Consider the following 41,531-nt stretch of genomic DNA (forward strand, 5'->3'; position numbering starts at 1 on the left):
CAGGCACAACAAAAACGTTCAACCCCGGACATCACTATTTGCTGACAAATAATTCTGTCACGGAATTTGACCAAAACAACAACCCAGCAAAACCAGGCCATCATCAAGGTCGCTGATTATCTCGTCGACTTTTGACACACTGTTGAGTTCTCAAACATCAGACACACAAAACCCTCAACCCCACACAGGAGCATCAGACCAAGGCGCGACCCCCAAACCTACCAGAGCTTTGCTCGGCAGCCAAGATGGCCAGCCGGTCGGTGGTCTCAGAGAGAGGGGGGTGTCTACCAGGGCCGCGTGCCCGGCCTCTCGGCCTTGCCCGCCGCCGTCCCCGGCAACAAGAAGAACATTACGCGGCGGAAAACGGCCGGTCAAATCGGGGTCGTGTGGGCTGGCTCACAAACACTGTCTTCGCAGGTCAGGGGGGTTTTGGGTCGGAAAGCCCGAGGCCCGGCGCCGCGTTGGGGCGTCGAGCCTCGGGGATCTCTCGGACAAGCCTGGACAGACCGGTCAGGCGCTGCTCACCTCGGCGCCTGCGACCGCCTTCTTGCCGCGCCGCAGGACCACCAGGCCCCCGTGCAGGCCGGCGTCGTCGAGCGTCGCCTCGGGATCCTCGGCGCGGACGTTGTTGACGTACGCCCCACCCTCGGTCACTGCTCGACGTGCCGCAGACCGGCTGTCGACAAGGCCGGCGCTCACCAATGCGTCGACGACGGTGGTTCCCCGTGGGACGGCGACCAGGCCGGCCTCGCTCAGGGCTGCTCGCAGCGTCGACTCGGGCAGATCACCGAGCTCGGCCCGGCCGAAGAGTGCGGCAGAGGCCTGCTCGGCCGCCTTGACCTCGTCTGCTCCGTGCACCAGAGCCGTCACCTCGGCGGCGAGCCTGCGCTGGGCAATCCTCAACCCGGGCTTCTCGGCCGACTCCGCCGCGATCGCGTCGATCTCCTCGAGATCGAGGAACGTGAACTGCCGGAGGTACTCGACGACCTTCGTGTCCTCCGCCTGGATCCAGGTCTGGTAGAAGGCGTACGGCGAGAGCATCTCGGGATCGAGCCAGAGCGCTCCCCCGGTCGACTTGCCGAACTTGGTGCCGTCGGCCTTGGTGATCAGGGGCGTGGACAGTGCGTGGACCTTGGCACCCTCGGCGCGCCGCACCAGCTCCACGCCGGCCGTGATGTTGCCCCACTGGTCGCTGCCGCCGGTCTGCAACGAGGTGCCGTACCGGCGGTAGAGCTCGAGGTAGTCCATCGACTGGAGCAGTACATAGCTGAACTCGGTGTAGCTGATCCCCGACTCCAGCCGGCTCGCGACGACCTGGCGGTCGAGCATCCGGTTGACCGGGAAGTGCTTGCCGATGTCGCGCAGGAAGTCGATGACGTTGACGTCTTTCGTCCAGTCGAGGTTGTTGACGACGCGCGCGGCGTTGTCACCCTCGAAGGACACGAACTGCTCGACCTGCGCCTGGATCCGCTCGACCCATTCCGCGACGGTGTCGCGGCTGTTCATCGTGCGCTCCCCCACGTCGCGGGGATCGCCGATCAGACCTGTCGAGCCGCCGACGAGGATCAGCGGCCGGTGTCCTGCCAGCTGGAGGCGCCGCGCGGTGAGCAGCTGGAGGAGGTTGCCCATGTGCAGGCTGGGCGCCGTCGGGTCGAAACCGACGTAGTACGTGACCGGCCCCGCGGACAGATCGGCGCGCAGGGCGTCTCGGTCCGTCGAGTGCGCGACGAGTCCGCGCGCCTCGAGGTCGTCCAGGACATGGGTGGTCACGTGATGTCTCCTCTGTCGGTGATCGCGGCCAGGAACGAGGCCGATCTCCCTGCAAGTCTGCCGCACGGCGCACGCAGCGCGCCGTGACGGCGCCCGACTCCGTGCCCCCGGTCGGCGGTCGCGATGGTGGGACGATCCCTCGGGATCGGCTCGGCGTACGGGAGATCGCCGGTCCCGGGACCGGCACGCGCTTATGCTCAGGGCCATGTGGCTCGCTGTTCTCGGCCCGGTCGAGATGCACCGCGAGCAGGCCTCGCCGCCGGTCGCGCTCGGGACGCGCAAGCACCGCGTCCTGCTCGCCGCGCTCGCGCTCGGCGCCGGGAGCGTCCAGAGCGTCGACACCCTGATCGACTACCTCTGGGGCGGCCGTCCCCCGGCCGGTGCGCACGGCACGCTCCAGGCCTACGTCTCCGGCCTCCGCAGGGCGTTGGCGACCGTGGTGCCCGACGACGCGGACCCGCCGCTGCGGACCTCGAGCGGTGGGTACGTCCTCGACACGTCGGGCCTCGCGCTCGACGCCGCCACCGCGAGCGATCTCATGCACGGGGCCCACCGGCGGCTCGGTCCGCTCGTCCGGCACGCCATCCCCCGACCCGGTGTCACGACAGCCGACGTGCTGGAGCAGGCTGCGCGTGACCTCGACGCCGCCATCGGTCTGTGGCGCGGGCGTCCGTACGACGAACTCGGCGAGCACCCTCAGGCCGTCGCCGAGCGTGCCCGTCTCGACGAGCTACGTCTTGTCGCCTGCGAGGACCGCGCCGCCGTACGACTCGCGCAGGGCGAGCACGCGACGGTCGCGGCCGAGCTCGAGTCGCTGACGACGCAGCACCCCCTCCGTGAACGGCTCTGGACGCTGCGCGCGGTGGCCCTGGCGCGCAGCGGACGTCAGGCTGACGCGCTCCAGGCCGTCCGGGTGCTCACCTCGACGCTCGACGAGGATCTCGGTATCCAGCCCGGGACCCAGGTGCAGGAGGTACAGGCGGCGATCCTGCGGCAGGACCCGGCGATCACCTGGACCGAGACGACTCCGTCGTCACCCTCGACGGCGACGGCCGAGCCGCAGACGGCGCCCGCTCCCCCTCGAAGTCTTCTCCCTCGAGGGCCTCAGCCCCGACTGCCGCAGCTGCCTGCGTGGCCGATGGTCGGCCGCGACCGCGAGCTGGCCGTCCTCCTGGACCGGTACGAGGTGGCCGAGACCGGGCGCCCGCAATTCGCCTGCCTCGTGGGTGAGCCGGGGATCGGCAAGTCGCGCCTCGTCGCCGAGGTGCTGGCGCGCGCCCGCGAGCGCGGAGCGCGCGTCCTCGTCGGACGCTGCTCCCAGGACAGCGGCGCGCCGCCGCTGTGGCCGTGGGAAGCCGTTCTCGAAGGGCTGGGTGGCGACGTCCCGACCGCCGTGGGCGGCGACCCGGACAGCGAGAGGTTCGCCGCGTGGGAGCAGATCTGCCGGCAGGTGCTCGACGCCGCGGACGAGCAGCCGCTGGTCGTCGCGCTCGACGACCTCCAGTGGGCCGACCCGTCCTCGTTGGGCGTTCTGCGCCACCTCTGCGCCGTCGCCGACGAGGGCCGGTTGCTCCTGATGGTGACGATGCGCACCCACGCCGAGCAGGACGGGGCCGTCGCGGAGACGCTCGAGGCGCTCGCGCGCAGGCACGCGGTGTCAGTGGCGCTGACGGGTCTCTCCGCGGCGGAGACCGGGGAAGTCTTGACGGCCCTCTCCTCGCACCCCGTCGCCCCTGCGACGGCCCGGGTGATGCAGGAGCGTACGGACGGCAACCCCTTCTTCGTGGTCGAGTACGCCCGGCTCCTCGACGAGGCGGGGGGCGACGTGGCGCTCGAGCCGCCGACCGCCGTCACCGACGTCGTACGGCGCCGACTGGCCGCGGTGCCCGACGGCACGCTCGACGTGCTCCGTCACGCCGCCGTCGTGGGACGACGTTTCGACCTGCCCACCGTCGTGAGCAGCACAGGGCTCGACGACCTCACGGTCCTCGACCGCCTCGAGCCCGCGACCTCCGCGGGGATGGTGCGCGACGAGGGGGACGACCGGTTCCGCTTCTCGCACGCGCTCGTGCGGGACGCGGTGTACGCGACGCTGTCGCCGTCGCGCCGCCAGCGCATGCACGCCCGGATCGCCGAGGCGCTCCGGCTCGACCAGCGCGCCTCCAGCCGGACCGCGGAGATCGCGCGGCACTGGGCCGATGCGGGTGAGGACCATGCCGCGCAGGCGTGGACGTCGGCGTACCGGGCCGCGCTCGCCGCGCAGCGCCGCCACGGCCACGAGGAGGCCGCCGAGCTCCTGGCCCTGGCCCTCAGCCGCATCGACCTCGACCCCGATGCCACCCTCTCCGACCGGTACGAGCTCCTGCTGGCGCGCGCCGACGCGACGCGTTGGGCGGCCCGCTGGGACGACCTGACCGACGCCGTCGAGGAGGCGATCACGGTGGCGGACAAGCTCGGCGACCCCGAGCTGCTCGCCCGGGCCGCGGTCGCGACGACGCGCGGCGCGCTGTGGCAGAGCCCGACCTTCGGCGAGACGAAGGAGACCATCGTCGGCGCCCAGCGGCGCGCTCTCGCCGCGCTGCCGGGCGGGGACTCGCCCCTGCGGTGCACGCTGCTGATCAGCCTGGCCAACGAGGTGTACTACAGCGCCACGGAGTCCGAGTGCCAGCTGCTCGTCGCCGAAGGACTCGAGATGGCGCGACGGCTCGGTGACGACGCGCTCCTGATGGAGATGTGCTCCGCGGCGTTCCTGGCGGTCTGGCGTCCGTGGACGGCCGTTCAACGGCTGGCACTCGCCGACGAGGCGGTCGCGATCGCCCGCCGGCTCGGCGATGCCCGGGGTGAGGCGATGGCGCTCGCGCAGCGGGCCGCGGTCCACGGCGAGCTCGGTCATGTCGAGGACCTCGAGCGTGACCTGGCGGAGGCCGACGGTCTCGCGGACGATCTCCAGCTGACCTACGTCCGGTGGTTCCTGGACTGCATGCGCCTGCCGTGGCTCGCGATGCGCGGCGAGCTCGAGGAGGCCCGAGCGACCCTGGACGGCCTCATGACGCTCGTCGACACCATCGCCGTGCCCCACAAGTACGACGCCGTCGGCGGCCTGATGCTCGTGCTCGCGATCTGGGGTGGTCTCGACGACCGCGAGGACGGCGTCCTCGATGAGCTGGTGGCGGCAGCGCGGGTGCCGATCCACATGGCCGCGACCGGCTTCCTGCTGCGACTCGGTCGTACGGACGCGGCCCGGGAGCTCTTCGAGACCTCACGACCGACGCTCGACGACGAGAGCTGGATCGCTCCGCTGATCTGGGGGTTCGGGGCCGAGGTCGGGCTCGCTCTCGGCGACGGCGACCTGGCAGCAGCCGCCTACGATCGGCTCGCCCCGCTGCGCGGGGGCGTCCTGAGCGCCGGCTCGACGATCGCCATGGGACCGGTCGACGCGTTCCTCGCGCTCGCCGCCGCTGCCGACGACGACATCGGGCTCGCGACGCGGCACGCCGACGACGCCGTACGGCTGATGCAGACGTGGCAGATCCCGTTGGCGGAGCAGTGGTTCCTCCGTCAACGGGACCTGCACGGCTTCTGAGCCTCGGCGGCGCTCAGGGCGTCAGGGTGCCGCTGCCCGCGAGCAGACAGTCGATCCGCCGCCCGGTCTGCACGAGCCTGACGAGAAGCGCCGCCCGGATGGCGCGATCTCCGTTGCCGGCCATCCACGCGAGCCCTTCCCCGCACACCGCCATGGTCTCCGCCAGATCGGTCTCCTGGCGCATCAAAGCCTCGGTCTGTGGTGCGCCGCTGAGCCGGCCCCAGCGGCGGTGCAGGCGTGCCCACGCCAACCGGTCGCCGAGCGGCGTCGTCCGTGCGGCCTCGACGACCGCCGTGACCTCGTGCTGGAGGGGGTGCTCGCGCGTCGTGCCGTTCATGTCGTTCGTGCCCTTCATGCCGTTCATGCCGGAGCCTGCTCTCTCTCGTCGGTCGCACCAGGACCGGACGGCGCCGGTGCGGTGACTGCGCCGGCGTCCAGCTCGGCGCGTACGTGCGGGAGCCGCCGGTCGATCCAGGGCGGCAGCCACCAGTTCGCGCGACCGAGCAGCGTCATCGTGGCCGGGACGAGCACGAGGCGGACCAGGGTCGCGTCGAGTGCGACGGCCACCGCCATCCCGAGTCCCAGCATCTTGACGAGGACGGTGTCCTCGGTCGCGAACCCGAGGAAGACCGCCACCATGATCGCCGCCGCACTCGAGATCACCCGTGCGCTCGCGCTGAGGCCGGTGACCACCGATCCCCGCGCGTCCCCCGTCCGCAACCAGGCCTCGCGGATCCGTGACAGCAGGAACACCTCGTAGTCCATCGAGAGCCCGAACAGGATCGCGAACATCAGGATCGGTACCCAGCTCGAGACAGGGACAGCGCGGTCCATCCCGAGCAGGGACGAGCCCCACCCGTGCTGGAAGACGAGGGTCACGACCCCGTACGCGGCACCGATCGACAGCAGGTTCATCGTGGCGGCCTTGAGCGGGATGATGACCGACCGGAACATCATCGCGAGCAGGAGCATCGAGACGAGGACCACGAAGCCGACGACCACCCACATCCGCTCGGACAGCATGGTCGAGATGTCGGCGAGGATCACCGTCGTGCCGGTCAGCTCGACGCCGTCAGGGAGCCCATCGGTCCGTAGAGACGCGATGAGGTCGCTGGTGCGCTCGTCCTGCGGACCCGTCGCCGGTTGCGCGTCGAAGACGGTGATCGCCCCGTCGACCGACGTGGTCGCGGGACCGACCGACGTGATGCGCGGGTCGTCGAGGAGGTCGGAGCGGAGGCGCTCGGTGTCGGTGGGGTCGACCGCACCGGTGTCGCTCACGAAGGTCAACGGCCCGTTGGCGCCGTGCCCGAACTCCGCGGCGACGAGGTCGTAGGCCTGGCGGGTCGTGAACGAGGCAGGGTCCGCGCTGGCGTCCTGCGGGAAGGTCCGCATGCCGAGCGCGGGTGCAGCCAGGGCGATCAGGACGACGAGTGCCGCGAGCGCCCACGGGAGCGGCCGTTCGCAGACCCGGCGCGCCCACCGTCCCGTGAGGGTCCGGCGCACGCTGCGCGGGCCACCGTTCTCGTAGGGACGCCCACGGTCTTTCCGCGCCACGAGGCGATGGCCGGCGAGACCGCAGAGCGCGGGCACCAGCGTCAGCGCGGTCGCCATGACCGAGGCGACCGCGATCGCGGTCGCCGCCCCGAACGCCGAGTACGTCGGCAGACCGGCAAGGCCCAGGCCCGTCAACGACACGAGCACCGTGAGGCCCGCGAACACCACGGAGCGGCCGGCGGTCGCCACCGCGGTCCCTGCGGCGTCGACCCTGGACCGGCCGCGGCGGAGCTCCTCGACGAAGCGAGTCACGAGCAGCAGCGCGTAGTCGATGCCGACGCCCAGCCCCACCATCGTCGCGACGGTCGGGGCGGTCGAGCTGACGTCGATCACCGCGGCAAGCAGCGTGACCCCTGCGCTCCCGACCGCGAGACCCACGAGGGCGACCGCGAGCGGCAGACCTGCTGCCACGACGGAGCCGAACGTGAGCACGAGGATGACCAGAGCGACGCTCACGCCGATCAGCTCGCCACGGCCGCTCATCTCCATCGCCGACCCGGGGACCTCTCCCCCGTACTCGACGTCGAGGCCGTCGACCCCCGCGGCCGAGACCGCGTCCTCCAATGGTTCGAGCGCGCCCATGACCTCGTGGTGGGTGACCGGCACGTCGTAGCGCAGGGTGAGCAGTGCCGTGTCGGAGTCGGCCGACAGCCTCGGGGGCGAGACCTGAGCGACGTGCGGGACGTCCTCCAGCGTGCCGGCGATCCGGGACAGGTCGGCTCGGACGAGCGCGCCTCCGTCAGGGTCGTGGACGGCGACCAGTGCGCTCGCGCCACCGGACTCCGGGAGGTGGGTGCGGAGGGCGTCGAGGCCGACCTGGCCCTCGGCGCCGGGCACGTCCCAGTCGTCTTGGGTCGTGCCTCCGGCGCTCGCGGCGAGCGCGAGCACCCCGACGACCACGACGAGCCATGCGCTGACCGTGCGCCACGGGTGCGCCGCGGTCGCTCGACCGAGGCGGTACAACATGCTGGACATCACCAGTGCTCCTTGTCATCCGGTCTGGATGACAACGAGCCTCACGCGAGCCGCTTGCGGATCCCTTGGGAAAGCCTTGGGGCGTCGCCGCAGCAGCGACGACGCCCCGGTGAGACTCCCGGACGAGGGCTAAGCGGTGCCGGAGCTCCGGCGCGCCCGTCTCGACAGGGAGTCGATCGTGACGGCGAGCAGCAGGACCGCGCCGGTGACGATGTAGCGAACCTCGGCCTCCACGCCGATGAGGTTCAGACCGCTGGTGATCGACTGGAGCACGAGCATCCCGAAGAGCGCCGCGTACGCCGAGCCGCGACCCCCGAACAGGCTGGTCCCGCCGATGACCGCGGCCGCGATCGCCATCAGGTTGGTGTCGGTGCCACCGCTGGACTGGGCGACCGACTGCAGCCGGCCGGCGGCGAGGATCCCGCCGAGGACGGCGAACGTCGAGGCTGCGGCGAACACGGTGATGTAGACCCTGTTCACCGGCACGCCGGCGCGCCGGGCTGCCTCCTCGTTGCCGCCGACCGCGTAGACCGACCGTCCGAAGCGCGTCTTGCGGAGGATCAGGTCGACCGCCACGATCATCGCCACCCAGAACAACGGCATGTAGCCGACGCCGCGGTCCTGGTTGAGGTACCAGGCGCCGAAGAGAATCGCGGCCACCATCAGCACCGTCCGGATCACCGCGCCCCGCAGGGACGGCGCCGACAGGTTCGCCGCACGGCGGCGACGGATCGTGCGCAGCCGCAGCGCGAGATAGACGGCACCGATCGCGACGGCCAGGGCGTACGACACCGGGTCGGGCAGGTAGGAGAAGTTGGCGAACTCGATGATCCACGAGTCGATCGGGAGGTTGACCGTGCCGCGGCTCCCGAGCACCCACAGCTGGACCCCGAGGAACGCGAGGAGTCCGGCCAGGGTGATCACGAAGCTCGGCACACCGAACTGCGTGAAGAGCAGGCCGTAGAACGTGCCGATCGCGACACCCACGGCGAGCGCGAGGAGGATCGCCGTCAGCAGCGGCCACCCCTGATAGACCAGCAGCACGGCCATGATCGAACCGCCGACGCCGCTCACCGAGCCGACCGAGAGGTCGATCTCGCCGAGGAGCAGGACGAGCACGATCCCCAGCGAGATCATGCCGATCGTCGCGGAGTCGAGGCTGAGGTTGACGAGGTTGCGCGAGGAGAGGAACCGGTCGTTCTGGAGGAAGAAGATCAGCCAGATCAGGACCAGGCCGATGATGACCGGGGCCATGCCGAGGTCGCCCGACCGGATCCGTCGCCCGAAGCCGCTGAGGACGGCGCGGGGCGACTCGCTCTCGAGGAGCCGCTCGTCGGTCTTGTCGTAGGTCGTGGTCATGCGTCGCGCTCCTGGTCGGGGTCGGGGCTCACGTGCCCCGGCCCGCCGGCGCCGTCCGGCAGGACGGCGTACGGGTCGATGGCGTCCGGCGTGATCGGGGACCCCGAGCGGTCGCGGGCCGCACGCTCGGCCACAACGTTGTCGGAGGCGCCGGTGATGGCAGCGACGAGCTGCTCCGTCGTGACCTCGCCGATCGCGAACTCGGCGCTGTTGCGTCCGAGCCGGAGGACGTAGATCCGGTCCGCGACAGCCTGGACGTCGGCCATGTTGTGCGTGATGAGCACGACGCCGAGCCCACGCTTGCGCAACCGCTCGATCAGGTTGAGGACCTCGGCCGTCTGGGCCACACCCAGCGCCGCGGTCGGCTCGTCGAGCATGACGACCTTGGGCTCACCGACGAGGCTGCGGGCGATGGCGACCGTCTGGCGCTGTCCGCCGGACAGCGAGGCGATCGGGATGCGCACGGACGGGATCTTGGCCGAGAGCTGCTGCAGGAGCTCCCACGAGTGGCGTTCCATCTCCACCTCGTCCAGCACTCCGGCCTTGGTGCGCTCGTGGCCGAGGAAGAGGTTCGCGACGACGTCGAGGTTGTCGCACAGAGCAAGGTCCTGGAAGACCGTCGCGATGCCGAGGGCCTGCGAGGCCTTCGGCCCGTTGATCGTGACGGGGCGTCCGTCGAAGACGATCTCGCCGCCGTCGGGCTGGTACACGCCCGACATGATCTTGACGAGGGTCGACTTGCCGGCGCCGTTGTCGCCGACCAGGGCGACCACTTCACCGGGGCGCACGTCGACGGAGACGTCGCTGAGGGCTTGCACGGCGCCGAAGCGCTTGTCGATGCCGCGCAGCGAGAGGATCGGCTGGCTGCCGTCGTTCATGATGTCCTTCGCTGATGGTGAGGAACGGGAACAGCCCGGGTGGTCACGACGCGCGTGACCACCCGGACCCCGAAGGCTTGATCAGCTGAGGCCCGCAGCCTTGCACGCGTCGGCGTACTCGGGGGTGCAGATGTCCTCGACCGTGTAGAACCCGTCAGCCACGACCGTGTCCTTGATGTTGTCCTTGGTGACGACCGCCGGGTCGAAGATGAACGAGTCGACACCCTCGTAGTCGGTGGTCTCGCCGACGTCGTCGCCGTTGACGATGGCGACCGCCACCTCGGCGGCCTTCTCGGCCTCGGTCTTGATCGACTTGTAGATCGTCATGTACTGGTCGCCGCTGACGATGCGCTGGATCGCGGCGAGCTCGGCGTCCTGACCGGTGACCGGCGGGAACTTCGTCATGCCGTCGGCGCGGAGGGCAGCGATCACGCCACCGGCCTGGCCGTCGTTGGCGGCGTACACGCCGGCGAGCGCGGCGCCGTCGACGTTGTTGAGCTGCGACGTGACGAACTTCTGAGCGTTGTCAGGGCTCCAGTCGGGGTTGTCGTACTCCGCCGCGACGGTCAGTCCGCTGGCGTCGATGGCCTTGTGCGCGCCCTTCTTGAACTGGGCGGCGTTCGGGTCGGTGGGCGAACCGTTGAGCATCAGGATGTCGCCGGAGCCACCGGTGGCCTCGACCAGCGCCTGACCCTGGAGCTCGCCGACCTTCTCGTTGTCGAAGGACAGGTAGTAGTCCGCGCCCTCCATGAACCGGTCGTAGGCCACGACCGGGACCTTGGACGACTGCGCCGACTTCACGGCGCCGGCCGCGGCGTCGCCGTCGACCGGGTCGAACACCAGCACGGCGGCACCGTCGGTGATCGCCGACTCGGCCTGCTGCTGCTGCTTCGCCGAGTCCTGGTCGGCGTTGAGGTACTTGACGTCGCAGTCGTCGCAGAGCTCCTTGACCTTGGCCTCGAACAGCGGCTTGTCGAACGCCTCGTAACGGGTGGTCTTCGTCTCGGGGAGCAGCAGCGCGATCGTCTTGCTGTCGCTGCCACCTCCGTCGCCGTCGTCGTCTCCGCCGCAAGCGCCCAGTGCGGCCGTGAGAACCACGACCGACGCCGCCCCTACGACGGTGCGCGCAAACTTGTTCACGATGTCCTCCCAGATGATGTGGTGCGGACAGCTGCAGGTCCGCCGCCGACAGTCTTGGGACCTTCCGCGTAATCGTCAAGTCATGAACGAATGAGCGTTGCAGAATCGAAACATATCTGTGAAATGTTCACCTCTTGACGACTCACGAGATCTGATTAGGTTGTGCCCATGCCTCCCACCGGCTCGCCCTCGGCGCTGCGCTCTGCCAACCTCGAGCGCATCGTGGGAGTCCTCCGCACCGCCACGGAGGTGTCCCAGGCCGAGATAGCCCGCCGCACCGATCTCGCGCCCGCGACCGTGTCCAACATCGTCCGCCAGCTCGTCGCCACCGGGCTCGTCGAGACCTCCGGCGGAGCCGGCCGTCGAGGCCTCACGGTCCAGATCTCCCGTCGCGCCGGACTCGTCGCAGGACTCGACTTCGGTCACTCCCACCTCGAGGTCGCGCTCGGCGACCTCGCCGGCCGCCCGCTGGTCGGCGTACGCCGCCCGCTGGACAACGATCACCGGTACGCAGACGGCCTCGCGCTGGCGGAGGAGCTCCTCGACGACCTGCTCGCCGAGCTCGGGGAGAGCCGCGACGCCGTGCGCGCCGGAGGCCTCGGGCTCCCCGCGCCGATCACGAAGGACGGCCGCATCACGGCCGGCTCGATCCTCCCGGGCTGGGTCGGCGTGGCCGCGGCCGACGTGGCCTCGGCCGTGCTCGGCATCCCGATCCTGGTCGACAACGACGCCAACCTCGGTGCGCTCGCCGAGCACCACCACGATCCCGGGGTGACGACCCTGGCCTACCTCAAGGCCTCCTCCGGCATCGGCTGCGGACTGGTGCTGGACGGCCGCCTCTATCGCGGCGGGCTCGGCACCGCCGGTGAGCTCGGCCACGTGACGCTCGACGAGAGCGGACCCTTGTGCCGGTGCGGCAGCCGTGGGTGCCTCGAGGCGTACGCCGGGGGTAGCGGACTGATCGAGCAGCTGCGTGGACGGGCCCCGGACCTGGCCGTCCACGACCTGGCCGACCTCGCCGTCTCAGGAGACGCGGGCGCCCGGCGCCTCCTCGAGGACGCCGGCCGGGCGCTCGGGCAAGGGTCGGCGATCCTCGCGAACCTGCTCAGCCCTGAGGTGATCGTGGTGGGCGGGGACCTGGCCTGCGAGATCCTCGTCGACGGCATCCGTGACGGTCTGCGCCGTCACGCGGTCGACGGGCTCGAGGGAGCGATCGAGGTGCGGTTGTCCACGCTGGGCGACAAGGCCTCGGTCGTCGGAGCCCTCGTGACCGCGCTCGACGCGGTGGCGCTGACCGGGTGACGTCCCCGGCGCCGGCCAGCCGCTCAGACCGTCGTACGGCCGAGCAGCGCGGTGAGCTCTACCGTCGTCGGCGTGCTCGTCAGCATGGTGCCGTCGACCTCGACGGCCGGTGTCCCGTCGATCTTGCCCAGCGCGTCCTCGGTGAGCTCAGGGACCAGCCCGGCGTGCTGCCCGGTCTCGATGCAGGACCTCGCGTCAGCGGCGCCGACCTCATCGGCGAGTCCGACGAGGTCGGTGTCGGACAGACCGCCCGGGCGCTGATGCTCCAGGAGAGCGGCGACGAACGCGGCGTACTCCGCCGCCCCCTCGGCGGCGGCGACGCACAATCCGGCGTTGACGCTCCGCGCGGAGGCGCGGTCGGTGCTGCCGTTGTCGAGGAACGACACCAACCGGTACTCGAGCGTGATCGCGCCCTCCGCGAGCCGCGCCTCGAGCAGCCGCCCCTGGTCAGCGGCGAACGCCTTGCAGTGCGGGCACAGCGGCTCGACGTAGACGGCCACCGCGGTCGCCTGCTCGGGGAACGAGCCCGCGGGGTCGAGGTCGCGGGCGGTGACGACCACGCCGCCGCCGTCGGTGAGCGTCGGGACGGCCGCCGCGGCACCGGCTGGTCCTGAGCGACCCGTCGCGACATCGGCGGCGCTGCCGCACCCGGCGAGGACGCACGACACGAGGCACACCATGAGTCCGGTCACGAGCCAGGAGCGAGTCATGCCGCCATCCTCACAGAGGCTCCGCGTCGCCGGCCCGGGGGCTGCGGCGGTAGGCCGAGACCGTCGGGTCGTTGGTCACCCAGAACCGCCACGGGACGTCGGCCGCCCGTGAGACCCCCACCCGGGGCCCGGCACTGACGGCCTCGGCCGGGATCGGCGCGTCGCGGTGCAGCACGACCTGAGGTCCGTCGAGCGTGGCCCCGTTCTGCTCGATGGTGATCCCGAGCGCCGAGGTCAGGTTGGCAGGGCCTCGAGCGAGTCGGACGTCGGGCACTCCCCCACGCCGGTCACGGGCTGTCTCGACGCCCCGCACCACCTCACCGGCCCGCAGCAGCACGGCCGACGCGTCACCGTCGGCCCCCACGACCACGTTCGCGCAGTAGTGCATCCCGTACGAGAGGTAGACGTAGAGCACGTCGGGCGGTCCGAACATGATCCCGCTGCGCGGCGTCGGCCCACGGAAGGCGTGCGACGCCGGGTCGCCCGTCCCGCCGTACGCCTCGACCTCGGTGATCCGCACGGTCACGTCACCACGTGTCAGGGTCGCTCCCAGCAGGTGCCGCGCCTGCGTCTCGATCTCGTCCGTCACACTGCCGAGTGTGCCGGGCCGTCCGGCTTCACCGCGAGGACGGGGACGGGAGAGTCGAGGAGGAGTCGCTGGGCGACGCTCCCGGCGATCATCTTCCCGACCGGGGACCGGTGACGGATCCCGATGACGAGCTCGTCGGCACCCACCTCCGCGACGACGGCGAGCACCGCGCCGGCGACGTCGGGGTCGATCGGCTGACGGACGACCGCGTCGACGCCCAGCCGCACGAGCTCCTCACGGAGGTGGTCGGCCGCGCTGCCGGCGGCGAACCGCCGGTCGACGTAGGAGTCCCCGCGGGTCGCGTTGACGACCACGAGGTCGGTGTCCCGCAACCTCGCCTCCGCCACACCGTGGGCGAGGGCGGCGCGTCCCTGGTCGTCCTCGCTGTAGGCCACGACGACGGTCATGGGCGGACCTCCTTCTCCAGGTCGTCGAGCTCCTTCTCCAGCGGGTCGGTGCCGCCACCGCGCAACCGGGCGACGAGAGGGACCAGCACGATCAGCGCGATCACCACGTACGCGACGACGGCGACCGGCTCGGAGAGCAGCGTGGTCCAGTCTCCCTCGGAGAGCTGGAGCGCCTGCCCGAGCTGGTACTCCAGCTGGGGACCGAGGATGACGCCGATGATGAGAGGCAGCACCGGCAGCGCGAACCGTCGCATCGCGAGGCCGAGGAGCCCGAACGCGAGCAGCACCAGCAGGTCGAACCACTGGAAGTTGACGCTGTAGGCGCCGAGCGAGGCGAAGAAGAGGATCCCGGCGTACAGGTACGGCCGCGGCGTGCGCAGCAGCTTCGCCCACACCGGCGCGAGCGGGAGGTTGAGCACGAGCAGCAGGGTGTTGGCGACGAAGAGGCTGGCGAGCAGGCCCCACACGAGCTCCGGCTCGTTGTCGAAGAGGCCGGGTCCCGGCTGCAGGCCGTAGCTCTGCATGGAGGCCAGGATCACCGCCGCGGTCGCGGTGGTGGGCAGCCCCAGGGCGAGCAGCGGCACCATGGTCCCGGCGGCGGAGGCGTTGTTGGCCGCCTCCGGACCGGCGACGCCCTCGATCGCGCCGTGGCCGAACTCCTCGGGGTGCTTCGAGAGCCTGCGTTCGGTGATGTAGGACAAGAACGTCGGCATCTCGGCGCCACCGGCCGGGAGCGCGCCGAACGGGAAGCCGTACGCGGTGCCACGCAGCCACGGCCTCCAGGAGCGCGACCAGTCCGCCCGCCCCATCCACGGCCGACCGACCGGCGTGATCTCGAGCGGGCGACGCCGCAGGTGCGCCGCCACCCACAGCGCCTCCCCGATCGCGAAGATGGCGACCGCCACGACCACGATGTCGATGCCGTCGGCCAGCAGCGAGTTGCCGAACGTGAGACGCGGCTGACCCGTCGACGTCCCGACCAGGCCGATCGACAGACCCAGCGACAACGAGATGAACCCGCGCAGCTTGGAGTCGCCGAGGACGGCGGTGACCGCCACGAGGGCGAGCAGCATGATCGCGAAGTACGACGGAGCACCGAGGTTCACGACCCAGTCGGCGACGCTCGGCGCGAGCGCCACGAGGAGCACGGTCCCGATGGTGCCGGCGACGAACGAGCCGATCGCCGCGGTGGCGAGCGCCTGGGCCGCGCGGCCCGCCTTCGCCATCTTGTTGCCCTCGATCGCGGTGATCACCGACGACGACTCCCCTGGCGTGTTGAGCAGGATCGAGGTCGTCGAGCCGCCGTACATCCCGCCGTAGTAGATCCCCGCGAACATGATCAAGGCGCCCTCGGGCGAGACGTTGTAGGTCACCGGCAGCAGCAGCGCCACGGTCATCGCCGGGCCGATGCCGGGCAGGACGCCGACCGACGTGCCGAGCAGCACGCCGATGCAGGCGTAGAGGAGGTTGATCGGGGTCAGCGCGGTCGCGAAGCCGTCGAGGAGCATGTCCATCAGAGCACCCCGTCCAGGATCCCGGCCGGGATCGGGATGCCCAGCCCGACGTAGAACCCGTACCAGGTGCCGACCGACATGACGGCGCCGATCGCGAGGTCGCGCACGTGCGTCCGGCTGCCCAGGACCCAGGTGCAGCCGGCGAACAGGAGGGCCCCCGTGATCGCCCAGCTCAGCAGGTCGATGAGGACGATGTTGACGACGAAGACGCCCACGAGCTTGGCGACGGTGAGCCAGTCGGCGCCCTCGGTCAGGTCGACGTCCTCGCCGGCCTCCGCCTCCGGCACGTCGCCTCGGGCGGTGACGACGGCCAGCAGCACCGCGAGCACGACGAGGGCGCTCCCGACGACGTAGGGGAACGCCGCCGGGGACAGCACCTGGTCGGAGAACCCGGCGCTCAGGGTCGCGGCGTCGTACAGCACGTAGCCGCCCACCACGGCGAGAAACGCCGCGAGGGCGTACTGGGCGCGGTCGACGACCCGCGTCGACGGCTCGTCCGCCTTCGCCGCGCTCATACCAGCCCCAGCTCCTTCAGGGTGTCCTCGACCCGCGCGTCCTGCGAGACCAGGAATTCCTCGAACTCGGCCCCGGTCTGGAAGGCGTCCGTCCAACCGTTGCGCTCGAGCTCGTCACGCCATGCGTCCGTGTCCTGCATCTCCTCGAGCAGCGTCACCAAGGCGTCGCGCTGCTCGTCGCTGATCCCCGGCGGCGCGAGCACACCACGCCAGTTGCTGAAGGCGAAGTCGACACCGGACTCCTTGAGGGTGGGTGCGTCGACGGTCTCCAGCCGCTCCTCCCCCGACACCGCGAGGACCCGCAGGCTGCCTTCGGCGATCTGGCCCTCGAACTCACCGAGACCCGACGTCCCGACGTCGATCTTGGCGCCGAGGAGAGCCGTCGTCAGCGGGCCGCCGCCGTCGTACGCGACGTAGTTCACCTCTCGCGGGTCGACGCCGACCGCCTGGGCGAGCTGCATCGGGAAGAGGTGGTCGGGTCCCCCGGGCGAGGAACCGCCGCCGATCGACACGCTGCCGGGATCGGCCTTCCATGCCTTCACGAAGTCCTCGACCGTCGTGAATGGCGAGTCCGACGGCACGAGGAGGCCCTCGGACTCCTCGACGAGGCGCGCCAGCGGCGTCGCTCTGTCGACGGTGGCGTCGGACCGGTTGGTGTAGACCGCACCGACCACGCCGAGCCCCATCGTCAGCATGAGGTCGTCGGCGTCACGCTCGTTGAGGAGGCGCTGCATCGCGACGGTGCCGCTGGCGCCGATCACGTTGGTGATCTCGAATCGGCCGGTCAGGCCGTCGTCCTCCATCACCCGCGCGGCGGCACGTCCGGTGAGGTCGTAGCCGCCCCCGGGGCTGTTGGGGATCATCATGCGGAGGCGCCGGTTGTCGGCCTCGTCGGCGCCGCGGGTCACCCCGCAGGCGGCGACGACGGCCGTCAGCACCGTGACCAGCACCACGACCCAGGCGGCACGCGCCCGCCGCGAGCCTGGGTCCCTCACGTCAGTCGGCATCGTCCCTCGTTCCGTCGCGCGCGCCCGTACGGCACGTCCGTCCCCTGCGAGGATGGACCATCCCGTGGTCTACGTCACGTCGAGCCGACCACCGGCCGGTGTGCCGGCTCAGCCCAGCCGGGTCCGAAGCTCCGCCAGCTGCTCGGCGACGCGCACCGGTGCCGTACCCCCGCGGGCGTCCCGCGACGCGATCGATCCCTCGACGCTGAGCACGTCGCGGACCTCCGGCCTGAGATGCGGCGAGACGGCCGCGAGCTCGTCGTCGCCGAGATCCCACAGCTCCTTGCCCTGAGACTCCGCGACGCGGACGCACGCTCCCGAGATCTCGTGCGCCTCGCGGAAGGGCACGCCCTCGCGCACGAGCCACTCGGCGATGTCGGTCGCGAGGGCGAAGCCCTGCGGCGCCAGCGACTCGAGCCGCTCGGTGTGGAAGGTCAGGGTGGCGATCATCCCGGTGAACGCCGGGAGCAGGACCTCCAGCGTGTCGACGGTGTCGAAGACCGGCTCCTTGTCCTCCTGGAGGTCGCGGTTGTAGGCGAGCGGGAGCGCCTTCAACGTCGCCATCAGGCCGGTGAGGTTGCCGATGACCCGTCCGGCCTTGCCGCGGGCCAGCTCCGCGATGTCGGGATTCTTCTTCTGCGGCATGATGCTGGAGCCGGTCGAGAAGCCGTCGTCGAGCGTGACGAAGCCGAACTCTTTGGTGTTCCAGAGGATGATCTCCTCGGCGAGGCGCGAGACGTCCACGCTGATCATCGCCGCGACGAACGCGAACTCGGCGACGTAGTCGCGCGCCGCGGTCCCGTCGATCGAGTTCGGGGCCGACCCGGTGAACCCCAGGTCGGAGGCCACCTGCTCGGGATCCAGCCCGAGCGACGACCCGGCGAGGGCGCCCGACCCGTACGGCGACCCGGAGGCCACGCGCGCATCCCAGTCGGCGAGCCGGTCGAGGTCGCGGACCAGCGGCCACGCGTGGGCCAGCAGGTGGTGGCTCAGCAGCACCGGCTGCGCGTGCTGGAGGTGGGTGCGTCCCGGCATCGCGACGCCGAGATGCCGCTCGGCCTGGTCCGCGAGCGCGGCGACCAGCGCTCGCACCAGCCGGCCGATCTCGGCGGCGTGGTCCCGCAGGTAGAGCAGGCCGAGTGTCGCGATCTGGTCGTTGCGCGAACGGCCGGCGCGCAGCCGCCCTCCGAGCTCCGGGCCGAGTCGGTCGACGAGCCCCCGCTCGAGGGCGGTGTGCACGTCCTCGTCACCGGGCGCGGGAACGAACGAGCCCGAGGCGACGTCGGCCTCCAGCGCGTCGATGCCGGCCAGCAACGCCGTGAGGTCGTCCTCGCTCAGCAGCCCCGCGCGCCGAAGCACCCGGGCATGGGCGCGCGAGCCCGCGAGGTCGTACGGCGCGAGGCGCCAGTCGAAGTGCGTCGAGCGCGACAGCGCCTCGAGCTCGGGCGAGGGGCCCGACGAGAACCTGCTGCCCCACAGCACGCTCCGCTTCGCCGCCTCCCCGCCCGCTGCGTCGACCGGCTCGTCTCCCGCGACCTGCTCACCGGTCACGGTCACTCCCCCGCCAACGCCCGGTCGCGCTTGCTGGCCAGCGTGCTCGACATGCCGAAGATCTCGATGAAGCCCTTGGCCATGCTCTGGTCGAACGTGTCGCCCTCGTCGTACGTCGCGAGGTTGAAGTCGTACAGGCTGGTGGCGGAGCGGCGACCGGTCACGGTGGCCTTGCCGGCGTGCAGCGTCATCCGGACCTCACCGGTCACCGCCTCCTGCGAGGACGCGATGAAGGCGTCCAACGAGTCCTTGAGCGGCGAGAACCACAGCCCGTCGTAGGCCAGCTCTCCCCAACGCTGGTCGACACCGCGCTTGAAGCGGGCGAGCTCGCGCTCGACGGTCACGTTCTCGAGCTCCATGTGGGCCGCGATCAGGGCCGCCGCGCCGGGCGCCTCGTAGATCTCACGGCTCTTGATGCCCACGAGCCGGTCCTCGACCATGTCGATCCGGCCGACGCCCTGCGCGCCGGCACGGATGTTGAGCTGCTGGATCGCCTGGAGCATCGTCACCGGCTTGCCGTCGAGCGTGACCGGTGCTCCGGCCTCGAAGCCGATGACGACCTCGTCGGCGTCCCGCGGCTGCGCCGGGTCGGAGGTGTAGGAGTAGAGGTCCTCGATCGGACCGTTCCAGATGTCCTCGAGGAAGCCCGTCTCGACGGCGCGACCCCAGACGTTCTGGTCGATCGAGTACGGCGACTTCTTGGTGACGTCGATCGGGAGGTTGTGCTCGTCGGCGTAGGCGATGGCCTTCTCCCGCGTCCACGCGTAGTCGCGGACCGGGGCGATGACCTGGAGGTGCGGGGCGAGCGCCTTGGCGCCGACCTCGAAGCGCACCTGGTCGTTGCCCTTGCCGGTGCAGCCGTGCGAGATCGTCGTCGCACCGTGGTAGGTCGCCGCCTCCACGAGGTGCTTGACGATGAGCGGGCGCGAGAGCGCCGAGACCAGCGGGTAGCGGTCCTGGTAGAGCGCGTTGGCCCGGACCGCCGGAAGGCAGTAGTCCTCGGCGAACTCGTCCTTCGCATCGATCACGATCGACTCGACGGCGCCGCACGCCAGGGCGCGCTCGCGGACCACGTCCATGTCCTCGCCGCCCTGACCGACGTCGACGGCGACCGCGATCACCTCCGCGTCGGCCTCCTGGCCGAGCCAGCCGATCGCGACCGAGGTGTCGAGTCCGCCCGAGTAGGCGAGTACGAGCCGTTCGCTCATGATGTCTCCTTGTTCTTCGCCGAGACACCGGTCTCGGCCGAGGTGAGTGTGTCGGGGCTTGCCAGGGCGCGGAACTCCTCCGCGACCTCCGGTCCCCCGGTCGGGTTCTTGCAGATCACCAGCACGCTGTCGTCCCCCGCGATCGTGCCGAGCAGGGCGCCCAGCGCCGCGTGGTCGATGGCCGAGGCCAAGAACTGCGCCGCGCCGGGCGGTGTTCGGAGGACGACCAGGTTGGCCGAGCCCTCCGCCGACACCAGCAGCTCGTTGCACAACCGGGCCAGCCGCGCGTTCGCCGAGACCGGCTCGACGGCCGGGCGGGGCGTACGGTCTCCGCCCTCTCCCGGGACGGCGTAGACGAGGCCGCCGCCCGGGTGCCGCACTCGCACGGCGTCCAGCTCGACGAGGTCGCGCGAGAGCGTCGACGGGTTGACCAGCACGCCGTCCTCGGCGAGGAGGTCGGCCAGGTCGGTCTGGGACCGGACGACGCGCGTCCGCAGGAGCTCGACGACTCTCTGCTGCCGCGCCGCCTTCGTGGCCGGGATCGTCGTCACGAGGCACCGCCCGTACGAGCCAGCAGCCACACGAGGAGGGCCTTTTGCGCGTGGAGACGGTTCTCGGCCTCGTCCCAGACGACGCTCTGCGGTCCGTCGATGACGTCGGCGGCGATCTCGAGCCCTCGGTAGGCCGGCAGGCAGTGCAGGACGATCGCGTCGTCGGCGGCGCGCGCGAGCAGGTCCGCAGTGATGCCGTACCGGCTGAAGGTCGCAACCCGCTGCGCCTTCTCGTCCTCCTGGCCCATCGACACCCAGGTGTCGGTCGCCAGGACGTCGGCGCCCGACGCCGCCTCGACCGGGTCGGTGAGGACGGCGACGGAACCACCCGTGGAGGCGGCGATCCGGGCGGCGTCGTCGAGGACGTCGCCTCGGGGCGCATAGTCGTCCGGAGCACCGATCCGTACGTGCATCCCGGCGGTGGCACCGGCGAGGAGGTAGGAGTGCGCCATGTTGTTGGCGCCGTCACCGAGGTAGGTGAGGGTGAGCCCCGCCAGCGTGCCCTTGTGCTCGCGGACCGTCAGGAGGTCGGCGAGGAGCTGGCACGGGTGGAAGTCGTCGCTGAGCGCGTTCACCACCGGCACGCCGCTGACGGCAGCCATCTCGTCCAAGCCGGACTGGGCGAAGGTGCGCCACACGATCGCCGACACCATCCGCTCGAGCACCTTCGTGGTGTCCGCGACGCTCTCGCCCCGTCCCATCTGGCTGCTGCTCGCGTCGATGACCAGGGGACTGCCCCCGAGCGCCGCGACGCCCACGGCGAACGAGACGCGCGTCCGGGTGGAGGCCTTGTCGAAGATCACCGCGACCGTCTGCGGCCCGTCGAGCGGCCGCTGGGAGTACGGCGCCGCCTTGAGGGCGTCGGCCAGGTCCAGGACCTCGGTCTGCTCGGCAGGTGTCAGGTCGTCGTCCCGCAGGAAGTGCCTCATCCGTTCTCCCCCTCGCTGGCGTGCGTGTCGAGCACGCGCATGATCACCGCGACGGCCTCGTCGGCCTGCTCCGCGGTCAGGATCAACGGCGGCACGAGCCGCAGCCGTCGAGGAGTGGCGGCGTTGATCACGACGCCGCGCTCGAGAACTGCGGCCTGCACCTGCGGCGCCACCGGAGCGTGCAGCCCGATGCCGACGAGAAGGCCGGCGCCCGAGACATCGGTGACCATCGGGTGATCGGCCAGCGCGGCGCGCAGCCTCTCCCCTGTCGCGGTCGCCTGCGCCAGGAGCCCTTCACCCTCGATCGTGTCCAGCACGGCGTGGGCAGCCGCTGCGGCGACCGGGTTGCCGCCGAACGTCGTACCGTGGTTGCCGGGCTGGAGCAGCTCACCAGCCTCACCGACGGCGATGCAGGCGCCGATGGGGATCCCGCCGCCGAGGCCCTTCGCGAGCGTCACGACGTCGGGCACGATGCCTTCGGTGCTGTGCGCGAACCACGCGCCCGTGCGACCGATGCCGGTCTGCACCTCGTCGAGCCACAGCAGGGCTCCGTGGCTGCTCGTGATCTCGCGCGCGGCGGCCAGGTAGCCGGCACCGGGCACCACCGCTCCGGCCTCGCCCTGGATGGGCTCCAGCACGACCGCGGCCACGGTGTCGTCCACCGCTGCCCGCAGCGCCTCCACGTCACCGTAGGGAACGAACGTGACCTCGCCCGGGAGCGGCTCGAACGGCGCCCGGTAGGCCTCCTTGCTGGTGAGCGCGAGCGCACCCATGGTGCGTCCGTGGAAGCCGCCGGCGGCCGCCACGAGGCGGGTGCGACCGGTCCGCCGTGTCAGCTTGAACGCGGCCTCGTTGGCCTCGGTGCCCGAGTTGGTGAAGAACACCTTGCCGTCGGTCCCGAGCAGTGCCAGGAGCCGCTCGGCCAGGCTCACCTGGGGCTCGCTGGCAAAGAAGTTGGAGATGTGACCGAGGGTGCCGATCTGCGCGGTCACCGCCTTGACCACCGCAGGGTGGGCGTGCCCCAGCACGTTGACGGCAATGCCTGCGAGCAGGTCGAGGTAGCGGTTGCCGTCGGCGTCCCAGACGTACGCGCCCTCGCCACGCACGAGAACGCGCTGCGGAGGACCGAAGGTGTTCATGACTGCGCCGGAGTAGCGCTCGAGCCACTCCTGCTGGTTGGTGCGCTCGGCACTCATGCCTGCCTCCTCAACGCGGTCCGTACCTTGGTCTCCGCCTCGGGGAGGACCTGCGTCCCGACACCCTCGTCGGTGAAGATCTCCAGCAGCACGGCATGCGGCTCCCGGCCGTCGACGACCGTTGCTCGTGGCACTCCCCCTCGTACGGCCTGGGCGCACGCGCCCATCTTGGGGACCATGCCGGAGGCGAGGCTCGGCATCAGGTCCTCCAGTGCGTCCACGCCGATCTCACCGATCACGTCGTCGCTGTCGGGCCAGTCGCGGTAGAGGCCTTCGACGTCGGTCAGGACGAGCAGCTTCTCGGCACCGAGCGCGACCGCGAGCGCGGCGGCGGCGGTGTCGGCGTTGACGTTGTGGACCTGGCCCGACGCGTCTGGGGCCACCGACGAGACCACCGGGACGCGTCCGGCCTCGATCAGGTCGAGAACCGCCTCCGGACGCACCTCGCTCACGGTGCCTACGAGTCCGAGGTCGACCTCCTCGCCGTCGACGACGGCGCCGGTCGCGACCGCGGTGAAGAGTCCGGCGTCCTCGCCCGACAATCCGACGGCGACAGGTCCATGGGCGTTGAGGAGCCCGACGAGCTCACGGCCGACCTGGCCGACGAGCACCATGCGGACCACCTCCATCGCCTCGGGCGTGGTCACCCGCAGCCCGCCCCGGAACTCCGAGCGGATGTCGAGCCGGTCGAGCATCGTCGAGATCTGCGGCCCACCGCCGTGGACCACCACCGGCCGGAAGCCGGCGTAGCGCAGGAACATCACGTCCTCGGCGAACGCCCGCTTGAGCTCGTCGTCGACCATGGCGTTGCCGCCGTACTTCACGACGATGATCTTGCCGTGGTACTTCATCAGCCACGGCAGCGCATCGGCCAGGATCGCGGCCTTCTCGGTCTTCCGCTTCCAGTGGGCCGGGACGTTGGTCGTCAGGTCGGTGCCGCTCATGAGGAGTACGCCGAGTTCTCGTGGACGTAGGAGTGCGTGAGGTCGTTGGTCCAGATCGTCCCCGCGGCGGACCCGGCCTTCAGGTCGATCGTGACCGTGACCGCCCTCGGCTCCAGGTCGACCTTCTCCCGCGGGTCTCCTGGGCCACTGTTCCGGCAGACCCAGACCCCGTTGATCGCAACGTCGAGGTCGGCGGGATCGAACGCCGCTGCGGTGGTGCCGACCGAGGCGAGGATGCGCCCCCAGTTGGGGTCCCGGCCGAAGATCGCGGCCTTGAACAAGGCACTGCGCGAGACGGCCCTGCCCACCTCCAGCGCGTCGGCCTCCGAGGCCGCGTTGACCACGTCGATCGCGATGTCGTGGTCGGCGCCCTCGGCGTCGGAGAGCAGCTGGAGCGCGAGGTCGCGGCACAGCGTCTCCAGCTGGCCCTGGACCTCGGCGAGGTCCGGCTCTACGCCGGACGCGCCGTTGGCCATCAGGAGGACGGTGTCGTTGGTGGACTGGCAGCCGTCGGAGTCGAGCCGGTCGAAGCTGCGTGCGGTGGCGTGCCGGAGGACGGTGTCGCACTCCTCGGCGCTCAGGACGGCGTCGGTGGTGATCACGACGAGCATCGTCGCCAGAGACGGGGCGAGCATGCCTGCGCCCTTGGCCATCGCTCCGAAGGTGTATCCCGCACCCTCGAGCACGACCTGCTTCGGGCGGGTGTCGGTCGTCATGATCGCCCGCGCCGCGTCGGGCCCGGCCTCGGCGTCGAGGGACGCGACGGCCGTCCGGACCCCGGCGAGCAGGTCGTCGCGGTCGTTGAGCAGACCGATCAGGCCGGTCGAGGCCACCTGGACCTCGATCGGCGCGATCCCGAGCAGCCCGGCGGCCGTCTCGGCGGTCAGGTGGGTCGTCGCGAACCCTTCCGTCCCGGTGTAGCAGTTGGCTCCCCCGGAGTTGATGACGACCGCACGGGCGCTCCCGGCCTTGATCGCCTGCTCGCTCCAGAGGACGGGGTTGGCCTTGCAGCGGTTGGCCGTGAAGACGGCGGCGGCACCGGCGCGAGGGCCGTCGTTGACCACGACGGCGACGTCGGGCTCACCGGTCGACTTGAGACCGGCGACGACGCCGGCGGCACGGAAGCCTTGAGGTGCGGTCACGCTCACGGCGCCACCCCGACGACCGGCAGACCGAGCGTCTCGGGAAGCCCGAGCGCGAGGTTCATGGACTGGATCGCCGTGCCGGCCGTCCCCTTGGTCAGGTTGTCGATCGCCCCGACCGCGACGACCCTCCCGACCCTGGTGTCGACCGCGACCTGGACGTGGACGCTGTTGGATCCGAGCACGGCCTTGGTGGCCGGCCACTGTCCCTCGGGGAGCAGGTGGACGAAGGGCTCGTCGGCGTAGGCCTTCTCGTACGCCACCCGGACCGCGTCGGCGTCGACTCCGGCTGCGAGCGGAGCGCTCGCCGTGGCGAGGATCCCCCGCGACATCGGGGCGAGGACGGGAGTGAAGGAGACGCGTGCGTCGGCGGCACCGGCGCGCCGCAGGTTCTGCTCGATCTCCGGCGTGTGCCGGTGAACTCCCCCGACGCCGTAGACCGAGGCCTGCCCCATCACCTCCGATCCCAGGAGGTGCGGCTTGAGCGACCTGCCCGCGCCCGAGGTACCCGTGGCCGCGACAACGACCACCTCGGGCTCGACGAGGCTCTCGGCGACCGCCGGCAGGATGCTGAGCGTGGTGACGGCCGGGAAGCAGCCCGGCGCGGCGATCCGACGTGCGCCCGCCAGCCGGTCGCGCTGACCGGGAAGCTCGGGCAGGCCGTACGGCCACGTGCCGGCGTGCTCGCCGCCGTAGAACGCGGTCCACTCGTCGGGGTCGGCCAGCCGGAAGTCGGCGCCGCAGTCGACCACGAGGACGTCGTCGCCCAGCTCCCCCGCGAGCGCGGCGGACGCGCCGTGCGGGAGGCCGAGGAACACGACGTCGTGACCGGCGAGGGTCTCAGGCGTGGTGTCAACGAGCGTGCGTCCGGCGAGCGGGGTCAGGTGCGGGTGGTGGGCACCGAGCGCGGTCCCGGCGCTCGATCCGGCGGTGAGGGCCCCGATCTCGACCTCGGGATGGGCGAGGAGCAGCCGGAGGACCTCGCCACCGGCGTACCCGCTCGCTCCTGCGACGGCGATCGTGAGGGAAGCCATGTGCATAGTCTTGCAGTCGACTGCAAGGTCCTGCAAGGCGGGGTGGGGGTGGTGCCAGTCGTCCGGCCCCACCCCTCTCCCGTCAGGTGCGCTGAACCGCTCCGGTGACCTCGCCGGCGCGGGCAACGGCCGCGTCTCGTACGGTCGCCGTCTCGGCCTCGGTCAGCGTGCGCTCGGGCGCCCGCATCCGCAGCGCGAAGGCCAGGGACTTGTGCCCCGCGGGCACCTGCTCGCCGGTGTAGACGTCGAAGAGTCGCACCGACTCCACCAGGTCGCCGCCACCCTCGAGGAGGGCGTCGGCCACGTCCTGGCTGGGGACGGACTCCGCGACGACGAGGGCCACGTCCTCCTTGGCGACGGGATACGTCGAGAAGGAGGGCCGCGGGCCGAGCTCCGGCGCCGCACCCAGGATCGCGTCGAGATCGACCTCGGCCGCGACGGTGCGGGCCGGGACGCCGTAGGCGCGACAGACACGGGGGTGCAGCTCCCCGGCGAACCCGACCGGCGCACCGTCGACGCGCAGGACAGCCGTACGGCCGGGGTGCCATGGCGCAGGCACCTCACCGCCTCCGACCGCCAGGTCGACGTGCACCGCGGACGCCACGCGGCGGACGGCCTCGACGGCGTCGGCCCACTGCACGCGACGGCCGTCCCCCCACCAGCCGGCCCGCTCGCGACGACCGGTCGCCGCCAGCACCAGGTGCAGAGGCTGGTCGGGCAGAGCCTCGTCGAAGGCGGCGTACTCCTCCGCGCTCGGCGCCCGGTCGACGCCGTAGACCGGGGCCTCCGGTGCGGACTCCTTGGGAAGGAAGACGCGGCCGGTCTCGAAGATCGCCACGTCGTCGTGCCCGCGCCCGACGTTGAGGGCGAGGGCCTTCATGGCGCCCGTCATCAGGGTGGTCGTCAGGCCGGGCTCCTCCGCGGAGAGCGGGTTCTCGAGGAGGACCTGGTCGCGCCGAGGATCGTCCTCGGGGATGCCGAGCTGGTCGAAGTCGGCGGGCCCCGCGAACGGGAACGTCTTGACCTCGACGTAACCGGCTCCGGCGAGCACCAGCCCAGCACGCCGTCGCAGACGCTGCTGGGTGCTCAGCCCGCGGCCGGCCGGGGCGTGCGGCAGCACGGACGGGACCTTGTCGTAGCCCACGTAGCGCAGCACCTCCTCCACGACGTCGTACGGGTCGGTGAGGTCCAGGCGCCACGAGGGTGGCACGACGTGGAGGGTGCCCGCCTCGTGCTCGACCGTGCACGCGTTGGCCTCCAGGGCACGCACCGCCGTCTCGGCATCGACGTCGACACCGGAGATCCGGGCCGGAAGATCGTCGGCGAGCGAGATCTGGGGCGCTGCAGGCGGCGTCCCGACCGATGTGAGGCCGTCGGAGATCCGACCTCCGCCGTGCTCCACGAGCAGCTCGGCCACCCGCTGGGCGGCGTACGGCGGCAGTGCCGGGTCGACCCCGCGCTCGAACCGACGGGACGCCTCGCTGCCGAGGCGCTGCAGCCGGGCCGTGCGCGCGATCGTCGGGGGGTCGAAGTGCGCCGCCTCGATGACGATGTCCGTCGTGCCGGCAGCGAGCTCTGTCGTCTGACCACCCATCACCCCGGCCAGACCGATCGGGCCGGAGTCGTCGGTGATCAACAGGTCGTCCGGCGTCACGTCGCGCACCACGTCGTCGAGGGTCGTGACCTTCTCCCCCGGACGTCCGCGGCGCACGGTGATCGGACCCGTCAACGCGCTGCGGTCGTAGCCGTGGATCGGCTGACCCAGCTCGAGCATGACGTAGTTGGTGACGTCGACCGCCAGCGAGATGGGACGCATGCCCATCAGCTCCAGCCGGCGTGCCATCCAGCGAGGGGTGGGCCGCGTCGGGTCGAAACCCGTGACCGTCCGGGTGACGAAGACCGGACAGGCGAGCGGGTCCTCGACGACGACCGGGTACGCGTCGGACCCGTCGCTCGGGACCTCGATCGCCGCCGGGTCGCGGAAGCCGACCTCGTAGCCCATCGCGGCGTCACGGGCGACGCCACGCAACGACAGCGCGTACGCACGGTCGGGGTTGACCTCCAGGTCGAGCACGTCCTCGCGGAGGCCGAGCAGCGCGATCGCGTCGTCACCGACCTCGGCGGAACCCTCGGGCAGCACGATGATCCCGTCGGGGTCACCCGCCGTCCCCAGCTCGGCACCCGAGCAGATCATGCCGTCCGAGACGTGGCCGTACGTCTTGCGCGAGCTGATCGCGAACGGTCCGGGCAGCACCGACCCCGGGAGGGCGACGACGACCAGGTCACCGGGACCGAAGTTGTGGGCGCCGCAGACGATGCCACGGGGCGCGCCGTCGGCGGCGTTGTGGTCCGGGCCGACGTCGACCGAGCACCAGTTGATCGTCTTGCCGTTCTTCTGCGGCTCGGGCTCGGCCGACAGCACCCGACCGACGACGATCGGACCCGAGATGTCGGCGCCGACGGCGTCGATCTCCTCGAGCTTGAGGTCGAGCATGGTGAGCCGGTCGGCCAGTGCGGCAGTGCTCAGGTCGGTCGGCAGGTCGGCGTACTCCCTCAGCCACGAGACTGGGACGCGCATCAGATCTCCACTCCGAACGGTTCGGTGAACCGGACGTCTCCGTCGAACAGGTCGCGCAGGTCGGCGATGTCGTACCGGCCGGTGATCGTCCGGTCGAGCCCGATCCCGAAGGCGAAGCCGGTGTAGCGCTCGGGGTCCACGCCGTTGGCGATCAGCACCCGCGGGTTCACGACGCCGCAGCCGCCCCACTCGACCCAGCCCTCGCCCTTGCACGTCCGGCAGTCGGCGACCGTGGCGGGATCGTTGTGGCAGACGTAGCAGAGCAGGTCCATCTCGGCGCTCGGCTCGGTGAACGGGAAGTAGGAAGGACGGAACCGCGTCGTCATGCCCTCGCCGTAGATCGCCTGCGCGAAGTGGTCGAGGGTGCCCTTGAGGTGGGCCATCGACAGACCCTCGTCGATCGCGAGGCCCTCGACCTGGTGGAACACCGGCGAGTGCGTGGCGTCGAGCTCGTCGGTGCGGAAGACCCGCCCCGGCACCACGACGTAGATCGGCGGCTTCCGGGTGAGCATGGTCCGCGCCTGCACGGGCGAGGTGTGCGTGCGCAGCACCATCGCGGCCTTGTGCGGGGCGACCCAGAACGTGTCCTGCATCGTACGAGCGGGGTGGTCCGGTCCCAGGTTGAGCGCGTCGAAGTTGAGCCACTCGGCCTCGACCTCGGGCCCCTCGGCGACCTCCCAGCCCATCGCCACGAAGATGTCGGCGACGCGCTCCTGGATGGTCGTCAACGGGTGACGCGCACCGACGGGCTCTCGGTCGGTCGGCAGCGTGACGTCGACCGTCTCCTCGGCGAGCATGCGCGCCTCGGCCTCGACCTCGAGCACGGCCGTACGCTCGGCGATCGCCTCCGCGAGGGCCTTGCGGGCCTGGCCGACACGCATGCCGGCGTCCTTGCGGGCCTGCGGCGGGAGCGCGCCGATCTCGCGGTTGGCGAGTGCCAGCGGCGAACGGTCTCCGGCGTGGTCGAGGCGCACCTGCTTGAGCGCCTCGAGCGAGTCTGCGGCCGCGACCGCAGCGAGAGCCGCGTCACGCATCGCCGCGACCTCCTCAGGCTGCAGCGGCGAGACCTCGACCGGGTCGTAGTCGCTGTTGGGTCCGGACATGGTCACCTTTCTTCGGCACGGGACGTCGGCCCCGGCGCTGCTCGCGCGGCACCGAACACGTCCTCGGCTCCTGCGTCGTCCCGTCTGGTCAAGTCTAGGGAGGTTGTCGAACCCGTTATCCCCGCGGGCCGTCGCGGAGCACCTCGGGCACGTTCTCGGGGAACCAGACCCCCACGCACGCGCCTCCCTTGTCACCGTCGCAGACCTCGATCTCGCCCCCGTGGGCGTCGACCACGCCCTTGACGATGTAGAGGCCGAGGCCCGTGCCGCCCCGGTCGCCCGAGCGCCAGAAGCGGGTGAACATCCGCGCGCGGATCTCCTCGGGGATCCCGGGTCCGAAGTCGAAGATCTCGAACGCCACTCCGTCGGGGAAGCGCGACGGGCGCCTCACGACGATCTCTCGGACACCCATCCCGTGCCGCTGGGCGTTCTCCACCAGGTTGGTCACGACCTGCGCGAACCGGTCGGGGTCGACCCACACCTTGGGCAGGTCCTCGTCGGCGGTCACCTCGAGCGTGAGGCCGCTCCCGGCCGCGACGTTCTCCAGGATCCGTCGTGTCTCCTCGGCCAGGTCGACCGGCTGCGGGCGCAGCGTGAGCCGCCCGGAGTCGATCCGTGCGGCGTCGAGAAGGTCGGTGATCAGACGCGAGAGGCGGTCGGCGTCGGAGTCGACGGTCTCGAGCATCAGCTGACGCTGCTCGTCTGAGAAGCGGTCCCAGTTGTTGAGGAGCGTGGCCGTGAACCCCTTGACGCCGGTCAACGGCGAGCGCAGCTCGTGGGCCACCGTCGCGACGAGGTCGGATCGTGCGCGGTCACGGTGGGCTCGTGCCTTCGCGGTGCGCAGGCACACGACGACCTCGCGGACGGGCTGGCGCGGGGCGTCGCGGTGGAGCGTCGCGGTCACGAGGATCTCGACCCCGGACTGGGTGTGCCAGCTGGACTCCGAGAGCCGGGTGCGCGTCGACAGCCCGGTGTAGGGGCGCATGCAGTCGAACCAGCAGTTGCCGGCCAGGTCGTCGAGCGGGAGGGCGTCGGAGAGGTGGAGCCCGATCAGCTCCTCGGCGCTGCGCTGGAGCATCCGGGACGCGGCCGCGTTGACACGGAACACCGTGCCGTCGGCGTCGGCGAGCACGACCCCGTCGGGAAGCAGGTCGACGTCGATCATGGCCGCCGTCCCTCGGCCGGGGTCGTACGACCGGCGCGGGCGGAGGCGTACAGGCAGACCGCGGCGGCGGTGGCCAGGTTGAGGCTCTCGGCGCGGCCGAAGATCGGCACCGCGACGACCGTGTCGGCGAGCGCGCGGGTGGCGGCGGGCAGCCCCCAAGCCTCGTTGCCGAACAGCCACGCCGTCGGGCCGTCGAGCAGGCCGCTCTGCTCGGCGGCGAAGAGATCGACGTCGGCGACCCCGTCTGCGGCGAGGACTCGGAGTCCGACGGCCTGCAGCGCCGACACGGCCGCGGCCGTGTCGCGCTCCACCACCACGTCGAGGTGGAAGAGGCTGCCGACGCTGGCGCGGACCGCCTTGGGGTTGTAGGGGTCGACCGAGTCGCCCAGCAGGATCACCGCGTCGGCACCAGCGGCGTCCGCGCACCGTACGACCGCGCCGGCGTTGCCGGGGTCGCGAACCTCCGCGCAGACCGCGACCAGGCGCGGGGAACGCTCGAGCACCGAGGAGAGCGGGACGTCGAGGTAGTCACAGACCGCGACCACGCCCTGCGGCGACACCGTCTCGCTGATCGCCGCGACCACCTGGTCGTCGACGACCTGCCAGCGGGATCCCGCAGCTGCGACCAGCTCGGGGTAGCGGGCGGTGACGTCCGGGGTCGCGTAGACCTCGCGGACCTGGCCGGCCTCTCGCGTCGCGGCGTCGAGCGCCTCGCGGACGGCCTGCGGCCCCTCGGCGAGGAAGGCCCGCTCCTTCTCCCGGAAACGCCGCGTGGCGAGCCTGCGGGCAGCCTTCACCCTCCCCGTACGGGGGGTGAGGACGTGCTCGGGACTCGCCACGTTGCGTACGCAGAAGCCTGAATCAGGCCGCGGCGTCCTTCGGCTTGTTGACGTCGTCGGGGAGGCTGGCCTTCGCCGACTCGACCAGAGCCGCGAAGGCGCCCGGATCGCTGATCGCCAGGTCGGCGAGGATCTTGCGGTCGACCTCGATGCCGGCCAGGCGAAGACCCTGGATGAAGCGGTTGTAGGTCAGGCCGTGCTGACGGACACCGGCGTTGATGCGGGTGATCCAGAGGCGACGGAAGTCGCCCTTCTTGGCGCGGCGGTCACGGTAGCTGTAGACCAGCGAGTGGGTGACCTGCTCCTTGGCCTTGCGGTACAGGCGCGAACGCTGTCCGCGGTAGCCGGATGCGCGCTCGAGCGTCTCGCGGCGCTTCTTGGCTGCGTTGACGGAACGCTTGACGCGTGCCATGGGTTACTCCTCGTTCGGTGTGACTCGGGTGCGGCGTGCGAGGTCTCGGCTCAGAGGCCGAGCATCTTCTTCACGCGGGGGACGTCAGCCTTCGCGATCGGCTGGTCGCCGCTCTCGAGGCGGGTGCGCGCCGTGTTGGACTTCTGCATCAGGTGGGTACGACGACGGCCGTGCTTGTGCACGAGCTTGCCGGTGCCCGTCACCTTGACGCGCTTCTTCATGCCCGAGTTGCGCTTCATCTTCGGCATCTCATGCCTCCATGTCGGGGTCGATGTTCTCCGAGCGCTTGCGCGGCTTCTTGGCCGACACAGGCTGCTCGCTCGCGTCACGCTGCGCCTTGTCGAACTCTCGGTCGGCGTCGCGCTCGGCTGCCCGCTCGGCTGCGAGACGATCCTTCGCCTCCTTGGCCTCCACACGGGCTTCGGACTTCTTCTTGTGCGGTGCCACGACCATCGTCATGTTGCGGCCGTCCTGACGAGGGGACGCCTCGACGAAGCCGAGCTCCTCGATGTCGCCGGCGAGGCGCTGGAGGAGACGGAAGCCGAGCTCGGGCCGGCTCTGCTCGCGACCGCGGAACATGATCGTGATCTTGACCTTGTCGCCCTGCTTGAGGAACCGCTCGACGTGACCCTTCTTGGTGTCGTAGTCGTGCTGGTCGATCTTGGGGCGCAGCTTCATCTCTTTGATGATGGTGTGCGTCTGGTTGCGCCGGGACTCGCGTGCCTTCTGGGCGGTCTCGTACTTGAACTTGCCGTAGTCCATCAGGCGGCAGACCGGCGGGCGGGCCGTCGGAGCGACCTCGACCAGGTCGAGGTCGGACTCCTGAGCCAGCCGCAGGGCATCGTCGAGTCGGACGATGCCGACCTGTTCGCCGTTGGGTCCGACGAGACGCACCTCGTTGGCGCGAATGCGGTCGTTGACGCGCAGTTCTGTGGTGATGGGTCCTCCTGGGTTCGTACCGGTCGGTTCGTCGTGCGACGACCACCGTGAACGAAAAAATGGCCTTCGCTTGCGAAGCGAAGGCCAGGGTCCCCACGCATGAGATGCGCGCTGTCTCCTCGACGGTCCGGAGGACGTCTCGGTGACGAAGAACCCGACGATCCGAAGATCGCCCAGGTGGGAGTGGTCTCCACTTCGACGGCCCACAGTAGCAGACGGTCCGAACCGACCGAAATCCGACGGGGATCGTGCCGAGCACCACCGTCCAGGGTCAGAGCCTGCGACAGATTTGTTAGGCTTCCGCGCGTCCCCGGCCCTCCCCGGGACATGACCGAGGAGCAGTCGTGAGGATCCCCCTGCGTGTCGTGGCCGTCTGCGGCGCAGCCGCCCTGCTCTCCGCCTGCGGGAGCGAGCCGATCGACGCCGACCGCCTCGAGCAGCGCATCAGGACAGGGTACGAGCGCCAGGTCGAAGGGACCACGGTGAAGTCCGTCACGTGCCCCAGCTCGCTCAAGCGGGAGCCCGGCGTCACGGCCACCTGCCGCCTCACGCTCTCGACGGGTGTGTCCGGGACGGTCGACATCCGTGTGCGTGACGACAAGAAGATCGAGTGGAAGGTCGCCGGCGCCGCGGGCTGAGGCCAGGGACCCGGTCGGGCTAGGAGTGCCGGGTCCAGCCCCACGAGCCGCCGACCAGGACCAGCTCGTCGCCGGCGGCGAGGTGCTCGAGGTCGTCGGTCTCCACCACCACCGGCACGGTGCCGGCGAGGTCGAGAAGCAGCGCCGTGGCGCCCTCTGCGAGCGCGGCGCGTGCCGCCTCGCGGGCCCACACCGGCACCGGACGCGCCTCGGGGCGCCAGCGCCGGAGGGTCTCGAGCGCGCTGAACGCGAGGAGACCCTTGCGGCCGTCCGCCCCCGTGAGCATGACCGTCGCCATGTCGGCTTCCTTGTCGCCGTCGGTGGCCGTCTCACCCCGTACGGCGACGACCGGGACCAGCACCCGGGCGCGGGCGAGGGCGACCAGGACAGGCCCGAGGTCACCGTCGGCGTCATACGTCGTCAACGCCGCAGCGAGGCCCGGATCGACCGAGCCGTCGTCGCCCGGGAACGCGGGTTCAGCCAGAGATGCCACACCCACCACGCTAACCGGTGGGCACGACCGCGCCTGCTCCGAGGTCGGTGCGGCAGACTGGGGGCATGACCGCCGATGCCGTCACCCTGCTCCCCTGGGCAGCCCTGCTGTCCGCGATCGCCGTCTTCTTCGCGTGGCGGGCGTGGAAGGCAGGCGACCGTGCCGCCGTGGTCCGGCGCGTCGGATGGGCGCTGGTGCCATGGGCGCTCTGGCTCGTAGGGGCGCTGAAGCTCGTCGTACGCATCGGGTCCGCCGTCGCCGACTGGGCGGCCGGGTTCGTCTTCCGGCCCTCCGTCTGGCTCGGCATCGCCCTCGCGATCGTCGCGGTGCTGTTGATCGTCGCGGGGTCGCGGGGCCGCGGCAAGAGTCGTGCCGTCGAGGGCGGTGCGCCCACGAGGGACGCCCCGGCGGTGGAGGCCGCGCCGAGCGCGCGCCGGAAGAAGGGCAGCCCGAAGAAGGGCGGCGCCACGGCGCAGGACGACGACCTCGCCGAGATCGAGGACATCCTGCGACGTCACGGCATCGAGTAGCCGTCGCAGGTCGCCCTCACCGGTGCGTTCGCGTGAGCGTCGGCGGCTCAGCGCCCGGCGTCGAGGATCCGCTCGCGCAGGTACCAGACCGCGTCCCGTGCCCGCGGGCCGTCCGACGCCGGGATGCCCATCATCATGATGCGCCGGTCGTCCCGGGTCGCCAGCACGGGCCACGGGGCACCGGACGAGTAGGCGACATCGACGATCTCCGACCACCGGAGGTCGTGGTTCCGATAGCCGTTGCGGACGTGCAGCCCGTCGTTGTCGGCGATCACGCGACTGCGCCCGATCCCCCACATCGCGGCGTCGAACGCCAGAAGGAACAGGGCTAGCGTCGCCGTCTGCGGCCAGGTGAACTGCGCGCGGACCTCGGCGGGCAGGGTCAGCGCGATCGCGAAGAACAGCACCCACAGGCACACGATGGCCACGATCCCGACGACGCGGGGTCCGACAGGTCGGAACACCCGTCGACCGTCAGCCGCCGCGCCGGGCGTCTCGCCGCTCACAGCCGGCACGCCAGGATGTCGGTGACGAGCGTGCCGCGTGCGCCGAGGGTCCACAGCTCGTCCATGACCTTCTGGGCAGCGTCGCGACGCACCATCGAACGGACCGCGACCCACCCTTCGCGATGAAGCGGCGACACCGTCGGCGACTCGATCCCGGGGGTGAGCGCCACGGCGGCCTCGACCTGCTCGACCCGGATGTCGTAGTCCATCATCACGTACGACCGGGCGACCAGGACGCCCTGGAGACGACGCTCGAACACCGCGAAGCCGTCCGGCTCCGGGCGGTCCTTCGGACGGATGACGACGGCCTCGGAGGTGAGGATCGGCTCACCGACCACCTCGAGGCCCGCCTGTCGCAGGGTCGAACCGGTCTCGACCACGTCGGCGATCACGTCGGCCACGCCGAGGCGTACCGACGACTCGACCGCACCGTCGAGGCGGATGACCTTGGCGTCGAGTCCTCGCTCCTCCAGCCAGGCGCGCACGATGCCCGGGTACGAGGTGGCGATGGTGCGACCGCCGATCGCATCGAGGCTCGGCAGCTGACCCAGCGGTGCTGCGAAGTGGAAGCTGGATCCGCCGAAGCCCAACGACACCACCTCGTCGGCTGCCGCCCCGGAGTCGAGGAGCAGGTCGCGGCCCGTGACTCCGACGTCGAGCGTGCCCTCGCCGACGTAGATCGCGATGTCACGCGGACGGAGGTAGAAGAACTCCACGTCGTTGTCGACGTCGAGGGTGACGAGGTCCCTGGTGCTGCGGCGCTGGCGGTATCCCGCCTCGACGAGCATCTGGGCGGCGGACTCGGACAGCGAGCCCTTGTTGGGTACGGCGACTCTCAACATGGCGGTCTTCCCGATCGGTTCTGGTGCTCGCCGGACCCGGAGGCACGGCGGTCGTCTGCAGGCGAAGGCACGGGCAAGGGTGACGTGGCAGCTTGCCCGTCACAGATGCGCGTAGACGTCGTCCAGCGTCAGTCCCTTGGCGAGCATCATCACCTGCACGTGGTAGAGCAGCTGGCTGATCTCCTCGGCCGTCCGCTCACGGGTCTCGTGCTCAGCCGCCATCCACGACTCGGCGGCTTCTTCGACCAGCTTCTTGCCGATCGTGTGCACGCCGCCGTCGAGCTCGACGACGGTGCGCGAGCCCTCGGGGCGGTTCACCGCCTTGTCGCTCAGCTCGGCGAAGAGTGCGTCGAAGGTCTTCATCGAGGCCTAGCGTACCGAGGCGAGGACGCGCGCCGTCGCGACGGCTGCCTGCGCCGCCTCCCGACCCTTGTCCTCCCTGCTGTGGGGCAGGCCGGCACGGTCCAGCGCCTGCGCCTCGTCGTCGCAGGTCAGCAAGCCGAACCCGACCGGGACCCCGGTCTCGAGGGCGACACGGGACAGGCCGTCCGTCGCGGCCTGGCAGACGTAGTCGAAGTGCGGCGTGCCACCTCGGATCACGACGCCGAGCGCGACGACCGCGTCGTACCCGCTGCGGGCGTAGGCCTGGACGACGGGTGGGAGCTCGAACGAGCCGGGAACCCGTACGAGGACAGGCTCGGCGCAGCCCATCGCCGAGAGCGCGTCCTTCGCGCCGGCGATCAGTCCGTCCATCACGACGGTGTGCCACGACGACGCGACGATCGCGATCTTCAGGCCGTGTCCGTCGGCGCTGCTCAGGTCGGGCGACCCCTGTCCGCTCATCGTGCGTTCTCCTCCATGTCGGCAGCCTTCTCCTCGATCTCGACCAGGTCCGGAAGGTGGTGTCCCATCCGCTCGGCCTTGGTCTGCAGATAGCGCAGGTTGTCCTCGGTCGGGTTGATCGCCAGCGGGACACGCTCGGTGACGGCGACCCCGAAGCGCTCCAGCGCCGCGACCTTGTCCGGGTTGTTGGTGAGCAGCCGCACCGAGGACACGCCCAGGTCGCGCAGGATCTGCGCTCCGTCGGCGTAGTGCCGGGCGTCGATGGGCAGCCCGAGCGCCAGGTTGGCGTCGACGGTGTCCTGACCGTCGTCCTGGAGCGCGTACGCCCGCAGCTTGGCGAGCAGTCCGATCCCCCGTCCCTCGTGCCCCCGCAGATAGACGATGACGCCGGCACCGTGCTCGGTCACTGCGGCCATCGACGCCTGCAGCTGCGGGCCGCAGTCGCAGCGCTGGGACCCCAGCACGTCCCCGGTCAGGCACTCGGAGTGGACCCGGACCAGCACGTCGGTCCCGTCTCCCAGGTCGCCGTGGACCAGCGCGACCTGCTCGTTGCCGTCGACGACGTTGCGGTAGCCGTACGCGGTGAACGTGCCGAACTCGGTGGGCAGACGCGTCTCGACCTCCCGCGCCATCTGCGACTCGTGCCGCCGGCGGTAGGTGATGAGGTCCTCGATCGAGATCATCGCCAGGTCGTGCTCGTCGGCGAACTCCCGCAGGCGCGGCGCCCGCATCAGGCTGCCGTCGTCGTTGATGAGCTCGCCGATGACACCGGCAGGTGTCAGGCCCGCGAGGCGGGTGAGGTCGACCGCCGCCTCCGTGTGCCCGGCTCGCGCCAGGACGCCGCCGGGCTTGGCGCGCAGCGGAAGGATGTGGCCGGGCTGCACGAGCTCACGCGGCTCGGTCGCGGAGTCGGCGAGGACTCTGACGGTGCGTGCCCGGTCGGCGGCAGAGATGCCGGTGGTCACGCCGTCGCGGGCGTCGACGGAGATCGTGTACGCCGTCTTGAGCCGGTCGCGGTTGTGCGGCGTCATCAGCGCGATCCCGAGCCGGTCGAGGATCTCGCCGGTCACCGGCGCGCACACGTACCCGCTGGAGTAGCGGACCATGAGCCCCATCAGCGCCGGGGTCGCCTTGCTGGCCGCGAAGATCAGGTCGCCCTCGTTCTCGCGTCCCGGGTCGTCCACGACCACGACCGCCTTGCCGGCCGCGATGTCGGCGACCGCCCGCTCGACCGTGTCCAGGCGTACGGCGTCCAGCGCCTCGTACGGGTCGGGATCCTGCTTCGCCGCAGTCCTCATGCCACCGCCTCCGCTCGCGGGTCGTCGATCCTCGGTGCCTCGTCGCGTGCCGCCCGCCGCCACACCACGAAGCCCCAGACGACGAAGCCCGCGTAGACCGCGTAGAGCACCGCCGACGGGTAGTACTGGAAATAGATGAGCTCGGGGACGCCGACCAGGTCGACGGCGATCCACACGAGCCAGAAGTCCACCCACCCTCGGGCCATCGCGAAGGTGGCGAGGATGGAGCCGACGAAGATCCACGCGTCGGCGACGTAGTACCAGCCCGGAGCCGGCCAGCCGGCGCCGATCTGGGTGAACAGCCACGCGCAGAAGACGACGGCGATCGCGCCGGCGAGCAGGTACGCCGTCCGCTCGCGGCGGGTCGCCCAGCGCGGGACCACGGCCGGCGCATCGGGCTCGGTCCGGCTGCTCCGCCAGCGGTACCAGCCGTAGACCGAGACGGCGACGAAGAACACCTGGCGCGCGGCCTGCCCGAAGAGCGGCGCACCGTAGCCGCCGAGCGCGGTCCCGAGGAACACGGTGAACAGCAGCACGTTGCCGACGATCCCGACCGGCCACGCCCAGACCTTGCGGCGCATGCCCCCGATCGCGGACGCCAGCCCGAACCCGTTGCCCGCGATCTCGCGCCACGCGATCGGGTGCCCGCCGATCGTCAGGTGGGCGTCGTAGAGGTCGATGAGGACGCTCATGAGCGCGGTTCCCCCTCGGTCGCGCGGCCAGAGGCGAGCAGACGCTCGACGTACTTCGCGAGCACGTCGACCTCGAGGTTCACCGGGTCGCCCGGCTGCTTCGTGCCGAGCGTCGTCGCCGCCAGCGTGGTCGGGATCAGCGAGATCGTGAAGGTCTCGTCGTCGACGTCGACGACCGTGAGCGACGTGCCGTCGATGGTGACGGAGCCCTTAGGAACGAGGTAGCGACCGAGCTCGCGGGGATAGGCGACCGCGACGACCTCCCAGTGCTCGCTCGCCGTCCGCGACGCGATGGTCCCGGTACCGTCGACGTGTCCCTGGACCACGTGACCGCCGAAGCGTCCGTCGGCTCGCATCGCACGCTCGAGGTTCACCGGGTCGCCGACCGCCAGCGCACCGAGCGAGGTCTTGTCGAGCGACTCCTTCATCACGTCCACGGTGAAGGTGTCGGCATCCTGGTCGGTCACGGTCAGGCAGCAGCCGTTGACGGCGATCGAGTCGCCGTGGCCGGCGTCGGAGACCACCAGCGGACCGCGGAGGGTGAGCCGGATCGCGTCGTCCTGCTCCTCGATGCCGGCGACGCTGCCGAGCTCCTCGACGATTCCTGTGAACATCAGGCGCCTTCTTTCCGGGTGGATCCGGCCCGCTGAGGGCGGGCGGTCAGCCTCAGGTCGGGGCCGATTCGGGTGATGTCGGTGACGTCGAGCCGTACGGTGTCCGCGATCGTGTCGATGCCGGTCCCCCGCAGGGCGTTCGGGCCGGCGCCGAGGAGGGCGGGTGCGAGGTAGGCCACCACCTCGTCGACGAGTCCAGCAGCGATGAACGCACCGGCGAGCACCGGGCCGCCCTCGAGCCACACGTGGCGGATCTCCCGCTCGGCGAGCGCAGCCATGGCGTCGTCGACGTCGCGGGTCCGCAGGTGCAGGAACGGTGCCTCGTCGTCGCGGACTCGCGCGTCGGCCGGGACGGAGCGCTCACCGATCACGACCCGCGCCGGCTGCTCGTCGTACGGCAGGGGCGCGTCCTCGTCGTCGCGGAGGGTGAGTCGCGGGTCGTCGGTGATCACGGTCCCCGTGCCGACGACGATCGCGTCGCACACGCTGCGCAGGCGCTGCACGTCCAGACGCGCGGCCGACCCGGTGATCCACCGGCTGGTGCCGTCGGCGGCAGCGCTGCGCCCGTCGAGGGTCGCGGCGAACTTCCAGGTCACGAACGGCCGGCCGGTGCGTACGGCGTGGGCCCACGCTGTGTTCAGCGCCTCAGCCTCGTGGGCCAGCACTCCGCCCTCGACGTCGACGCCCGCCGTACGGAGCCGATCGGCACCGCCGGCACCGATCGGATTCGGGTCGTCCATCCCGTAGACCACCCTGACGACCCCTGCGGCGATCAGCGCCTCCGAGCACGGACCCGTGCGGCCGGTGTGATTGCACGGCTCCTGCGTGACGACGACCGTCGCCCCGCGAGCCGCCTCACCGGCGTGCGTCAGCGCATCGACCTCGGCGTGCGGCGTCCCCGCACCTCGGTGGGCGCCCACGGCGATGACGGCTCCGGACGGGTCCAGGATCACGCAGCCCACGCGCGGGTTGGGCAGCGCCGTGCGCACCGCGTCTCGGGCGGCGGCGAGCGCGCGCCGCATCGCCGTTTGCTCGTGATCGTCTGCCACCGGTCCGCCCTCTCGTCTACTGACGCGGGCTCCGGGGTCGTCGAACGGACGCCTCTGCGTGCGGACCCACGGGTCCCACGTCAGAGGTGTCTGCGTGATCCTCCCATCCGGACTTTCACCGTCGGTCCTGGAGTTCCACCAGGTCAACCAGTCGCCCGGAGGCTTCTGGGTCGCGGACTGTCACCGCCGGCTCGGAATTACACCGACCCCGGAGCACGCAATGCTCTGGAGCCAGTGTACGAGAGGCCCCGCGACACCCGCACCATCCCGCCGGTCGGTGAGACGTACGCCACTCGCGCCCAGGGGTGAGCCGGGGCTCCTCAGGCGTGACGGTGGTTCGCGGCCGCGGCCTGCTCCCGCAGCTGGTCGACCATCGCCGCCGGGTCGTCCGCGCCGAAGACCGCGGAGCCGGCGACGAACGTGTCCGCACCGGCCTCGGCGCACCGCTCGATCGTCGTCGCGGAGACTCCGCCGTCGACCTGGAGCCAGATGTCGCCGCCGTGCTTGTCCAGCAGCGCCCGGGTGCGCCGGATCTTCGGGAGCATGATGTCGAGGAACGCCTGCCCACCGAATCCCGGCTCGACGGTCATCAGCAGCACCATGTCGAGCTCGGGGAGAAGATCCTCGTACGGCTCGATGGGTGTGGCGGGCTTGAGCGCCATCGACGCCCGTGCGCCACGCGCGCGCAGCTCGCGGGCGAGGCGTACGGGCGCGGCCGCCGCCTCGACGTGGAACGTCACGCTGCCCGCCCCGGCCTCGGCGTACGCAGGCGCCCAGCGGTCGGGGTCCTCGATCATCAGGTGCACGTCGATCGGGGTCTCGGTGACCTTGCCGATCGCCTCGACCACGGGCAGGCCGAGCGTGAGGTTGGGGACGAAGTGGTTGTCCATGACGTCCACGTGCAGCCAGTCGGCGTTCGCGATCCGCGTCACCTCGCTCTCGAGGTTGGCGAAGTCGGCGGAGAGGATGCTCGGCGAGATGCGCAGGCCCATGGCGTCAGGCTAGCCGGACCCGCCGATGTGCCCGACACGTGAGTCCCCGTCCCCTGCCGCTCGCGGGTCACCGTCGCGCACTCGCGGGTCACCGCCGCGCGCTCGCGGGTCACCGCCGCGTGCTCGCGGGTCACTCTCTG

At 71.1% G+C, this 41,531-nt stretch carries 41 protein-coding genes and 1 riboswitch; of the genes, 4 read left to right on the forward strand and 37 right to left on the reverse strand.

Annotated features, from left to right (window positions below):
- Positions 1–510: 510 nt before the first annotated feature.
- Positions 511–1,770: a tyrosine--tRNA ligase gene (gene tyrS, locus PV363_RS01265; RefSeq protein ID WP_301021520.1), complete on the reverse strand. Its 1,260-nt coding sequence runs from the start codon at positions 1,768–1,770 to the stop codon at positions 511–513.
- 205 nt (positions 1,771–1,975) lie between these two features.
- On the opposite strand from tyrS, the gene PV363_RS01270 reads away from it, so the two are divergent.
- A complete protein-coding gene (locus tag PV363_RS01270) occupies positions 1,976–5,353 on the forward strand; it encodes a BTAD domain-containing putative transcriptional regulator (RefSeq protein ID WP_301021521.1) in 3,378 nt (1,125 codons plus the stop codon).
- Between the two features lie 13 nt (positions 5,354–5,366).
- On the opposite strand, the gene PV363_RS01275 is transcribed toward PV363_RS01270, so the two are convergent.
- The 5 genes from PV363_RS01275 to PV363_RS01295 form a co-directional block, all read right to left on the reverse strand.
- Positions 5,367–5,717, reverse strand: coding sequence for a hypothetical protein (locus tag PV363_RS01275; RefSeq protein WP_301021522.1), 351 nt, complete (start codon positions 5,715–5,717; stop codon positions 5,367–5,369).
- Complete coding sequence (locus tag PV363_RS01280; RefSeq protein ID WP_301021523.1) at positions 5,714–7,882, reverse strand: MMPL family transporter; 2,169 nt, start codon at positions 7,880–7,882, stop codon at positions 5,714–5,716. The genes PV363_RS01275 and PV363_RS01280 overlap by 4 nt, the downstream gene beginning before the upstream one ends.
- Before the next feature lie 129 nt (positions 7,883–8,011).
- Positions 8,012–9,241 carry a sugar ABC transporter permease gene (locus PV363_RS01285; protein WP_220344689.1) on the reverse strand — a complete coding sequence of 410 codons (1,230 nt, stop codon included), beginning with the start codon at positions 9,239–9,241 and terminating at the stop codon, positions 8,012–8,014.
- Positions 9,238–10,119 (reverse strand): ATP-binding cassette domain-containing protein, encoded by an 882-nt coding sequence (locus PV363_RS01290; RefSeq protein WP_220344688.1) that lies wholly within the window; start codon positions 10,117–10,119, stop codon positions 9,238–9,240. The genes PV363_RS01285 and PV363_RS01290 overlap by 4 nt, the downstream gene beginning before the upstream one ends.
- 81 nt (positions 10,120–10,200) lie before the next feature.
- Entirely contained in the window at positions 10,201–11,259 is a 1,059-nt protein-coding gene (locus PV363_RS01295) for a substrate-binding domain-containing protein (protein WP_301021524.1), read from the reverse strand.
- A 168-nt stretch (positions 11,260–11,427) separates the two neighbouring features.
- On the opposite strand from PV363_RS01295, the gene PV363_RS01300 reads away from it, so the two are divergent.
- The gene (locus PV363_RS01300; protein WP_220344687.1) at positions 11,428–12,561 is read left to right on the forward strand and encodes an ROK family transcriptional regulator; all 1,134 of its coding nucleotides are present in this window, start codon (positions 11,428–11,430) and stop codon (positions 12,559–12,561) included.
- A gap of 23 nt (positions 12,562–12,584) precedes the next feature.
- Here PV363_RS01300 and PV363_RS01305 read toward each other — a convergent pair whose 3' ends face one another.
- The 21 genes from PV363_RS01305 to infC all read right to left on the reverse strand — a co-directional run bounded on the left by PV363_RS01305 (position 12,585) and on the right by infC (position 32,894).
- Positions 12,585–13,271 carry a thioredoxin domain-containing protein gene (locus PV363_RS01305; protein WP_301021525.1) on the reverse strand — a complete coding sequence of 229 codons (687 nt, stop codon included), beginning with the start codon at positions 13,269–13,271 and terminating at the stop codon, positions 12,585–12,587.
- Between the two features lie 10 nt (positions 13,272–13,281).
- Positions 13,282–13,860 (reverse strand): DNA-3-methyladenine glycosylase, encoded by a 579-nt coding sequence (locus PV363_RS01310; RefSeq protein ID WP_220344685.1) that lies wholly within the window; start codon positions 13,858–13,860, stop codon positions 13,282–13,284.
- On the reverse strand, positions 13,857–14,267 hold the full coding sequence (locus PV363_RS01315; RefSeq protein ID WP_220344684.1) for a universal stress protein: 411 nt from the start codon (positions 14,265–14,267) through the stop codon (positions 13,857–13,859). The genes PV363_RS01310 and PV363_RS01315 overlap by 4 nt, the downstream gene beginning before the upstream one ends.
- Positions 14,264–15,781: a tripartite tricarboxylate transporter permease gene (locus tag PV363_RS01320; RefSeq protein WP_220344683.1), complete on the reverse strand. Its 1,518-nt coding sequence runs from the start codon at positions 15,779–15,781 to the stop codon at positions 14,264–14,266. Before PV363_RS01320 ends, PV363_RS01315 begins: the two co-directional genes overlap by 4 nt.
- On the reverse strand, positions 15,781–16,296 hold the full coding sequence (locus PV363_RS01325; protein WP_301021526.1) for a tripartite tricarboxylate transporter TctB family protein: 516 nt from the start codon (positions 16,294–16,296) through the stop codon (positions 15,781–15,783). The genes PV363_RS01320 and PV363_RS01325 overlap by 1 nt, the downstream gene beginning before the upstream one ends.
- Positions 16,293–17,303 carry a tripartite tricarboxylate transporter substrate-binding protein gene (locus tag PV363_RS01330; protein WP_301021527.1) on the reverse strand — a complete coding sequence of 337 codons (1,011 nt, stop codon included), beginning with the start codon at positions 17,301–17,303 and terminating at the stop codon, positions 16,293–16,295. Before PV363_RS01330 ends, PV363_RS01325 begins: the two co-directional genes overlap by 4 nt.
- Before the next feature lie 108 nt (positions 17,304–17,411).
- On the reverse strand, positions 17,412–18,785 hold the full coding sequence (gene argH / locus PV363_RS01335; RefSeq protein ID WP_220365999.1) for an argininosuccinate lyase: 1,374 nt from the start codon (positions 18,783–18,785) through the stop codon (positions 17,412–17,414).
- 71 nt (positions 18,786–18,856) lie between these two features.
- Positions 18,857–20,065, reverse strand: coding sequence for an argininosuccinate synthase (locus PV363_RS01340; protein ID WP_366525436.1), 1,209 nt, complete (start codon positions 20,063–20,065; stop codon positions 18,857–18,859).
- Positions 20,059–20,613, reverse strand: coding sequence for an arginine repressor (locus PV363_RS01345; protein ID WP_220347183.1), 555 nt, complete (start codon positions 20,611–20,613; stop codon positions 20,059–20,061). The genes PV363_RS01340 and PV363_RS01345 overlap by 7 nt, the downstream gene beginning before the upstream one ends.
- A complete protein-coding gene (gene argF, locus PV363_RS01350; RefSeq protein WP_301021529.1) occupies positions 20,610–21,542 on the reverse strand; it encodes an ornithine carbamoyltransferase in 933 nt (310 codons plus the stop codon). The genes PV363_RS01345 and argF overlap by 4 nt, the downstream gene beginning before the upstream one ends.
- Positions 21,539–22,738: an acetylornithine transaminase gene (locus PV363_RS01355; RefSeq protein WP_301021530.1), complete on the reverse strand. Its 1,200-nt coding sequence runs from the start codon at positions 22,736–22,738 to the stop codon at positions 21,539–21,541. The genes argF and PV363_RS01355 overlap by 4 nt, the downstream gene beginning before the upstream one ends.
- Complete coding sequence (gene argB, locus PV363_RS01360; RefSeq protein ID WP_220344678.1) at positions 22,735–23,682, reverse strand: acetylglutamate kinase; 948 nt, start codon at positions 23,680–23,682, stop codon at positions 22,735–22,737. The genes PV363_RS01355 and argB overlap by 4 nt, the downstream gene beginning before the upstream one ends.
- Positions 23,679–24,830, reverse strand: coding sequence for a bifunctional glutamate N-acetyltransferase/amino-acid acetyltransferase ArgJ (gene argJ, locus PV363_RS01365; protein ID WP_301021531.1), 1,152 nt, complete (start codon positions 24,828–24,830; stop codon positions 23,679–23,681). Before argJ ends, argB begins: the two co-directional genes overlap by 4 nt.
- Positions 24,827–25,864, reverse strand: a complete 1,038-nt coding sequence (gene argC / locus PV363_RS01370) for an N-acetyl-gamma-glutamyl-phosphate reductase (RefSeq protein ID WP_220365645.1) — start codon at positions 25,862–25,864, stop codon at positions 24,827–24,829. Before argC ends, argJ begins: the two co-directional genes overlap by 4 nt.
- 76 nt (positions 25,865–25,940) lie before the next feature.
- Complete coding sequence (pheT, locus tag PV363_RS01375; protein ID WP_220347178.1) at positions 25,941–28,436, reverse strand: phenylalanine--tRNA ligase subunit beta; 2,496 nt, start codon at positions 28,434–28,436, stop codon at positions 25,941–25,943.
- The gene (gene pheS / locus PV363_RS01380) at positions 28,436–29,539 is read right to left on the reverse strand and encodes a phenylalanine--tRNA ligase subunit alpha (RefSeq protein WP_220344674.1); all 1,104 of its coding nucleotides are present in this window, start codon (positions 29,537–29,539) and stop codon (positions 28,436–28,438) included. Before pheS ends, pheT begins: the two co-directional genes overlap by 1 nt.
- A gap of 115 nt (positions 29,540–29,654) precedes the next feature.
- Positions 29,655–30,704: an ATP-binding protein gene (locus PV363_RS01385; protein WP_220344673.1), complete on the reverse strand. Its 1,050-nt coding sequence runs from the start codon at positions 30,702–30,704 to the stop codon at positions 29,655–29,657.
- A complete protein-coding gene (locus PV363_RS01390) occupies positions 30,701–31,543 on the reverse strand; it encodes an RNA methyltransferase (protein WP_220365646.1) in 843 nt (280 codons plus the stop codon). The genes PV363_RS01385 and PV363_RS01390 overlap by 4 nt, the downstream gene beginning before the upstream one ends.
- Before the next feature lie 22 nt (positions 31,544–31,565).
- The gene (rplT, locus tag PV363_RS01395; RefSeq protein WP_220344671.1) at positions 31,566–31,955 is read right to left on the reverse strand and encodes a 50S ribosomal protein L20; all 390 of its coding nucleotides are present in this window, start codon (positions 31,953–31,955) and stop codon (positions 31,566–31,568) included.
- Between the two features lie 50 nt (positions 31,956–32,005).
- Positions 32,006–32,203, reverse strand: a complete 198-nt coding sequence (locus PV363_RS01400) for a 50S ribosomal protein L35 (RefSeq protein WP_220344670.1) — start codon at positions 32,201–32,203, stop codon at positions 32,006–32,008.
- 1 nt (position 32,204) lies between these two features.
- Entirely contained in the window at positions 32,205–32,894 is a 690-nt protein-coding gene (gene infC / locus PV363_RS01405) for a translation initiation factor IF-3 (RefSeq protein ID WP_220344759.1), read from the reverse strand.
- A gap of 344 nt (positions 32,895–33,238) precedes the next feature.
- On the opposite strand from infC, the gene PV363_RS01410 reads away from it, so the two are divergent.
- Positions 33,239–33,532 (forward strand): DUF4333 domain-containing protein, encoded by a 294-nt coding sequence (locus PV363_RS01410; protein ID WP_220347176.1) that lies wholly within the window; start codon positions 33,239–33,241, stop codon positions 33,530–33,532.
- A 19-nt stretch (positions 33,533–33,551) separates the two neighbouring features.
- On the opposite strand, the gene PV363_RS01415 is transcribed toward PV363_RS01410, so the two are convergent.
- On the reverse strand, positions 33,552–34,025 hold the full coding sequence (locus PV363_RS01415; RefSeq protein WP_301021532.1) for an SseB family protein: 474 nt from the start codon (positions 34,023–34,025) through the stop codon (positions 33,552–33,554).
- A gap of 65 nt (positions 34,026–34,090) precedes the next feature.
- On the opposite strand from PV363_RS01415, the gene PV363_RS01420 reads away from it, so the two are divergent.
- Complete coding sequence (locus PV363_RS01420) at positions 34,091–34,555, forward strand: hypothetical protein (protein ID WP_301021533.1); 465 nt, start codon at positions 34,091–34,093, stop codon at positions 34,553–34,555.
- 47 nt (positions 34,556–34,602) lie between these two features.
- Here the strand turns inward: PV363_RS01420 and PV363_RS01425 are convergent, their stop codons facing one another.
- From PV363_RS01425 to rpe, 9 genes are all read right to left on the reverse strand, one after another.
- Positions 34,603–35,019, reverse strand: coding sequence for a PH domain-containing protein (locus tag PV363_RS01425; protein ID WP_220344666.1), 417 nt, complete (start codon positions 35,017–35,019; stop codon positions 34,603–34,605).
- 38 nt (positions 35,020–35,057) lie between these two features.
- Positions 35,058–35,903 carry an ATP phosphoribosyltransferase gene (hisG, locus tag PV363_RS01430; RefSeq protein WP_220344665.1) on the reverse strand — a complete coding sequence of 282 codons (846 nt, stop codon included), beginning with the start codon at positions 35,901–35,903 and terminating at the stop codon, positions 35,058–35,060.
- Positions 35,904–36,002: 99 nt separating this feature from the next.
- A complete protein-coding gene (locus PV363_RS01435; RefSeq protein ID WP_220344664.1) occupies positions 36,003–36,266 on the reverse strand; it encodes a phosphoribosyl-ATP diphosphatase in 264 nt (87 codons plus the stop codon).
- Positions 36,267–36,272: 6 nt separating this feature from the next.
- Positions 36,273–36,746: a 6,7-dimethyl-8-ribityllumazine synthase gene (ribH, locus tag PV363_RS01440; RefSeq protein WP_220344663.1), complete on the reverse strand. Its 474-nt coding sequence runs from the start codon at positions 36,744–36,746 to the stop codon at positions 36,273–36,275.
- A complete protein-coding gene (locus PV363_RS01445; protein WP_220347172.1) occupies positions 36,743–38,044 on the reverse strand; it encodes a bifunctional 3,4-dihydroxy-2-butanone-4-phosphate synthase/GTP cyclohydrolase II in 1,302 nt (433 codons plus the stop codon). Before PV363_RS01445 ends, ribH begins: the two co-directional genes overlap by 4 nt.
- A complete protein-coding gene (pnuC, locus tag PV363_RS01450; RefSeq protein ID WP_220344661.1) occupies positions 38,041–38,736 on the reverse strand; it encodes a nicotinamide riboside transporter PnuC in 696 nt (231 codons plus the stop codon). Before pnuC ends, PV363_RS01445 begins: the two co-directional genes overlap by 4 nt.
- Complete coding sequence (locus PV363_RS01455; protein ID WP_301021534.1) at positions 38,733–39,350, reverse strand: riboflavin synthase; 618 nt, start codon at positions 39,348–39,350, stop codon at positions 38,733–38,735. The genes pnuC and PV363_RS01455 overlap by 4 nt, the downstream gene beginning before the upstream one ends.
- A complete protein-coding gene (gene ribD / locus PV363_RS01460; RefSeq protein WP_301021535.1) occupies positions 39,350–40,399 on the reverse strand; it encodes a bifunctional diaminohydroxyphosphoribosylaminopyrimidine deaminase/5-amino-6-(5-phosphoribosylamino)uracil reductase RibD in 1,050 nt (349 codons plus the stop codon). Before ribD ends, PV363_RS01455 begins: the two co-directional genes overlap by 1 nt.
- A 90-nt stretch (positions 40,400–40,489) precedes the next feature.
- Positions 40,490–40,620, reverse strand: a riboswitch (FMN riboswitch).
- Positions 40,621–40,719: 99 nt separating this feature from the next.
- Positions 40,720–41,391, reverse strand: coding sequence for a ribulose-phosphate 3-epimerase (gene rpe, locus PV363_RS01465; protein ID WP_220344659.1), 672 nt, complete (start codon positions 41,389–41,391; stop codon positions 40,720–40,722).
- Between the last annotated feature and the right edge of the window lie 140 nt (positions 41,392–41,531).

This window comes from Mumia sp., assembly GCF_028803055.1.
In the GTDB taxonomy this organism is placed as follows: domain Bacteria; phylum Actinomycetota; class Actinomycetes; order Propionibacteriales; family Nocardioidaceae; genus Mumia.

Coding starts and splice junctions, on each gene's coding strand:
- PV363_RS01325 (WP_301021526.1), bottom strand. CDS start 16,296: ATGAGCGCGGCGAAGGCGGACGAGCCGTCGACGCGGGTCGTCGACCGC.
- PV363_RS01435 (WP_220344664.1), bottom strand. CDS start 36,266: ATGAAGACCTTCGACGCACTCTTCGCCGAGCTGAGCGACAAGGCGGTG.
- PV363_RS01275 (WP_301021522.1), bottom strand. CDS start 5,717: ATGAACGGCATGAAGGGCACGAACGACATGAACGGCACGACGCGCGAG.
- PV363_RS01270 (WP_301021521.1), top strand. CDS start 1,976: ATGTGGCTCGCTGTTCTCGGCCCGGTCGAGATGCACCGCGAGCAGGCC.
- PV363_RS01320 (WP_220344683.1), bottom strand. CDS start 15,781: ATGGACATGCTCCTCGACGGCTTCGCGACCGCGCTGACCCCGATCAAC.
- ribH (WP_220344663.1), bottom strand. CDS start 36,746: ATGAGCGGACAGGGGTCGCCCGACCTGAGCAGCGCCGACGGACACGGC.
- PV363_RS01305 (WP_301021525.1), bottom strand. CDS start 13,271: ATGACTCGCTCCTGGCTCGTGACCGGACTCATGGTGTGCCTCGTGTCG.
- PV363_RS01385 (WP_220344673.1), bottom strand. CDS start 30,704: ATGATCGACGTCGACCTGCTTCCCGACGGGGTCGTGCTCGCCGACGCC.
- argB (WP_220344678.1), bottom strand. CDS start 23,682: ATGAGCGGCACCGACCTGACGACCAACGTCCCGGCCCACTGGAAGCGG.
- pheT (WP_220347178.1), bottom strand. CDS start 28,436: ATGCGCGTCCCAGTCTCGTGGCTGAGGGAGTACGCCGACCTGCCGACC.
- PV363_RS01290 (WP_220344688.1), bottom strand. CDS start 10,119: ATGAACGACGGCAGCCAGCCGATCCTCTCGCTGCGCGGCATCGACAAG.
- PV363_RS01420 (WP_301021533.1), top strand. CDS start 34,091: ATGACCGCCGATGCCGTCACCCTGCTCCCCTGGGCAGCCCTGCTGTCC.
- PV363_RS01455 (WP_301021534.1), bottom strand. CDS start 39,350: ATGTTCACAGGAATCGTCGAGGAGCTCGGCAGCGTCGCCGGCATCGAG.
- PV363_RS01315 (WP_220344684.1), bottom strand. CDS start 14,267: ATGACCGTCGTCGTGGCCTACAGCGAGGACGACCAGGGACGCGCCGCC.
- PV363_RS01355 (WP_301021530.1), bottom strand. CDS start 22,738: ATGAGTGCCGAGCGCACCAACCAGCAGGAGTGGCTCGAGCGCTACTCC.
- argF (WP_301021529.1), bottom strand. CDS start 21,542: ATGAGGCACTTCCTGCGGGACGACGACCTGACACCTGCCGAGCAGACC.
- PV363_RS01330 (WP_301021527.1), bottom strand. CDS start 17,303: ATGCCGACTGACGTGAGGGACCCAGGCTCGCGGCGGGCGCGTGCCGCC.
- pheS (WP_220344674.1), bottom strand. CDS start 29,539: ATGTCCGGACCCAACAGCGACTACGACCCGGTCGAGGTCTCGCCGCTG.
- PV363_RS01280 (WP_301021523.1), bottom strand. CDS start 7,882: ATGTCCAGCATGTTGTACCGCCTCGGTCGAGCGACCGCGGCGCACCCG.
- pnuC (WP_220344661.1), bottom strand. CDS start 38,736: ATGAGCGTCCTCATCGACCTCTACGACGCCCACCTGACGATCGGCGGG.
- PV363_RS01400 (WP_220344670.1), bottom strand. CDS start 32,203: ATGCCGAAGATGAAGCGCAACTCGGGCATGAAGAAGCGCGTCAAGGTG.
- rplT (WP_220344671.1), bottom strand. CDS start 31,955: ATGGCACGCGTCAAGCGTTCCGTCAACGCAGCCAAGAAGCGCCGCGAG.
- argC (WP_220365645.1), bottom strand. CDS start 25,864: ATGCACATGGCTTCCCTCACGATCGCCGTCGCAGGAGCGAGCGGGTAC.
- rpe (WP_220344659.1), bottom strand. CDS start 41,391: ATGGGCCTGCGCATCTCGCCGAGCATCCTCTCCGCCGACTTCGCCAAC.
- hisG (WP_220344665.1), bottom strand. CDS start 35,903: ATGTTGAGAGTCGCCGTACCCAACAAGGGCTCGCTGTCCGAGTCCGCC.
- PV363_RS01285 (WP_220344689.1), bottom strand. CDS start 9,241: ATGACCACGACCTACGACAAGACCGACGAGCGGCTCCTCGAGAGCGAG.
- PV363_RS01445 (WP_220347172.1), bottom strand. CDS start 38,044: ATGAGGACTGCGGCGAAGCAGGATCCCGACCCGTACGAGGCGCTGGAC.
- PV363_RS01300 (WP_220344687.1), top strand. CDS start 11,428: ATGCCTCCCACCGGCTCGCCCTCGGCGCTGCGCTCTGCCAACCTCGAG.